This window comes from Verrucomicrobiota bacterium JB022 (assembly GCA_030673845.1).
Lineage (GTDB): Bacteria > Verrucomicrobiota > Verrucomicrobiia > Opitutales > Oceanipulchritudinaceae > WOUP01.
Map to the genome: position 1 here is coordinate 1 of JAUTCQ010000006.1, position 56,958 is coordinate 56,958.

51 protein-coding genes (1 of these 51 only partly in view) are annotated in these 56,958 nt (G+C 63.5%); 25 read left to right on the plus strand and 26 right to left on the minus strand.

Features of this window, described 5'->3' with window-relative positions:
- The first annotated feature begins 193 nt into the window (after positions 1-193).
- The gene (locus tag Q7P63_03725) at positions 194-1,060 is read left to right on the plus strand and encodes an oxidoreductase (protein MDP0499188.1); all 867 of its coding nucleotides are present in this window, start codon (positions 194-196) and stop codon (positions 1,058-1,060) included.
- A gap of 61 nt (positions 1,061-1,121) precedes the next feature.
- Positions 1,122-2,030: a glycoside hydrolase family 43 protein gene (locus Q7P63_03730; GenBank protein MDP0499189.1), complete on the plus strand. Its 909-nt coding sequence runs from the start codon at positions 1,122-1,124 to the stop codon at positions 2,028-2,030.
- 91 nt (positions 2,031-2,121) lie between these two features.
- Here Q7P63_03730 and Q7P63_03735 read toward each other — a convergent pair whose 3' ends face one another.
- The 3 genes from Q7P63_03735 to Q7P63_03745 all read right to left on the minus strand — a co-directional run bounded on the left by Q7P63_03735 (position 2,122) and on the right by Q7P63_03745 (position 5,676).
- Positions 2,122-3,369, minus strand: a complete 1,248-nt coding sequence (locus Q7P63_03735) for a GspE/PulE family protein (GenBank protein MDP0499190.1) — start codon at positions 3,367-3,369, stop codon at positions 2,122-2,124.
- Positions 3,353-4,480, minus strand: coding sequence for a type IV pilus twitching motility protein PilT (locus tag Q7P63_03740; GenBank protein ID MDP0499191.1), 1,128 nt, complete (start codon positions 4,478-4,480; stop codon positions 3,353-3,355). The genes Q7P63_03735 and Q7P63_03740 overlap by 17 nt, the downstream gene beginning before the upstream one ends.
- A 152-nt stretch (positions 4,481-4,632) precedes the next feature.
- Positions 4,633-5,676, minus strand: a complete 1,044-nt coding sequence (locus tag Q7P63_03745; protein ID MDP0499192.1) for a type II secretion system F family protein — start codon at positions 5,674-5,676, stop codon at positions 4,633-4,635.
- A 213-nt stretch (positions 5,677-5,889) separates the two neighbouring features.
- Here Q7P63_03745 and Q7P63_03750 point away from each other — a divergent pair, with 213 nt between their 5' ends.
- Positions 5,890-6,732, plus strand: a complete 843-nt coding sequence (locus Q7P63_03750; GenBank protein MDP0499193.1) for a lipase family protein — start codon at positions 5,890-5,892, stop codon at positions 6,730-6,732.
- Here Q7P63_03750 and Q7P63_03755 read toward each other — a convergent pair.
- Together Q7P63_03755 and Q7P63_03760 are read right to left on the minus strand one after the other, a co-directional pair.
- Positions 6,722-7,303, minus strand: a complete 582-nt coding sequence (locus tag Q7P63_03755; protein MDP0499194.1) for an alpha/beta hydrolase — start codon at positions 7,301-7,303, stop codon at positions 6,722-6,724. The genes Q7P63_03750 and Q7P63_03755 overlap by 11 nt on opposite strands.
- Before the next feature lie 13 nt (positions 7,304-7,316).
- Entirely contained in the window at positions 7,317-8,786 is a 1,470-nt protein-coding gene (locus tag Q7P63_03760; protein ID MDP0499195.1) for an MFS transporter, read from the minus strand.
- A 190-nt stretch (positions 8,787-8,976) separates the two neighbouring features.
- Between Q7P63_03760 and Q7P63_03765 the strand changes: the two genes are divergently transcribed.
- Positions 8,977-9,405, plus strand: coding sequence for a VOC family protein (locus Q7P63_03765; protein ID MDP0499196.1), 429 nt, complete (start codon positions 8,977-8,979; stop codon positions 9,403-9,405).
- A 243-nt stretch (positions 9,406-9,648) separates the two neighbouring features.
- Here the strand turns inward: Q7P63_03765 and Q7P63_03770 are convergent, their stop codons facing one another.
- The 5 genes from Q7P63_03770 to Q7P63_03790 form a co-directional block, all read right to left on the minus strand.
- Positions 9,649-11,178, minus strand: a complete 1,530-nt coding sequence (locus Q7P63_03770) for a YifB family Mg chelatase-like AAA ATPase (protein MDP0499197.1) — start codon at positions 11,176-11,178, stop codon at positions 9,649-9,651.
- Positions 11,179-11,232: 54 nt separating this feature from the next.
- Positions 11,233-11,769: an ATP-binding protein gene (locus tag Q7P63_03775; protein ID MDP0499198.1), complete on the minus strand. Its 537-nt coding sequence runs from the start codon at positions 11,767-11,769 to the stop codon at positions 11,233-11,235.
- 178 nt (positions 11,770-11,947) lie between these two features.
- Positions 11,948-13,117: an alpha/beta hydrolase-fold protein gene (locus tag Q7P63_03780; GenBank protein MDP0499199.1), complete on the minus strand. Its 1,170-nt coding sequence runs from the start codon at positions 13,115-13,117 to the stop codon at positions 11,948-11,950.
- A 48-nt stretch (positions 13,118-13,165) separates the two neighbouring features.
- Positions 13,166-15,202 carry a Cache 3/Cache 2 fusion domain-containing protein gene (locus Q7P63_03785; protein ID MDP0499200.1) on the minus strand — a complete coding sequence of 679 codons (2,037 nt, stop codon included), beginning with the start codon at positions 15,200-15,202 and terminating at the stop codon, positions 13,166-13,168.
- A gap of 167 nt (positions 15,203-15,369) precedes the next feature.
- Complete coding sequence (locus Q7P63_03790) at positions 15,370-17,769, minus strand: glycoside hydrolase family 127 protein (protein MDP0499201.1); 2,400 nt, start codon at positions 17,767-17,769, stop codon at positions 15,370-15,372.
- Positions 17,770-17,996: 227 nt separating this feature from the next.
- On the opposite strand from Q7P63_03790, the gene Q7P63_03795 reads away from it, so the two are divergent.
- The 3 genes from Q7P63_03795 to hemL all read left to right on the plus strand — a co-directional run bounded on the left by Q7P63_03795 (position 17,997) and on the right by hemL (position 20,558).
- Complete coding sequence (locus Q7P63_03795) at positions 17,997-18,512, plus strand: VOC family protein (GenBank protein ID MDP0499202.1); 516 nt, start codon at positions 17,997-17,999, stop codon at positions 18,510-18,512.
- Between the two features lie 132 nt (positions 18,513-18,644).
- Positions 18,645-19,154 carry a VOC family protein gene (locus Q7P63_03800; GenBank protein ID MDP0499203.1) on the plus strand — a complete coding sequence of 170 codons (510 nt, stop codon included), beginning with the start codon at positions 18,645-18,647 and terminating at the stop codon, positions 19,152-19,154.
- Between the two features lie 126 nt (positions 19,155-19,280).
- A complete protein-coding gene (hemL, locus tag Q7P63_03805; protein ID MDP0499204.1) occupies positions 19,281-20,558 on the plus strand; it encodes a glutamate-1-semialdehyde 2,1-aminomutase in 1,278 nt (425 codons plus the stop codon).
- Positions 20,559-20,928: 370 nt separating this feature from the next.
- Here the strand turns inward: hemL and Q7P63_03810 are convergent, their stop codons facing one another.
- Both Q7P63_03810 and Q7P63_03815 read right to left on the minus strand, forming a co-directional pair.
- Positions 20,929-21,756: a hypothetical protein gene (locus Q7P63_03810; GenBank protein MDP0499205.1), complete on the minus strand. Its 828-nt coding sequence runs from the start codon at positions 21,754-21,756 to the stop codon at positions 20,929-20,931.
- Between the two features lie 85 nt (positions 21,757-21,841).
- A complete protein-coding gene (locus tag Q7P63_03815; GenBank protein MDP0499206.1) occupies positions 21,842-22,435 on the minus strand; it encodes an LURP-one-related family protein in 594 nt (197 codons plus the stop codon).
- A gap of 127 nt (positions 22,436-22,562) precedes the next feature.
- Between Q7P63_03815 and Q7P63_03820 the strand changes: the two genes are divergently transcribed.
- Positions 22,563-23,753: an ATP-binding protein gene (locus Q7P63_03820; protein MDP0499207.1), complete on the plus strand. Its 1,191-nt coding sequence runs from the start codon at positions 22,563-22,565 to the stop codon at positions 23,751-23,753.
- A 9-nt stretch (positions 23,754-23,762) separates the two neighbouring features.
- On the opposite strand, the gene Q7P63_03825 is transcribed toward Q7P63_03820, so the two are convergent.
- Positions 23,763-24,653, minus strand: a complete 891-nt coding sequence (locus Q7P63_03825) for an AraC family transcriptional regulator (GenBank protein ID MDP0499208.1) — start codon at positions 24,651-24,653, stop codon at positions 23,763-23,765.
- 741 nt (positions 24,654-25,394) lie between these two features.
- On the opposite strand from Q7P63_03825, the gene Q7P63_03830 reads away from it, so the two are divergent.
- The 4 genes from Q7P63_03830 (at position 25,395) to Q7P63_03845 (ending at position 32,244) form a co-directional block, all read left to right on the plus strand.
- A complete protein-coding gene (locus Q7P63_03830; GenBank protein MDP0499209.1) occupies positions 25,395-28,034 on the plus strand; it encodes a TonB-dependent receptor in 2,640 nt (879 codons plus the stop codon).
- A gap of 165 nt (positions 28,035-28,199) precedes the next feature.
- Positions 28,200-29,051, plus strand: a complete 852-nt coding sequence (locus tag Q7P63_03835; GenBank protein ID MDP0499210.1) for a hypothetical protein — start codon at positions 28,200-28,202, stop codon at positions 29,049-29,051.
- Positions 29,052-29,114: 63 nt separating this feature from the next.
- Positions 29,115-30,518, plus strand: coding sequence for a sigma-54 dependent transcriptional regulator (locus Q7P63_03840; GenBank protein ID MDP0499211.1), 1,404 nt, complete (start codon positions 29,115-29,117; stop codon positions 30,516-30,518).
- 10 nt (positions 30,519-30,528) lie between these two features.
- Positions 30,529-32,244 (plus strand): hypothetical protein, encoded by a 1,716-nt coding sequence (locus tag Q7P63_03845; GenBank protein ID MDP0499212.1) that lies wholly within the window; start codon positions 30,529-30,531, stop codon positions 32,242-32,244.
- A gap of 173 nt (positions 32,245-32,417) precedes the next feature.
- Here the strand turns inward: Q7P63_03845 and Q7P63_03850 are convergent, their stop codons facing one another.
- Entirely contained in the window at positions 32,418-33,305 is an 888-nt protein-coding gene (locus Q7P63_03850; GenBank protein MDP0499213.1) for a hypothetical protein, read from the minus strand.
- 204 nt (positions 33,306-33,509) lie between these two features.
- On the opposite strand from Q7P63_03850, the gene Q7P63_03855 reads away from it, so the two are divergent.
- Together Q7P63_03855 and tnpA are read left to right on the plus strand one after the other, a co-directional pair.
- Positions 33,510-34,709: an outer membrane beta-barrel protein gene (locus Q7P63_03855; GenBank protein MDP0499214.1), complete on the plus strand. Its 1,200-nt coding sequence runs from the start codon at positions 33,510-33,512 to the stop codon at positions 34,707-34,709.
- A gap of 275 nt (positions 34,710-34,984) precedes the next feature.
- On the plus strand, positions 34,985-35,425 hold the full coding sequence (tnpA, locus tag Q7P63_03860; GenBank protein MDP0499215.1) for an IS200/IS605 family transposase: 441 nt from the start codon (positions 34,985-34,987) through the stop codon (positions 35,423-35,425).
- Between the two features lie 522 nt (positions 35,426-35,947).
- Here the strand turns inward: tnpA and Q7P63_03865 are convergent.
- Complete coding sequence (locus Q7P63_03865; GenBank protein MDP0499216.1) at positions 35,948-36,769, minus strand: inositol monophosphatase family protein; 822 nt, start codon at positions 36,767-36,769, stop codon at positions 35,948-35,950.
- Between the two features lie 6 nt (positions 36,770-36,775).
- Entirely contained in the window at positions 36,776-37,990 is a 1,215-nt protein-coding gene (locus Q7P63_03870; GenBank protein ID MDP0499217.1) for a hypothetical protein, read from the minus strand.
- Positions 37,991-38,020: 30 nt separating this feature from the next.
- Between Q7P63_03870 and Q7P63_03875 the strand changes: the two genes are divergently transcribed.
- Positions 38,021-38,911 carry an oxygenase MpaB family protein gene (locus Q7P63_03875; protein MDP0499218.1) on the plus strand — a complete coding sequence of 297 codons (891 nt, stop codon included), beginning with the start codon at positions 38,021-38,023 and terminating at the stop codon, positions 38,909-38,911.
- Between the two features lie 5 nt (positions 38,912-38,916).
- On the opposite strand, the gene Q7P63_03880 is transcribed toward Q7P63_03875, so the two are convergent.
- From Q7P63_03880 to Q7P63_03900, 5 genes are all read right to left on the minus strand, one after another.
- Positions 38,917-39,564 carry a 3'-5' exonuclease gene (locus tag Q7P63_03880; protein ID MDP0499219.1) on the minus strand — a complete coding sequence of 216 codons (648 nt, stop codon included), beginning with the start codon at positions 39,562-39,564 and terminating at the stop codon, positions 38,917-38,919.
- 112 nt (positions 39,565-39,676) lie between these two features.
- A complete protein-coding gene (locus Q7P63_03885; protein MDP0499220.1) occupies positions 39,677-40,261 on the minus strand; it encodes a PEP-CTERM sorting domain-containing protein in 585 nt (194 codons plus the stop codon).
- A gap of 256 nt (positions 40,262-40,517) precedes the next feature.
- Entirely contained in the window at positions 40,518-41,132 is a 615-nt protein-coding gene (locus Q7P63_03890) for a PEP-CTERM sorting domain-containing protein (protein MDP0499221.1), read from the minus strand.
- 127 nt (positions 41,133-41,259) lie between these two features.
- On the minus strand, positions 41,260-41,688 hold the full coding sequence (locus Q7P63_03895; protein MDP0499222.1) for a hypothetical protein: 429 nt from the start codon (positions 41,686-41,688) through the stop codon (positions 41,260-41,262).
- A 12-nt stretch (positions 41,689-41,700) separates the two neighbouring features.
- The gene (locus Q7P63_03900) at positions 41,701-42,267 is read right to left on the minus strand and encodes a DUF5069 domain-containing protein (protein ID MDP0499223.1); all 567 of its coding nucleotides are present in this window, start codon (positions 42,265-42,267) and stop codon (positions 41,701-41,703) included.
- Positions 42,268-42,387: 120 nt separating this feature from the next.
- Here Q7P63_03900 and proB point away from each other — a divergent pair, with 120 nt between their 5' ends.
- From proB to Q7P63_03915, 3 genes are all read left to right on the plus strand, one after another.
- A complete protein-coding gene (gene proB, locus Q7P63_03905) occupies positions 42,388-43,497 on the plus strand; it encodes a glutamate 5-kinase (GenBank protein ID MDP0499224.1) in 1,110 nt (369 codons plus the stop codon).
- A gap of 108 nt (positions 43,498-43,605) precedes the next feature.
- Positions 43,606-43,866, plus strand: a complete 261-nt coding sequence (locus Q7P63_03910) for an addiction module protein (GenBank protein ID MDP0499225.1) — start codon at positions 43,606-43,608, stop codon at positions 43,864-43,866.
- A complete protein-coding gene (locus Q7P63_03915; protein ID MDP0499226.1) occupies positions 43,850-44,140 on the plus strand; it encodes a type II toxin-antitoxin system RelE/ParE family toxin in 291 nt (96 codons plus the stop codon). Before Q7P63_03910 ends, Q7P63_03915 begins: the two co-directional genes overlap by 17 nt.
- Positions 44,141-44,260: 120 nt before the next feature.
- On the opposite strand, the gene Q7P63_03920 is transcribed toward Q7P63_03915, so the two are convergent.
- Positions 44,261-44,983 (minus strand): LytTR family DNA-binding domain-containing protein, encoded by a 723-nt coding sequence (locus Q7P63_03920; GenBank protein MDP0499227.1) that lies wholly within the window; start codon positions 44,981-44,983, stop codon positions 44,261-44,263.
- Positions 44,964-46,085, minus strand: coding sequence for a histidine kinase (locus Q7P63_03925; protein ID MDP0499228.1), 1,122 nt, complete (start codon positions 46,083-46,085; stop codon positions 44,964-44,966). Before Q7P63_03925 ends, Q7P63_03920 begins: the two co-directional genes overlap by 20 nt.
- Before the next feature lie 172 nt (positions 46,086-46,257).
- Here Q7P63_03925 and Q7P63_03930 point away from each other — a divergent pair, with 172 nt between their 5' ends.
- Entirely contained in the window at positions 46,258-47,508 is a 1,251-nt protein-coding gene (locus tag Q7P63_03930; protein MDP0499229.1) for an osmoprotectant NAGGN system M42 family peptidase, read from the plus strand.
- 48 nt (positions 47,509-47,556) lie between these two features.
- Here the strand turns inward: Q7P63_03930 and Q7P63_03935 are convergent, their stop codons facing one another.
- The gene (locus tag Q7P63_03935) at positions 47,557-48,015 is read right to left on the minus strand and encodes an effector binding domain-containing protein (GenBank protein ID MDP0499230.1); all 459 of its coding nucleotides are present in this window, start codon (positions 48,013-48,015) and stop codon (positions 47,557-47,559) included.
- A gap of 317 nt (positions 48,016-48,332) precedes the next feature.
- On the opposite strand from Q7P63_03935, the gene purM reads away from it, so the two are divergent.
- The gene (gene purM / locus Q7P63_03940; GenBank protein ID MDP0499231.1) at positions 48,333-49,424 is read left to right on the plus strand and encodes a phosphoribosylformylglycinamidine cyclo-ligase; all 1,092 of its coding nucleotides are present in this window, start codon (positions 48,333-48,335) and stop codon (positions 49,422-49,424) included.
- Positions 49,425-49,706: 282 nt separating this feature from the next.
- Here the strand turns inward: purM and Q7P63_03945 are convergent, their stop codons facing one another.
- Both Q7P63_03945 and Q7P63_03950 read right to left on the minus strand, forming a co-directional pair.
- Positions 49,707-51,344, minus strand: a complete 1,638-nt coding sequence (locus Q7P63_03945) for a methyl-accepting chemotaxis protein (protein ID MDP0499232.1) — start codon at positions 51,342-51,344, stop codon at positions 49,707-49,709.
- A gap of 124 nt (positions 51,345-51,468) precedes the next feature.
- The gene (locus Q7P63_03950; protein MDP0499233.1) at positions 51,469-52,086 is read right to left on the minus strand and encodes a MarC family protein; all 618 of its coding nucleotides are present in this window, start codon (positions 52,084-52,086) and stop codon (positions 51,469-51,471) included.
- A 161-nt stretch (positions 52,087-52,247) separates the two neighbouring features.
- Between Q7P63_03950 and Q7P63_03955 the strand changes: the two genes are divergently transcribed.
- The 5 genes from Q7P63_03955 to Q7P63_03975 all read left to right on the plus strand — a co-directional run.
- On the plus strand, positions 52,248-52,904 hold the full coding sequence (locus Q7P63_03955; protein ID MDP0499234.1) for an HNH endonuclease: 657 nt from the start codon (positions 52,248-52,250) through the stop codon (positions 52,902-52,904).
- A complete protein-coding gene (locus tag Q7P63_03960) occupies positions 52,882-53,043 on the plus strand; it encodes a hypothetical protein (GenBank protein ID MDP0499235.1) in 162 nt (53 codons plus the stop codon). The genes Q7P63_03955 and Q7P63_03960 overlap by 23 nt, the downstream gene beginning before the upstream one ends.
- 560 nt (positions 53,044-53,603) lie before the next feature.
- Entirely contained in the window at positions 53,604-55,001 is a 1,398-nt protein-coding gene (locus Q7P63_03965) for an MFS transporter (protein ID MDP0499236.1), read from the plus strand.
- Positions 55,002-55,023: 22 nt separating this feature from the next.
- Positions 55,024-56,082: an Abi family protein gene (locus tag Q7P63_03970; protein ID MDP0499237.1), complete on the plus strand. Its 1,059-nt coding sequence runs from the start codon at positions 55,024-55,026 to the stop codon at positions 56,080-56,082.
- 509 nt (positions 56,083-56,591) lie between these two features.
- On the plus strand, positions 56,592-56,958 hold the beginning of the coding sequence (locus Q7P63_03975) for a ribonucleotide-diphosphate reductase subunit beta (protein MDP0499238.1). It continues 725 nt past the right edge of the window; the window shows 367 of its 1,092 coding nt (coding positions 1-367); it begins with the start codon at positions 56,592-56,594; the stop codon falls past the right edge of the window.

Below are 56,958 nucleotides of genomic sequence, written 5' to 3' on the forward strand. Positions count from 1 at the left end.
CCCCGGGGGCCAAATCGCGCAGCGCCGCGACGATGGCGGTCATGTCGGTCGAAAGCGGATCCATGGGTCTCGATAGAGGAATGGGCATGAAAAGTCCAGGATTCGCCGTGTGGGAGGAGTCTCGGAAAGATTATCTGGTGGACATGGTTCAACGGCGCGCCCCTTCGCGGCGCGCGAGACGGATGGATGGTTCATGTCGGATACCAAGACCTTTCTTATCACCGGCGCCAATTCGGGCTTCGGCTTCGCGATCGCCAAGGCGGCCGTCGCGGCGGGTCACCGGGTGGTGGGCACCGCGCGCTCGGCCGAGGCGGCCGCCAAGGTGGAGGCGCTCGATCCCGAGCGGGCCTTCGCCCGCGTCCTCGACGTGACGGATTTCGCCGCGATCCCCGGGGTCGTCGGGGAGGTGGAGCACACCCTCGGGCCGGTCCATGTGCTGGTCAACAACGCGGGCTACGGGCAGATCGGCATGTTTGAGGAACAGGAGCCGGAAGCGCCCGAGCGCCAGTTTGCGACCAATGTCTTTGGCCCGATGCACGTGACGCGGGCTGTGCTGCCCTCCATGCGCGAGCGTCGCCGCGGGCTGATCTTCAACATTTCGGCCATGGCGGGCGTACGGGGTGGGGCGGGCTTCTCGCTTTTCAGCGCCAGCAAGTTTGCGCTCGAAGGTTTTACGGAGTCGTTGGTGCAGGAGATCCAGCCGTTCGGGCTCCACGCCACGCTCGTCTGCCCCGGCTACTTCCGCACCGATTTTCTTAGCGAAAGCTCGATCCGCTTTGGTGAGCGCCAGGTGGATGCCTACGAGGCGCTGGCGCAATACCAGCGCGAATTTGTGGCCGACCGCAACGGCCAGCAGTTGGGCGACCCCGTGAAGCTGGCCCGGATCCTCGTGCACCTCAGTCGCGATGAAAACCCGCCTTTGCGCCTGCCGGTGGGCAGCGATGCGGTGGAGGCGCTGGCGCAAAAGATCCGGCGCCTGCAGGACGAGCTGGAGGAATGGCGCGAGCTGTCGGTGACGACCGATTACGACGTGCATTGCCCCGCACTCTCCGCCAGTTGACGGGCCGAATTGCTTGCGGATTGTATCGGGTGGGGTGCGCGGCCAAGCTGGGCGGCACCCCATGAAACTCTCCGACCTCCAGATCCGCGACCCCTTTGTGCTGCCGCTGCCGGCGCGGGGCGAATACCTGCTCTACGGCACGACCGACCGCAACGCCTGGAGCGGCCCGGGCACGGGCTTTGACGCCTACCGCAGTCGCGACCTGCAGCACTGGGAGGGGCCGATCCCCGCCTTTCGCCCCCCGGCAGGCTTTTGGGCGACGACGCAGTTCTGGGCGCCGGAGGTCCATGCGTATGGAGGCCGCTACTACATGTTTGCCACCTTCAAGGCGCCGGGGCGTTCGCGTGGGACGCAGGTGCTGGTGGCCGACGATCCGGCGGGGCCGTTCGAGCCTTTGACCGATGGCCCCGTGACGCCCGACGGCTGGGAATGCCTCGACGCCACGCTCTGGGTCGAAGACGGCGCGCCGTGGATGGTGTATTGCCACGAGTGGGTGCAGGTGGGCGATGGCCGGATGGTCGCGCAACGCCTCTCGGCGGATCTCCGCCATGCCGAGGGCGAGCCGCTGGTCTTGTTCCAAGGCTCCGACGGCCCGTGGGCGCGCCCACTCCCAAACGTCAACCTGGCCGAAGTGCCGGGCGCGGAAGGTTTGAAGCCGGGCACGCCTCTTTACATTACCGATGGGCCTTTCCTGCACCGCACGGCGTCGGGCGCGCTGCTCATGCTCTGGTCGAGCGTAGGCGAGCAGGGGTACGCGATGGGCCTCGCGCGTTCACGGACGGGCAAGATCACGGGCCCTTGGGAGCACGATGCGCAACCGCTTTTCGCCGCGCAAGGCGGCCACGGCATGATCTTCCAGACCTTGGCGGGGCAACTCATGCTGACGCTCCACCAACCGAACAAGACCCCCCACGAACGCGCCCGCTTTTTCGTGCTCCGCGAAGAGGGGGACGCGCTGGTGCTGGGGTAAAACAATTCTCTCACAAGAACACGAAGCACACAAATATCTGCTTTTCAGCTCTTTGTGTCTTGGTGAACTTTGTGAGAAATACTTGTTCTGCTTACTCTAATTTGTGCGCCTGATCCGCCACGATAACATCTGCCTCCACGGCCTCGCGGGCTGCTTCGGCGAGGGGGATCCAGCCGCTGGCGCGGGCGTGGGTGCGCAGGTCGGCGAGGGAGGCGTCGTGCTGGAGGGCGTCGCGCAGGGCGGCATTGGGCGCGAGCCATTCGAAGATGCCCACCCGGCCTTGGCCGTCGGCCCGGGGCAGTAGGCGTTGGCCGACGATCCCGCGCACGGTGGCTGCGATGAGATACGGCGGCAGGTCGAGGTCGCGCAGGCGGACGAGGGCCGCAGGAGCATCGCTGGCGTGGAGCGAGCTGAGCACGAGGTGGCCCGTCAACGCGGCCTGCAGCGAGATACGGGCGGTCTCGCGGTCGCGGATTTCGCCCACCAGGATCTGGTCGGGATCGTGGCGCAACATGGCCCGCAGGACCTCGGAGAAGCCCAGCCCCAGCTCGGCCTGCACGTTGACCTGGATGGCGTCGCTGAGGGCGTATTCGACCGGGTCTTCGACCGTGAGCACCTTGGAGCGGCTGCGGTCGAGCTCTTGCAGCAGGGCGTAAAGGGTAGTCGTTTTTCCCGAGCCGGTGGGGCCGACCGCGAGGATGAGGCCGTTGGGTTGACGCAGCGTCTGGCGCAGGGCCGCTTGCAAGGGCTCGGGCAGGCCCAGTTGGTGCAGGCGCAAGCCGGTCTGGCGGGCGTTGAGAATCCGCAGCACCAGACTCTCGCCCCGGTGGGTAGGCAGGCACGAGAGACGAAAGTCGACCGCTTCGCCCGTGGGCGGAGCCCAGGCAAAGCGCCCGTCCTGGCTGCGGCGTCGCTCGTGGGGATCGAGTGCGGCGCGGAGCTTGAGGTGCGCGACAATCGAGGCGGCAGCGCCGGCGGGTGGTTGAGGCAAGTCGAGCAGCTTCCCGGTTTGCCGGGCGCGGACCCGCAGCGTTTCGCCCTCGGCCTCCAGATGCAGGTCGCTGGCGTGTTGGGCCACGAGGCGGGCGAGCACGTTGTCGATCCAGGCGACGGCAGGCTCGGTTTCGGCCGTGGCGTTCAGGGGCTGCGTTGCTTCGGGCGCAAGCAGGGCTACCGGCTGGCCGAGGAGGAAGCGCAGGGCTTCGAGCGCCGCCGTATCGTTCGGGTCTTGCAGCGCCGCCCGCAACTGGCCGTCGGGCGTGCGCCAGAGGGCCTGCCAGCGGGGGCGAAAGGGCGAATCGGGCAGGGGGAGGGCCTGCAGGCTAGAGGCTGCCGACATCCTTCACCTTGATGCCGGTCGTTTCGAGTTTGCGGCGCAAGTCGCCGGGGTCTTCGCTCTTTTCGACCGCCTGCTCGGGCGTGATCAGGCCACGGTTGACGAGGCTCGTGAGGTGGGCATCGAGCGTCATCATGCCGTAATTGGCGCCGGTCTGGATCTCGGACTGGATGCGGTAGGTCTTGTTTTCGCGGATGAGGGCGGCGATGGAAGTCGTCGTCGTCATGATCTCGAAGGCGGCGATCCGGCCCCCGCCGATCTTGCGGCAGAGCACCTGCGAAATGACGGCCACGATGGACGACGAAAGCTGCGTGCGGATCTGCTCCTTCATGTTGGCCGGGAAGGCGTCGACGATGCGGTCTACCGTGCGGGCGGCGCCGGTGGTGTGCAGAGTGGCGAGCACGAGGTGGCCGGTTTCGGCGGCACTCACGGCGGCCTCGATCGTCTCCAGGTCGCGCATTTCCCCCACGAGGATCACGTCCGGGTCTTGGCGAAGGGCATCGCGAATGGCGTCGGCAAAGCTGGGGGTGTCGTTCCCTACCTCGCGCTGCGTCACGAGGCAGTTGCGGTGGTTGTGGTAATACTCGATCGGATCTTCGATCGTGATGATATGGCCGTCGCGGTTTTCGTTGATCCAGTTGACCATCGAGGCGAGCGTGGTCGACTTGCCGGAGCCGGTGGGGCCGGTGACGAGGATGACCCCCCGGGGGCGCGTCAGCAGCTCCTTGAGCTGGTCGGGCAGGCCGATTTCGCGCAGGCCGAAGAGGCGGTTGGGGATGGCACGGAAGACCATGCCGTAGTCGCCCTTGTTCTTGAAGACGCTGGCCCGCAGGCGCGCCTTGTCCATGAAGTTGATCGCAAAGTCGGCCCCGCCCCGGCGCTTGAGGCGCTCCTGTTGGTTGTCGGGCGTCACCGCCATCATCAGCGTCTCGGTGTCGATAGGGCGGAGGTTGGGCCCCTCGACCGGCACCATGCCGCCGGCGAGGCGGAGGGTGGGCGGAAAACCGACGCGGAGGTGCATGTCGCTGGCGCCCTGCTCGAACATCAGCTCCAGCAGTTCGTTCATCTCGTAGGGGACTTCGTCGGTTTGCGGGGCAGTCAGGTCAAAGGCCATGGCGCAGGTGGTTCGCGATCAGGGACGGGTAGTTATGGCACAGGAATCCGGGATTGCCAAGCCACCAGTTGGCGGGAAGCGGCAGGTGTATAGGCTATTCGACTCGGGCGAGGCAGGGGTGGAAGGGGGTTGAGATTCCGTTCCCGGCTCTCTTACGGGCCTACTTGCTGCAGCAGCTCCAGGATGGGCAGAAAGACGGCTAGCACGAGGGTGCCGACCACTGCGGCCAGCGTCACGATCAGGGCAGGCTCCAGCCAGGTCTTGACGCTGTTGAGGCGCGCTTCGAGTTCTTCCTGCAGCAGTTCGGCGGCTTCGGCAAAGCGGGCGGGCAGGGAGTGGGTCTCTTCGCCCACCTCCAGCAGACTGTGCACGGTCGGGTCGGGCTGTGGGCCTTGCAAGTAGGCCTGGCTCAGCGCTTGGCCGCCTTCGACCCGGCGCGCAAGCTCTTGCCAGGCGGGTGAGGCGTTGAGGCGCAGGGCCGTCGGCAGGGGTAGGCCGACCGAGAGTGCGGTGGCGGTCGTTTGCAAGTGGTGGACGAGGGCGTACTGGCGGCGCGTGCGGCCCCACCACGGGACAGCGTCTGCCCACGCTTCGGCCCGTAGCCGCCAAGCTGCCTGTTGTCGGGCCAGCCGCTGTAGCCCCAGCCAGCCGGCGGAGCCGAGCATGACCAGCACGAGCCCTGCCGGAAGTAATACGTGGGGTAGCTCCATCACCATGCGGGTCAGCCACGGCAGTGGGCGCCCCTGAAGCTGTGGGATCTGCCGGTAGACTTCGGCAAACTGCGGGGCCACGAAAGTCAGGAGGGTCGTGACGATCCCGATGGCGAGCACCCCGACGGTCAGCGGGTAGGCCGAGGCGGAGGCGAGTTGGCGCTGCAGGCGTCGCCGCGAACGCTGCTCGGCGGTGATGCGGCGCAAGGTGTCGGCGAGCTGCCCAGTCTCCTCACCGGCATGGATGAGGGTATGCAGCGTCGCTTCGCCCAAGCCACGTTGTCGCAAGGCGTCGGCCAAGCGCGTCCCCCCGGCCACCACGCGCGCCACGGCCTCCCATTCGGTGCGGATTTCCGGCTGGCGCGCCTGTCGGGCGAGCGTCCGCACCGAGCGGTCGAGCGGGATGCGCACGGCGAGCAACCGGGCCAGCCGGTCTAGATCTTGCCACAGCACAGGCCCCTGCAATCGAACGCGACGACGGAACATGCTTTGGGAGGTTGTGCGGCTGGCAGGGCGTGGGAAAGACGAAAATGGGGATTCGACCGCAGAATTCACAGAACACTCAAATGAAGGGAGTTACCTTGGTCGACTCTTGGGTGGATTTGGGCGGTCGGTGGTTAAATCTATTGCTGATTCAATTCTGCTTGGCGGATAGCTCCCGGAAGTATAGGATCGAAGCGGATTTAACGTTTCTCTGCTATGGCTTACGATAAGGCTCAGGCGCTGCGTGGGTGTAGGCTCGTGCAACTGATGTATGCGGTGGCCCGCGACTGGATTGAGGCGGACCGGCCGGAGGATAACGTGTATGCCTGGGATCAGGCGGCGTTGGCGGCGGAGGGTTTTACCCGGCATACGTCGCTGGTCTGGGGCCGTTCGTTGGCCTGGCGGCGGAAATTCGGGCCACGGCGGCCAGGGCAGCCGCATATGTACCAGTGGGTGGAGGAGTGGGCGCCGCTGGTGGTGGCGGGCTCTCCGGCGGGCGACGATACGCTTTATGTGGGCGTGCGCGGCACCCTGCTGCGGCGCGATTGGGATACAAACATGAACTTCAGCAAGATCCGACGCGTGCTGGGCGGGATCGACCTCGGACAGGTGCACCAAGGATTTTTCAAGACTTATGAATCCTGCAGCCCGCGCCTGGTCGAGCAGTTGACGCAGTTGCTGGCTCAGGCTCCCGGGATCCGCCGCGTGGTCGTGGTGGGGCATAGCCTCGGCGGGGCTTTGGCGACACTGCTGGGCGCTTCGCTCGCGATCGACCCTTGGCGGCAGGCGGCGGGCATCGAGGAGGTGACGGTCTACACGCTAGCCTCGCCTCGTGTGGGCGACCGCAGCTTTGTCGATGCGGTGGCGGCGCTACCGGCGCTCGATTTCTACAACATCCAGAATACACACGACATCGTGCCCAAGCTGCCGTTTGAAGACTTGGGCTACGAGCACGCAGGGCGGGTGCTGCAGTTTTCCGAGGGGCAGGGCGACTTGCTGGCGTGGCACGATTTGAAGCTCTACCGCGAGGCCGTGGAGCTGGACCGCGTTACGGTGTAGGCTTGGGCGGCCGGTTGCCCCGTAGCAGGTCGAGCGCGAGCGGCAGGCGGGAAACGCCGTCTTCTGCGAGGAAGTGGCCGCAGCGGTTGGTCTCCTTGAGCGGGGCGTGCAGGGCTTGGGCCAATGCCTGCGTGCGCTCCAATGGCACATGGGTGTCGTCGCGCGAGGCGATGACGCGGTAGGCTTGGGCCTGACCGCGCAACTGGCCGAAGTCGAGCGCTGGTTCGAAAAACGGCTGCAGGTTGGGATAGCGGTCGAGGACTTCGTAAAACCCTGCCACGAGCACCACAGCGCCGACCTTTACTGCGGGCCGGCTCTGCAGGTAGTGCAGCAGCGTCAGGCAGCCGAGACTATGGGCGACAATGCTGGTCGTGGGGCCGGGTTGGCCGACGGCACGGGCCAGGGCCTGCTGCCAGGGCGCGGGCTGGGGGTTCGTCGGGGCTGGCAGGGCGACGACTTGGGCTTGCAGGCCGTCGGCAGCCAGGCGGCGGCGTAGCCAGGGGAACCAGTGCGAGCGTGGCGTGGCACCATAGCCGGGCACGATGTAGACGTCGGCCGGGAGAGAGCTCATGCGGGAGCGTCGCCTATTCTGCGGCGTGCGCAAGCTGTGCTTCCCTTTGCTTGCTGCGGATCAGCCGGGCGGAGAAATAGATGCCCAGCACGGGCGCGAGGGCGAAGAGGCCGCAGAGCCAGGCGGATGCGTTTTGGGCGCTGGGCACGAGCGGCTCGTCGTCGATCCCGCTGAGGTTGACGATCAGGCCCGCGAACGCGGAGGCGAAGGCGACCGCCGTCAGCTCTACGGTGGTAACGGAGGTGGCGGTGACGTTCTCCTCGCCCTCGGGCGCATGGCGGATCACAGCCGAGAGCAGGTGCGGCCAGCACACCCCAATGCCGAGGCCCATCGCAAAGAGCCCGAGCCCGACCGGCCAGCGCGCCCAGACGCCGGTCTCGACCAGCAGCGGGAAAAAGAGCGTCAACGTGAGCAGCCCCAGCAGTTGGAAGGCGGGTCCACTGAGCACGGCAAGCGTGGCGCGTCGGCCATCCCAGCCGGACGCGGCCATCGAGCCCCACGACCATCCGGCGGACATTGCCGTGGTCAGGTAGCCGGCCCCGAGCGGTGTCATGCCGTCGAGCACTTGCAGGAAGTAGGGAACATACAGTTCGGGCGTGATGGAGGCAACCAGCAACGCCATCACGATGTAGCGCTTGCCAAAGGGGCCTTGCGGATCAAGCGCCCCTCGTGGCAACAGTCGAGCCGTGTTGGACTGCTTTTCGCGCCAGGCGAGCCAAGCGAGCAGCCCGAGCCCCAGCCCGACGCCCATAGCCTCGCCCCAGAGCGTGCCCACAATGCTGGCACCCGACACGGCCATGACGGCACCCGTCAGAATGCCCAGCTGCAGGCGCGGGAGCGGAGCCGTACGGGTCAGGCTGGCATCACCCTCCTTGGGCAAGGTGACGGCGGCCAGCACGGCAAAGCAGAGGGAGAGGCCCAGCGTGAGCCCAAAGCCGCCGCGCCACACGTGGTAGTGCGCAAAGACGCCGCCGATGGCCGGCCCGATCAAGGTCGCGATGCCCCACATGGCCGAAACGACCCCCATTGCGCGCGGCCACAGGGCGGGCCGGAACAGCAGGCGGATCATCCCGTAGGCCAGCGCGACCAACCAGCCGCCCCCGAGCCCCTGGATCAGCCGGCCTGCCAGCATCACGGGCATGGAGGGTGCCACCGTGCAAAGCATCCCACCCAATGCGAAGACCAGGGTCGCCAGCACATACGCATTGCGCGGGCGAGCCGCTTGCAGCAGTTGGGCAGCCGTGGCGCTGCCGATGACCGATGCGACGACGAAAAGGGTGGTGTTCCACGCGTAGAGGTGCAGCCCCCCGATGTCGCGCACCACCGACGGCAGCAGCGTCGCGACAATAAACACGTTGGTGGCGTGCAGGGCCGTACTGCCGGCGAGGACGGCGTTGCGGACGAAGTTGCGCCCCGCCAACAGCTCGCCCCAGGTCGGGGGAGCCGCGTCGTTCTGGTCACTCGGCTGGGAGGAAACGGACACGCTCACCCCACTCTTTTACGCACACTGCAGGCTCAGAATAAACGCAAAAAACAAACGCTTTGTAGTCGCGCGGAGGCGAGATGAGGCAAGTTTGTACCAGCGTCCGTCCCTTGCGGAGCTGATTTTCACCCTACGAAATGTGAACATAGAAACACTTGTCATGCCGGTTTTGTCGGTATAAACCGGAGGCATGGAAGCACGGATCACACTCATCACGCTTGGCGTGCGCAACCTGCCGCGGGCGATTCGTTTTTACCGCGACGGGCTGGGCTTTGAGACCGAAGCGGCGGACGATGCGGAGGTCGCATTTTTCCGTACCAACGGCACCCGTCTGGCGCTCTTCCCGGTCGATCAGCTGGCCAAGGATATTGGGCCCGATGTGCCGGTGCCGTCGCCTGGGTTCTCCGGCATCACGCTGGCTCACAACGTGCGCTTCAAGCATCAGGTGGAGGAAGTTTTGGCCGTGGCCGAGCGCGCGGGTGCCAAAATCGTGAAGCCCGCGCAGGACACCTTCTGGGGCGGCTTCGCCGGCTACTTCACCGACCCTGACGGCTATGTGTGGGAAGTAGCCTGGGGCCCCATGTTCAGCTACTCCGACGCGGGGGAGATGGTGCTGTAGGCTGGATTTTTTAGCCGCAGGTGGACGCAGATTCATGCGGATGAAAAGGCAGAAAACCGGCGGCCTCACGCAAAGGCGCGAAGACGCGAAGCGGTAGTTTCATAATTATAGTCCCGAACGCGCCTCCTTGGCGGCTTAGCGACTTGGCGTGGGACTCAATCGGCATTTTTTGAGCCGTGACTGATCAACCTCTTTTCATCCGCGTGAATCTGCGTCCACTTTGCGGCTGGAAAAACCTTCCCGTCACCCGTTGCCGCGGTCGAGACTGCGGTATTGGATAGCCTCTAGGAGGTGGGGTGTTTCTATGCGGTCGGTGCCGGCGAGGTCGGCGATCGTGCGGGCGACCTTGAGGATGCGATCGTAGGCGCGGGCGGAGAGTTGCAGGCGTTCCATGGCGGAGCGCAGGAGCGTGGCGTCGCGGTCGGTAAGCTGGCAGTGCTGGCGGATGTCGCGCGGGGCCATGCGGGCGTTGACCAGCAGGTGCGGCGTGTCGGCAAAGCGTTCGCGCTGGCGGGTGCGGGCAGCTTCGACGCGCTCGCGGATGGTGGCCGACGATTCGCCGGGGCGGGCCTGTTGCAGCTCGGCAATGGTCAGGGCGGGGGCTTCGACGTGAAGGTCGATGCGGTCGAGCAAGGGGCCGCTGAGGCGGCTGCGGTAGCGTTGGACCTGTTGGGCGGTGTTTTTGGTGCGGTCGTTGCCGTAGCCGTCGGGGCTGGGGTTCATGGCGGCTACGAGCATGAAGGCGGCCGGGAACGTAAGCTTGCCCGCGCTGCGCGAGATGGTGACGTGGCCGTCTTCGAGCGGCTGGCGCATCACTTCGAGCACGCCGCGTTTGAACTCCGGCAGCTCGTCGAGGAAGAGCACGCCGTGGTGGGCGAGGGAGATTTCGCCGGGCGCAGGGGTGCTGCCGCCGCCGATCAGCCCCACGTCGCTGATGGTGTGGTGCGGGCTGCGAAAGGGGCGGGTGCGGGGTAGGGTGCCGTTTTCGAGCGTCATGCCGGCGGCGCTGTAGATGCGGAGCAGGTCGAGGTATTCCTCGCTGCTCAGGCGGGGCATGATGGTGGCGATGCGCTTGGCGATCATGCTCTTGCCGCTGCCGGGCGGCCCGATCATCAGGATGTTGTGCCCACCGGCGACGGAGACTTCCACCGCGCGGCGCACGGCGTGCTGGCCTTTGACTTCGCTGAAGCAGACGCTGGTGGGGTGGGCGGCATCGGCCTCGCTCGCGGCAGGCGGCTGGATCGGCTGCAGGTCGGTCTTGCCGGCGAGGAACGAGCAGGCCTGATCGAGCGAGCGGACTTCGTAGACCTGCAGATCGCCGCCCACCAGCGCGCCTTCCTGGGCGGTAGTGGGGGGGAGCAGCACGCCCTTTTTGCCGAGCTGACGGGCGAGAGCGGCGAGGGCGAGCCCACCAACGACGGGCCGGGTTTCGCCGGAGAGGCTGAGCTCGCCCGCGATCAGGTAATCTTCGAGCGGCTCGGTGGGCACTTGGCCGGTGGCGGCGAGCAGGCCGAGCGCGATGGGCAGGTCGTAGAGCGTGCCCTGTTTGCGCAGGTGGCTGGGCGCGAGGTTGATCGTCGTCTTGGTGCGGGGCGCCCGGTAGCCGGTGTTCATCAGCGCACTCCAGACGCGGTCCTTGGCCTCCTTGACCGCTCCCGTCGGCAGCCCTACGATCACGGGCTTGGGCTCACCCTGTTCGCCCGTGTTGCACTCCACTTGGACGGGCACGGCGTCGACGCCCATCAGCGCCCCGGATGTTACGACTGCCAGCATAGGAGCCGCAGCGTAGCGCGGTGGGGGATTCCCGCAAGGTTAATGTTCAGGCGTTCAGTGCCCGGGCTCCACGGTCCAGCACTCTTCATCGACGGGAGGCTCAAAGCCGATCACGTATTGCTGCACCAGCTCGTTGGCGATGGGAAGGGCGGCATTGGCGTCGAAGCGTCGGCTGCGCTCGACGAGGCGTTGGTGCAGATCCTGAGGCGATACGCGGAGGTAAACGATCTGGGGCGTGCCGCCGTGCTGGCGGATGAGGCTGGTGTAGAGGTAGCGCCGGGTGCGTTGCCAAAAGCTGAAGTCGACCACCACATGCCGTTTTTCCTCCAGGAGGCTGAGCAGGCGCTCCCGCAGGGTTTCTTCGGCCGCGATCTGGTGTGGGCCGTACATTCTGGGCGGGTAATCTGAGCCGTAGCGGCCGAAGCGGCTCAAGATCTCATCGTCCATCGACAAATGCGTGCAGCCCTCTTTCTCCAGTTGCAGGGCAAAGGCCGTTTTGCCGGAGCCGGGAATGCCACACATCAAAAATACCACCGGCTCCGGCCCGGTAAGGGCGGCTTTCGCTTGCGAGAGTGCCTCTGCAGTGGTCATGAGAGGAGAGCTTCCGGTAGGACTTGGCAGGTTGACGGTGAAGGCTGGAGGGGTGTTGGCCTTAACCGATTGACTTCCTGAAGGGTTCGATATCGCCGAATCACTTCTACTCGGCGGAAAAGCAAAAAGCTGAAGCGTGGAAGCTTCAGCTTTCTTAATAATTTTTTTGCAAACGTAGCTATTGTTTTTTGGTAGGGCTTTTTTTGAAAAGCTGCTGAGCAAGGTTTCTCAGCTCTTCGCGCCACACGCTCCACTCGTGGCCGCCGGGGGTCTCGTGGTAGGCTACGTCGATGTTGTGGGCACGCAGCTCGGCCACCAGCTCCTGATGGCCTTCCAGACGGGGATCGTCGGTGCCGCAGGCGAGGTAGATGAGGCCGTAGTGTTTGTTGACCTCTTCGGCGCGGTCGTAAAGCCCCGGGATGCGTTCCTCCACCTTGAACTCCACGGCGCTGAGCAGGCCGCTGCTGAAGTCGCCCACCCAGCCGAAGCGCTCGGGGTGGCGCAGGCCGATGAGGAACGACTGCCCGCCGCCCATCGAGAGCCCGGCAATGGCCGTGTGGGCGGGGCCGGTCTTCACGCGGTAGCGCTGCTCGACTTGCAGCATGATGTCGCGAAACAGCTCGCGCTCGAGCCCTTCGATGCCTTCGGGCATGCTGCCGCCGGCCCATGAGCCGTCGAGCAGGCCATTGGGCATCACGACGATCATGGGCTCGGCCTTACCGGCGGCGATCAGGTTGTCGAGGATCACGTCGGCACGCCCCTCCTGGGTCCAGTTGCCTTCGTGATCTCCCATGCCGTGGCGGAGGTAGAGCACGGGGTAGCGTTGCTCGCCCGCCGGATCATAGCCGGGCGGGGTGTAGACGCGGTAGCCGCGCATGCGGTCCAGCTCTGGCGCGTAAAAGTGGTGGATGTGCACCGCGCCTTGCGGTACGTTCTGGCGCTGGTCGAAGCGCGGGGGCTTGCCCGGCACGTCGACGAGGCTGGAGTAGACGACGGTGCCTGCCTTGACGGTGGGGTTGGCGCGGTCGAGCACCCAGAGGCCGTCGACGATGAAGTTGTAGCCGTAGAGCCCCGGCTCGACGGGGCCGACGGTGACGCTCCAGAGGCCGTCGGTGCTACGCTCCATCGGGTGCTGCTCGGGCTTCCACTCGCCCCAGGCGAGCACAACTTCGTCTACCTGGGGGGCGCGGAAGAAGAACGTCACCCGCCGGTCGTCGTGGATGAGGGGCGAGGGCGGGGGCGCCTTGCGGTCGAGCAGCGGCTGGATGGAGTAGGTGTTCTCACTGTGGAGCGCGGCGGGCAGGGCCAGCGCAAACAGCGCCAGCAGGCGGGGCAACAAGGAGGTCATGCCGCCAATATAGGCCCGGCGGCTCCGTTTCCCAACTGGCGAGGGCGCTCATGCCGCATTTTTTTGCGGTCCGGCGACCGGGGGCTCGTCGAGTTCGGGCGCGGGCGTTTGCTTTTGGCGGGTCCGCCCCTTGATCAAGGTTTGCAGGTCGTCGATCAGCTCACGGATGGTATTGGTCTGGGCGTTGAGCTCGGCGGCGGCCGCAGCGGTTTCTTCGGAGGCGGCGGCGTTGTTTTGCGTGACGCCTTCCATGGATTGCACCGCGTGGTTGATCTGGCTGATGCCGTTGAGCTGTTCACGCCCGGCGGCGGCGATCTCTTCGCTCAGTTCATCCATCTCGCGAATGTGGCCGATGATGTGGCTCAGGCTGTTGCCCACCTGGTGGGTCAGCGTCATGCCCTGCTCGCTGCTTTTGATGGCTTCGGCGATGCGGGAAGTCGTTTCGGTGGCGGCCTGGGCGCTACGGCGGGCGAGCGAGCGCACTTCTTCGGCCACCACGGCAAAACCGGCCCCGGCCTCGCCGGCGCGGGCGGCTTCCACGGCAGCGTTCAGAGCCAGCAGGTTGGTCTGGAAGGCGATTTCGTCGATCGTCTTGATGATGGCGGAGGTTTCGCGGCTGGTGTGCTGGATGCGCTCCATGGCTGCAGTCATGGCCTGCATCTGCTGGGCTCCCTTGTCGGCCACGCTGCGGCTTTCCTGGGTCAGTTTGGTGGCCCGCTGGGCGTTTTCGCTGCTATGGCTGACCATGCTTTCGATCTCGTGCAGCGAGGCGCTCGTTTCTTCCAACGCGGCGGCCTGCTCGTTGGAGCCAGTGGCGAGCTGGTGGCTGGCTTCGGAGACTCCGTCGGCGGCGTTGGCAGATTCCCCGGCGCTGGCGGAGAGTTCATCGGAGATACGTTGCAACTGGCGCGTCAGCTGGCGGGCCACGAGGTAGAAGACTAGGGCGGCGATAACGGCCCCACTGGCGATGCCGGCGAGCCGGAAGAGGGCGGCACGGTCCAGACTGGCCTGGATCTCGGTGGCCACGTGCTGGTATTCGGCTTCGGCCATGGTGATGCCGAGCACCCAATCCCAGGGTGCGTAATAGGCGTAAAAGATCCTTTGCGCCTCGGGCTGGCCCCCCGAGTTGGGCAGGTCGCGCAGCTCGGTCGCCAGCTCGCCCTCTTTCAGGGCAAGAGCCTGGGTCGCCAATTCCTGGCGCTGGGCATCGCTGGCGTAGGCAAGGGGCGAGGCATCGGCTTTCGCTTCCGTCGATTCTGGTGCGCCGACGAGCAGCTTGCCTTGATTGCCGCCCTGGGCGTTCATCACAAAAATGTGCCCGCTATCGCCGATCCTGGTCTGGGCAAACTGCTCGCGCAGGGACACGGTGGCGACGGCGTCGGGCGTGCCCACGTAGAGGATGCCGATAACTTCGCCGGCGTCGTCTTTCAGGGGCTCGTAGGCTGTGATGTAGTGCTGGTTCACCACAAAGGCGCGCCCGTAGAAGGTGTCGCCCGCGAGCACGGCCTGTACGACGGGGCTGGTATGGGGGATGTAGGTGCCGATGGCCCGGGTGCCGTCGAGTTTTGCCACGTTGGTGGCGATGCGGAGCATGTCGCCTTGCTCGTTCATGCGCTGGAAGATGGTGGCGGTGTCGCCGGTGCGCATGCGCAGGCGGTCGACGACCGGGACGTCCCGGCCTGCGGTAAAGGTGCTTTCCTGCCCCAGCCATTCGCCTCCCACCACGACTTGCGGCAGCGTGATCTCGCTCGCTTCTCCGCTGATCTGGTTGACCGCCTGCCAGGTGACGGGCTGGCTGGCGTCGATCTGCAGTTGCCCTTTGGCGGCCATGATTTCGGCGGCGGCTCCGAGGCTGGTCGCCACCTTCTGCAGCAAGAGCGTGTCCGCCAGCGCGGTACGTTGGCGCAGGCCTTGGGTGAACAGGTTCAGTTGTTGGCTGACCTGGGCTTCGACGCGGGTCGCCGCCTCGTGTTTCAGGCGCCGGCCTTCCCATTCGGAAAGCAGGGCGACGGCGATCAGCGGCGCGACGGCGCAAAAGATACCGAGACAGAGGAGCCGTTGACGAAGAGCGAAGGATTTGAACATGAGGAACCTTTTTCGCGAGGGTGGTTCCTTACACGTCGACCCAGTATGAATTGGAATAGGTGATAAACCCTGTTTTTACCGTTGTTTTGCTGGATTCGAACGTTAGCTGTCGGCTGCCTTGGGAAAAGGCGCTGCAAAAGGGCGGTGGAAATGTAAAAAACGCGGGACTACTCGCGGGCGGCAGGCATGTCGCCGGTGCGCATGGCACGCAGGCCAAAGAGTGTGCCGGCCATGCCATCGGAGCGGGCCTGGAAGCGCACGCGCACGTGATCCTTGCCGCGGGTCAGCTCGGCGGGCACGGCGTATTGCTGCTCGTAGAAGCGGCCTGGCGTCTCCGGCCCCACGGTGGCCTCCTGCAGCAGCTCGTCGTCGAGGTAGATATCGAAGGTGCGGCGCTGCCACTGGCTGCCCCAGTAGGTGGCCACGAGGGTGATCGGCTCCTGGGGATCGACGGCTACCTGGTAGGAGAAATGGCCGCCCTTGTCCGCCACGCGACCCTTGCCGCCGGCGACTTCCTCGATGCGGCTGCTCTGTTCCTGCAGCTCGTGCTCGACCTCGGGCTGTTGGTAGCCGCAGTCGATAAAGTCGACCGTGGCTTGCTCAAATTGCTGCTGGCGGGCGCGGTCGGCGCGGATCTCCTGCTCGCGTTCCTTCCACTGGGCCTGGGTCAGCAGGGGGAAGTAGACGGCATATTGCTCGTCGTAGATGCGGTAGAGCGGGACGAAGGTCAGGTCTTGCGGCTGCACCACGCCTTTGCTGCGAAACTCGGCAAAGCCCTTGCGGGTGGGCTTGAGGCCCGCGAGCACCTTCTGGACGCTTGGGGCGACGAAGAGCGGGGCGAAGGCATCCGTCTTGCCGCGCGCCGCGAGGTGGTCGCTGAAGCGTTCGCCGCCGGGGTTGTCGATGCCGGGCTCTTCGGGCACGATGGCCGCCAGCACGCTGGGGCCGTAGAGCACCGAGACGATCTCGCCCTTGGAGTGGGGCAGCGGCTCGCTGTGCAGGCTCATCGCCAGGCGCAGCTCGACCACGTCGCCGTCTTTCCATTCGCGCTCCAGCGTGAGGTAGGAAGAGGGCTTGCCGTCGACCTTTACACGCTTGCCATTGACCTTCACCTCCGGCTTTTCGCACCAATAGGGCTGGCGCAGCTTCAGGGCGAGGCGCACGGGCTGCTCGGCGTCGATGATCAGTCGCGTTGTGTCGTCGTCGGGGAAGTCGGTCTCCTGGGTCAGCTTCAAGCCCTTCTCCGGCCAGTCCAGACGGCTGCCGAGGAAGAGGTTGACCCACAGGGTGTCGCCATCAGGGCTGTGAAAGTAGGCCTGCTCGGCGTAGCGGGCGGGGTTTTCGAGGCCGGTACCCACGCAGCACCACCACGAATCGAACTCGCTCGAAAACACCTTCACGCCGACGGACTCCATGGTGAGGAAGTAGCCGAACTCGCCCTCTTCATGCCCCGTGTTGGCGAGGATGTGGTTGAGCTGCGAGCGCTCGACAAAATCCATCTCCGCCGCGTCGGGCGACCACGCAAAGAGGTGTCCGGTGAGCTTGTGCAGGTTATAGGTGTTGCAGGTCTCGCAGGTGTAGGGCGTCAGCTTGTTTGGAAACTCCTCCACCGGAAAGAAGTGTTCGCCCTCGCCGTGGCCGCCAATGACGTAAGAGCGGTCGTTGACCACGTGGTCCCAGAAGCTGGTGGCGGCGGTGTGGAAGCGTTCCTCGCCGGTCAGCTCGTACTCGCGAGCGACGCCGATCACCTTGGGGATCTGGGTGTTGCCGTGCAGGCCGTTGAGCGCGTCGCGGCCCTCATACATCGGGTCGAGCACGGCGCGGTGGTTGAAGTAGTCGATCGCCATGCGCAGGTAACGCTCGTCGCCGGTATCGACCGAGAGGTCGGCAAGGACTTCGTTCATGCCGCCGTGCTCGGTGCGGAGGACTTCCTGCACCTGCTCGGGCGTAAGAGGGGAGAAGACGCTGTCGACCCACTCGGCCATGCCTTTTTCGACCTCCAGGGCCTGTTCGCTGCCGGTGTAGCGGTAGGCGTCGCGCAGGCCGGCGAAGACCTTGTGCATGGTATAAAAAGGCACCCATACCCCGTTGAGGTTGAAGGGCGAGGCCCGGACCTTACCAGCGCGGATCTCCTCGAAGGCAGACTTGTCGACCGTCATCACGTAGCCGTCGCCGTTGGCCTCCTGCACTGCCGCCAGCTCTTGCACGATGTAGTCGATCCGCTGCTTCAGCTCCGCATCGCCAGTGGCGGCATACATGAGGCTGAGAGCGGATAGGTAGTGCCCGAGCGAGTGGCCGGTGATGTCGCGCGCCTCCCAGCCGCCGTAGCGTTCGCCCTTGGCCTCCAGCCCAGCGCGGGTGAGGAAGGCGGAGAGCAGGCGGTCGGGCTCGACCATCTTCAGGTAGCGCAGGTGGGTGTCTTGCCGCTGCTTGAAGATGCCGTCTTCCAGGCGGATCTGGTCGAGCGGGAAGGGCTCGGCCTGCGGGCGCGGGGCATCCGCAAAGCTGGTCGAGGCGAGGCACATGGCGGCAAGGGAAAACAAGGAGGGGCGGAGGAGGTGGGGCATGGGTAGGTGCGGGAAGGGTAGGGTCGGGTTGCGGGCGGGGCAAAGTGCGTCGGGGTCTGATGGTCAGAACTCGCGCCTGTTCTGGCGTGCGCCAAGCAAGGGCGAACTTCGCCAAAAAAAATGCGACGAGGCTGTCCTGTAGCGCGCACGCCATTCGTCAGGTCAATGTAAGCGGCTGCTCCGGCGCCGCAAAACCAATCGACTATGCCATTAGCCTAGGAAAGACTATGACCACCGCCTCTTCTTCGACTGCTATCGCCTCCCGCACCGTCCAGCCCGTGCCGGACTGGATGAACACGCTGACCCCCTTTGTGATGTGCCGCGACGCGGCTGCCGCGATCGAGTTTTACAAGGAAGCTTTCGGCGGCACCGAGATGTCGCGCCTCCCGAGCCCGGAGGGTTGGCTGCTGCACGCAGTCGTGCGGATCGGCGATTCGCTGATTATGCTGGCCGACGCCTGCCCGGACCGCGACCTACCCCCGGCCGAGCAGCTGCCGCACTTTGCGCACATGACGGTCCACCTTCAGGTGGAGAACGTGGACGAGGTCTTCGAGCGCGCGGTGAAGCTCGGCGCCAAGGTCTCGATGCCGGTCAGCGACATGTTTTGGGGCGACCGCTACGGCCGCTTGATCGACCCCTTCGGCCACCACTGGGCCATTGCCACCCACATTGCCGATCTCAGCCCCGAAGAGCTGGAGCAAGCCGCCGCCCGGGCCTGCGCCGCCAGCTCGCCCGAAGCGTGACGCATCCTGAGGGAAAAAAGTAGGCGTTTTTGCCATTTCCTGTCTGACGCGCCGCCCTTGGATCGTCATAAAGGCAGCGGCGATGCATCGAGTCGCCGCGCCTCCTTCCAACTCACCTGAACACCTATCGTTATGAGCACCTCTCCCGCACAGACCCCCGTCAAGCCGGTCCCGGACTGGATGAACACGATTACGCCGCACCTCACCTGTCGCAACGCGATGGATGCGATTGCGTTTTACGAAAAGGCTTTTGGCGCCAAGACCCTCCACGCGATGCAAATGCCCGACGGCGCGCTGATGCATGCGATGCTGCAATTCGGCGATTCCCACATCATGATGAATGAGGAAAACGAGCAGTGGGGCTGCTTCAGTCCGCTTTCGCTCAAGGGCTCGCCGGTCACGATCCACCTACAGGTCGAAGACGTCGATGCCGCCTTCGCACGGGCGGTCGACGCGGGCTGCAAGGTGACGATGCCGCTGGCCGACATGTTCTGGGGCGACCGCTACGGCACGGTGGAAGACCCGTTCGGCCACCGCTGGTCGCTCGCCTCGACCATTGCCGAGCTGACGCCGGAGGAGATGCAGGCGGCTGCGGCCGAAGCGATGAGCGGGGCTTGCTGCGGCGAAATGGCCAACCAGTAGGGCCAAGCAGATCTTGCTTTACCGACTCCCCGGGCGCGCAGGATGTGGCGGGGAGTTTTTTTGCGTTCAGGCCAGCGCAGCTTTTCCTTTCGCGTTGGGGCGGGGTGTGTTTAGGTTGGAGGTATCATGCAGCGATCGACCGAGCTTTTTGAACGTGCGAAGAAGATCATCCCCGGCGGGGTCAACAGCCCCGTGCGTTCCTTCCGGAGCGTGGGCGGCGCGCCGTTCTTTACCGAGCGGGCGGCAGGGGCGAAGCTCTTCACGGCCGACGGCCAGGAGCTGATCGACTTTGTCTGCACCTGGGGCCCGGCTATCCACGGGCACAATTGCCGCCCGGTGCACGACGCCGTGGCCGATGCGCTGGACAAGGGCACGAGCTTCGGCACGCCCAACCCCTACGAGGTGGAGCTGGCCGAGCTGGTGGTCGAGTGGGTGCCGTCGGTCGAGATGGTGCGCATGGTCAACAGCGGCACCGAGGCCACGATGAGCGCGATTCGCCTCGCGCGAGGTTACACGGGTCGCACCAAGATCATCAAGTTCGCCGGTTGCTACCACGGCCACGTCGACAGCCTGCTGGTCAAGGCTGGCTCGGGTGCGCTTACGCTGGGCAACCCGGACAGCGCGGGCATCCCGGCCGATCTCGCGCGCCACACCATCGTACTGCCCTACAACGATACGGCGGCGCTCGATGCGGCTTTTGCCGAGCACGGCGACGACATCGCGGGCGTGATCGTGGAGTCCTACCCCGCCAACTGCGGCCTCATTCTGCCGGTAGAGGGCTACCTCCGACACCTGCGCGCCATTTGCGACCGCTACCGCAGCGTGCTGATCTTTGACGAAGTGATGACCGGCTTCCGCCTCGCCAAGGGCGGCGTGCAGGAGCTCGAAGGCATCACGCCCGACCTGACCGCGATGGGCAAGGTGATCGGCGGCGGCCTCCCGGTGGGTGCGTTTGGCGGCAAGCGCGAGATCATGGAGATGCTGGCGCCGCTCGGCCCGGTTTATCAGGCAGGTACACTCTCCGGCAATCCGCTGGCGATGGCCGCCGGTATCGCCCAGCTACGCCTGCTGGAGGAGAAAGACCCTTACGCGATGCTCGATGCGATGGGCGGCAGCCTGGCGGATGTATTGCTCGCAGCGGCGAAGGAAAAGGGCATCCCGCTGCAGGTGCCGCAACGGGGCTCGATGTTTGCGCTCTTCTTTGCCGAGGAGCCCGTGCGCAACTTCGACGAGGCCGTCGCCAGCCGCACGGACTTGTTCAACAAGGTGTTCCGCTACGCGCTCGACCACGGGGTCTACCTGCCGCCGAGCGCCTACGAAACGTGCTTCCTCTGCACGGCTCACACCCCGGAAATCCTCGACAAGGCCGCCGAAGTGCTGACGGCAGCCATCAAGGCGTTGTAGGGGGGAGAGGGGTGGCACGCCCTCCGGGGTGCCTTGTGTATTCGGGGCCATCCGGTGGTAGTCGGTCCGCTGCGCGGCCCTCGACCACCGGCTATCGAGCTGGCAAACCTCCGGCTTGCCATGCAGCGGAGGATGGCGGACCGCCAACGCCGCACCTATTGAGCGAAGAATTGACGGCGCTTAACCTACGCAACGGAGTATAGAGATTGGGAGATCACCCCACCACCACCGCCGCGCCGCCCCAAGCCGGAGGCTTGGCAGCTCTTAGCCCGGGGTTGAGGTCCACCGGACCGACACCCCGGGTTTACGGAGCTCAACATGCACCCCGGAGCGGGTGCCACCATTGAGTCGGTGAGAGTCTCCGTCGGGCTTAATTCTCGATATTCGAGAGGATGCCGTTGGCGTTGAAGTGGAAGGCGCGCTTGTTGAAGCGGCTGTACCAATACATCCATTCGGGCGACTTGAGACTGGGGGTCTGGTGGGCGGGCGGATAGCCGCGGGCGTAGATCACCTGCTCCTTGGTCATGCCGGGGCGGGGGTCGCCCATCTGGATGGCCTGCTGGATTTCTTCGGGGAATTGGGAAAGGCTGGTCGGGCGGTCGGCGAGCATGAGCTGCGCATACTGGAGCACGGAGCGCTTCGAATATTTCTCCACGTTTTCGACCTCCACCGTCATGCCCGTTTCTTCGATCAACAGGTCAAAGCTGTCGTCGTCGATTTCGAGTAGTTGGACCTTGGTGTTGATCGGCACGAGGGCGCCGCGCCAGTAGTTGGTGGTGGGAAACTCGTCGCCTTCGTATTTGAAGGTGAAGCGGGTGTAGTAGGTCTCGCCAATCTTGGGGGTGATCTGGGGCGGGCCGAGGCGGTCGAGGTCTGCCGTCATACGCTGGGCAGAGCGGGCTTCGGCGGGGCGTGTTCTGGTGGGCGAGGGGATGGCGGCAGCGGGCCCGGCAGCGTTTTTCTGCTGCATCGCCTCGATCACGTTGGCCGAGACGCCGGCTTCGCGCAGGGCGATCAGTTCGTCGGCCTCGAGTTCAAAGTCGGCATCGCTTTGGCGGATCGCCGTGAGGATGGTTTCATCACTCAGGCCGGCCTTGCTGAGGGCGATAACCTTGTCGTTGGTCAGCGTTTCGGCCTGGGTGGCGACGGGAGCCACCGCAAGGCAGCCAATTAGCGTAAGCAAGAGACGGAGCTTCATAGGCAATAAGGGTTTGCCTGCGAACAAAGCTGCTTTGCGGCCTGCTGCAACTGGCGGGGCCTACTTCAGGGGGTCGTTTGGGTGTTTAACCTCTGTCGCGTTCGAGTAATACCATCATGAGCAGGCTCAGCAGCACCCGGTATTCTTCCACGATGCCCAGCTCCTGCTTGCGCTGCAGCTCGAAAGAGCTTTCGAAGAAGGCGGGCTTCTTGATCATCTCGAAGAGCACCTGGTCTTCCTGCCCGGGGAGACGCACCTCGTAGGTGGGGTTGAACATGTAGCCGCTGAACATGCCGACGATGGGGATTTCGCCAAAAATGCCGTCGGCCATCTTCACCCATGGGTTTTTCTCGCGGATCTCGAAGATCACCTCTCCGTTGTCGCCCATGATCTCGTAGTGCGTGCGCCAGAGGGAGCGCATGCCGTGCCGCTTCATGCTGCCGATTGCGTCGCCCGCTTCGTTGCGGAAGGTATAGGTGGCGCTGAAGTCGAGGATGCGGTCGGCCTTGATCGTATAGAGCCGCTTGCTGCGCGAGTCGTCGGTAAACACCTCGATCTCTTCCTTCATCTTGAAGGCTTTCTGGCGCACGTAGAGCAAAGGCGTGCCGGCGGCATCCGTGATCTGGATCTGCGGCGCAATCGCGACGATCTTGAAGGAGAGAGACAGGGGGTATTGCATGGCGTCGCTCCGAGCCTGACGGATGCGATGCCGCAGGCAAGCCGGAATGGGAGAGGAAGTTGGGAGGCGCTTGGCGTGAGCGCTCTCCTCTTGCCAGTTCCTGGGCCGTGCCCTAAGACGTGGGGGTATGGCCGAATCGAAACGGCATGATCCTCTGGAAAACGTGTTGGGCCGGATCGACGACCTCGATCAGGCGAGTCTGGGCATCCTGGTGAAGCGGTTGGCGCGCGAGCGGCGGCTGCTCAACAGCGTGTTCAATACCCTGCGCGAGGGGCTGCTGGTGATCGATGCCAGTGGGATCATCGAGTATGCCAACGCGAGCGCGTGCCAGATGCTGGGATTTCACCAGCGCGAGGTGGGCAAGCTGAGCCTCTGGAAGGCCGTGCCCGACCTCACACGCACCTTGCGCTTCGGCCCCGGCGGCCAGTTGCGGGAGGAAAACAACCTCACGCGCGAGTTGCAGCTCAACTACCCGGAGAAGCGCCTTGTGCGGCTCTACATCGTCAATTTTGAGGACGAGCTGGCAGCGGGCACTGCCGTGGCCCAATACGCGGTGATCCTCAGCGATGTGACGCAGGAAAAGACGCAGACGCAGCAGGAGATCGAGACCGCGCGCGTGCGCTCGATCATCCAGCTCTCGGCTGGCGTGGCGCACGAGCTGGGCAACCCGCTCAATTCGCTCAACATCCACCTGCAGGTGATGAAGCGCCAGCTCGACAAGATGTCGCCCGACCGGGCGGTGGAGAAGCTGCAGCGCAGCCTGCACATCTGCCAGGGAGAGGTGGAGCGGCTCGACGGCATCATCGCGCACTTCCTCCATGCGGTGCGCCCGCAGGCCCCGGACTTCTCGGAGTTGAACCTCGTGCGTGTGCTGGAGGAGAGCCTCGAAGTGATGGGGCCGGAGCTGGAGAGCGCGGGCATCAAGGTGGATGTGGAGCTGGGGGCGAAAGTGCCGTTGATCGACGGCGACCGCCAGCAGGTGAAGCAGGTGCTCTTCAACCTGCTCAAGAACGCGCGGCAGGCGATGAAGGATGGCGGCACGATCCGCATCTGGGCCAACAGCGACGACGACTTCGTCTACCTGCAGGTGCTCGACGAGGGCGAGGGGATTGCGGATGAGGATTTGCCCAAGGTCTTCCAGCCATACTTCAGCACCAAGGCGGAAGGGCATGGGCTGGGCATGATGATTTGCGAGCGTATCATGCGCGACCACGGCGGCCAGATCGGCATCAACAGCCGGGTCGGGGTCGGGACGGCGGTGACGTTGCAGTTCCCGCAAAAGCACCGCCGCGTGCGCATGCTCGAAATGGGGAGCTGAGCGTGCGCCTTATTTCACCGTGCGGGTGATGTTGCGCTTCCAGTGCAGAGGGGAAGAGCCGTAGACCTTCTTGAACTGGGTCGAGAGGTGAAAGGCGGAGCTGAAGCCTACCTCGCCCGCAATCTGGTCGAGCGTCAGATCGCTGGAGAGCAGGAGGCGGCACACGCGAGAGAGGCGCACGTGCAGCACGTATTGCCAGGGAGAGTAGCCGGTCAGCTTTTTGAACTCGCGGCGCATGTGGCTGTAGGCGAGGCCTAGCTGCTGGGCAAGCTCGGGCATGTTGAGGTCTTCGGCGTGGCGGTCGGTCAGGATCTGCTCGGCCTGCTCGATGGCGTCGGCCACACGGCTGCTGGCTTGGGTGCTGGGGCGGTCGGCCCAGGCTGCAAGGGCTTGCATGGCGAGGGCGGAGAGCTCGGGCGTGGAGCGCTGGAGGCTGCGGGTACGCTGGTGGATGGCGTCGAGCACCTGACCGAGGCGACCGGCCAGCACGCGGTGGCGCACGACGCGGTCGTGCGAGAGGCTGCCGGTTTGCAGGAGGTGGTTGACGAGGGGGCCGCGGATTTCGATCCAGCTTTCGTTCCAGCCGGTGTGCGGGTTGGGGCGGTAGCGGTGCCACACTTGCGGCAGCAGGAGGAAGGCGGAGCCGGCCGTCAGCTCGAAGGTGCCGTAGTGGCGGATCTCCAACTCGCCGGTGCCGCCGGTGACGAGCACGATCTGCAGCCCATCGAGGATGCGACCGCGTTCCCAGCTGAAGTGGTGCCCCTGCGGGTGAGGGGTCGGCGGGTAGGCTTGGCCGGGGGCGGTGTGGGCGCAACCGGCGGCGCTCAAGACGATGCCCCACTCGAATAAGGGGGCGGGCGTCGAGAGGTAGGAATCGTAGTTGACGGGGTGGGGAGGCAAGGGAACGGGGGGTGAAGAGCGTCCCGAAATTTTCACCTGTGAAAAGTCATTTTGTCAATTCCATGACGCCGCAGGTGGTAAAGCGATAGGTCAAGACCCCTAACATAGGCATGGAAGTGCCCTCTGCAGCGGGCCAGCTCAAAAGAATCTGGGTTGGAAGAAAGTAGAAGTCAGGCGGTTATGTGCGTTTGCCTCTTATGGGGTTCAGGGAGCATAAACCTGGATCAGGCGAGGTGCAGTGTAGTTTTCCGTCTCCTGAAATAAGGTGAAATCCGTGGCGCGAGGTCATTTTATGTATGTCTTTGGTCAAACTGCAAATTCACAACTCGCCAGACATGCAGTAAGATGTGGCCTGTTGTAACTCCTTCCGTGGTGGCACACCCCCCTTGGCCGCCATGTTTTCACCTTCGTCCTGGGCGAATCGCTGGCCGGCAAATACGTGCCTGCATCGCCTTCTTCATATCCCCCCCATGCTTTCATCACCCCTCCTCCATGGCTGGAGCGTTCCAGCCTTGAGCGCTAGCTAGCGCCTGTATGCTCCCTGCGCGGGGCTCAGACGTAGCGAAAAATCCGCGACACATCGCCACCTGACAGGCCGCAGCCTGTACGCCCGATGCTGCCTTGCGGCGTGATTTCTCCGATCCTGCAACGGCTCGGAGCGTCCACCGGCTACGCCCTTTGCCCCGCTTTTCTCATGTGCAAACCTGTTTCCACTACCCTATGCGTCCATTATCCACTCCTTTGACTGATCCTGCATCTTCCCGCCGTGCCTGGCTGCGCTTTGCCCGCGCCAGCACCCTTTCCCTCGCCCTGCTGGGCGCCTTGCCGCTGAGCGCGCAGGATGCCGTTTCCACCGCTGGCACCCCGCCCGAAGACGAGATCTTCGAGCTCGAAGCCTTCGAGATTTCGGGTCTGCGCCAGTCGCTTTATTCGGCCCAGTACCGCAAGCGCGAGTCGATTGAATTTGTCGACGCCATCGTGGCAGACGACATCGGCAAGCTGCCCGACACCAACGTGACCGAAGCCCTCCAGCGGGTCACCGGCATCCAGATTACCCGCGACCGGGGCGAGGGCTCCAGCGTGACGATTCGCGGCCTTTCGCAGGTGCAGACGACGATGAACGGTCGTGAGGCCTTTACCGCCGGTGGCGGACGCGGTCTTGACTTCCAGGACATGCCGTCGGAGCTCGTATCGGCAATCGAGGTGTTCAAGACGCCGTCGGCCAACATGATCGAAGGCGGCCTGGGCGGCACCGTCAACATCATCACCCACAAGCCGTTCGACTTTGAAGACTTCACCGCCTCGGCCACGGTCAAGGGCCACTACGGCGAGATGATCGACGAGATTTCGCCGCAAGTCACCGGCCTCGTCAGCGACCGCTGGAAGGTGGGCAAGGGCGAGATGGGCGCGCTGATCAACTACTCGTATCAGGAGCGCGAATACCGGAGCGATTTGATGGACCCGGGCAACCCGACCCCGCGCACGGACTTGATCGACGGCGAAACTGTTTACATCTCCAACGGTGTTTTTGAGCCAGTGACGGGGGGCAAGCGCACGCGCAAGGGCCTCCATGCCGCCTTGCAGTGGCGCCCCAACGACGAGCTGGAGTTTTACGGCGAATACAGCTTTACTGATTTTACCACGCAGGAGCAGACGCACGGCCTCTCGATGGCCCTGTCCGATCAGCCGGTCGCGGGCTCGGTGGAGCTATTCCCCGGCACACAGGATGTGCGCCGCGCTTCGTTTGAGAATACGGGCTTCACGGTCCTCAGCTTCCTGCGCCCGACAAAGAGCGAGTCGTCGCAATTCGCAGTGGGCGGCTCCTGGCGGCACGACCGCTGGACGATCAAGGGCGACCTCAGCTACACCGAGGCCGTCAGCCAGTTGATCTTCAACGGTGTCTTCCTCAATGGGCAGGTCGACCAATACACAATGGATGTGGGCGGAGACGTTGCTTCCACGATGGTTACAGGCACCGACCTGCTCGACCCGAGCATTTATCAAGTCAGGACGCTCAGCTATACGCAGCAGAACCACCGGGGCGACCAGATCGCCGGTTCTCTGGATGCCACTTATGAAATTGGCAGCGGTTTTTGGGATAGTGTTGAGTTTGGTGCGCGTTATGCCGCCCGCCGAGCCGACAATCGCGATGGCACGCTGTCGCGTAACCAAGATATCGCATTGCCGGGCGCGGACAACACCAGCCTGCTCCGCGAACACCCTTGGGGCGATTTCTTCCCGGACGACCGGGACATCCCGATGCTGCGCAACTACGTGGTGGCCGACCTCTCCAAAGTGCAGGGCGGCTACCGCAACTGGGACCAGTTTGGCGTGTCCAACGCCGCACCCAACCTTCGCCCGCTCTCGGTCTGGGAAATGCAGGAAGACACCACCGCCGGGTATGCGATGCTCAACTACCGCAAAGACAGCGGCTTGAAGTTCGACGGCAACATCGGCGCCCGGGTGGTCGGCACCAGCCATAAGGTTTCCGGCTTCCGCCCGATCCCGGAAACGGGAGAGAGTGTGCCACTCGACCGAAGCACGGACTACGTGGACTTCTTGCCGAGCCTCAACGCCCGCCTTCATCTGGCCGACGACCTGTTCCTGCGCATGGCTGCCTCCAAAACGATTACGCGGCCCCGCTTCAGCCAGCTCTCGCCTTCGTTGACGCTCCTTCGTAACACTACTAACCCGGCCCAGAATCAGGGTTCGGCGGGCAATCCGGAGCTGGACCCCATGCGCTCCGACAGCTTGGATATCTCACTCGAAAAGTATTTCAGCGGCACGACTTCCGTCTACCTCGCAGGCTTTTACAAGGAGGTGGAAGGCTTCCCGACCTCGGTCGTCGCTACGGAAACACACGAGGGCGAGCAGTATCAGATCAGCCGTCCGCAGAACATGGGCAAGGCCACGATCAAGGGCATCGAGGTCGGTTACCAGCAATTCTTCGACTTCCTGCCGGGCTGGCTGAGCGGCTTTGGTATCCAGGCCAACTACACCTATGTAGACAGCGAGAGCGACAGCAGCGTCACGGGCCTGACGACGCCGCTCGATTCCCTCTCCGAGCACAGCTACAATATCGTGGGCATGTATGAGAACGATAAGTTCTCCGCCCGTATCGCCTACAACTGGCGCGACTCGTTCTTCAGCGGCACGCAGAACATCGTTGGCCTCGAAAGGCCGGTGCCGATCTACTGGGAGTCTTACGGCTGGCTCGACGCTTCCGTCAGCTACGACGTGACGGAAAATGCCACGCTCTCCCTCCAGGGCACCAATCTGCTCAATACGATGCGTGAGGCCTACTTTGGCCAGGAGACTCGCCGCCACCAGTACACGATCGACGACGTGCAGGTGATCATGGCGTTGACCATTCGGATCTAGATCTTGCGCGGGCCTCGCCGAGTCATATCCGGCGGGGCCCGTTTTTTTGTGCTTGGGGTATCTCCCCAGACAGCAGGCCGAAACAGGTCAAGAGCGCTTCCCCCGATGCCCTAACGAGGGTTTGGCGCTTGCGAAGGGGGAGCTTTGGGCGATGGTACGGGGCTTATGAAGACATTGTGCGCTCTCTCTACCCTCTTTTTAGCCCTTGCCGCTCCCAGCCTGCAGGCCCAGCTGCTCCTCAAGGAATTGCCGACTTCCGAGGCTCAGGCGTCGCCGGAATGGCACTTTTACAAAGTCTGGGGCGAGCATGTATGGATCGGCTCCGCGCCGTGGATCTACACCTCCAGCCTTGGCTGGATCTATAACACGGGTGGCCAGGATACGCCGCATAATGGGACCACCGCTCCCACCTACTGGTCCTACATCTCCACCGAGGGGGTATGGGTCAATCACTCGCTGGCTTCGGGCGTGTGGGAGTATACGGATGCCTTTGGTTCCTACCAGTGGGTAAAGCACGAGTGGCTGAAGCTGGCGCTGGCCCGGGAAGCGGTGCCGGTGGCGGAGCTGCCCGCCTGGGTGGCCAGCGACGACCATGTGCTGGTGTGGGTGGAAGATGCCACCCCGACGCGAATCGAAACCCAGCCGTACACGATGGTCGAGGGCGAGGTGACGCCGCTGGATGCCACGATGGGCAGCGTGCAGTTTGTCGTGCCACTGGTGCCGGCTGGGACCGACCCTTCGCAGGCCACGAATTATCGGATCATCACGCACTTTGTGGACCGCGCGGGTATGCCAGACTCGCTCTTGCTGAACCACCACGTGACGCTGAACACGGCCTACAGCCGCTTTGGGGCCGACCATAGCTACCGCTTTATCGACGGGGTCGACAGCTGCTTTGGCCTGCTCGACGGCTACGTGCTGCACGACAGCGAGTCGGGTGCCTACATGATCGAAGATGTGGGCGTCTCCTGCCCGGGTGAAGGCGGCGGCAGCGGGTTCCCGCCCGGCGTGCGCTAAATCGCACCCGTTAGCAATTTCGCCGCTTGCCGGTGTGTCAAAACGTCTCTACTGTAGCGGATCATGGCAGCGACCGTTCTGATTGTGGATGACGAGAAGCACACCCGCGAGGGGCTGATGCTGGCGCTGGAGGACGACTACGACGTCTATCTGGCGGCCGACGCCGACGAGGCCTTCCGGCTGCTCGACAGCGAGGACTTCGACGTGGTGCTGACGGATCTGCGCATGGCCGGCAAGAACGGCATGAAGGTGATCGACCACGCGATCAAGCGCCCGAAGCAGCCCATTGTGATCATGATGACGGCCTACGGCAACGTGGAGACGGCCGTTGAGGCGATGAAGCGCGGTGCGTTCGACTTCCTGCCCAAGCCGGTCAACCTCGAAAAGCTGGAGATCATTATCCGCCGCGCGCTGCAGAGCCGGCAGACGGAGCAGCGCGTGCAGCAGCTGGAAGAGCGGCTCGACCGCAAATACAGCTTTGGCAACATCGTCGGCCATTCGCATGCGCTGCAGGCCGTGCTGGAGAAGGTCAAGCTGGTCGCGCCCACCCGGACCTCCGTGCTGATCGAGGGCGAGACGGGCACCGGCAAGGAGCTGATCGCCCAGGCCATTCACCAGAACAGCGACCGCGCACGTCGTCCCTTTGTGCCGGTGCACTGCGCCGCCCTCGCGGCCAACCTGTTGGAGAGCGAGCTGTTCGGGCACGAGCGCGGGGCTTTTACGGGTGCGACGGAGCGCCGCATCGGGCGCTTTGAGGCAGCCGACGGCGGCACGCTCTTCCTCGACGAAATCGGCGAGATCGACACCAGCACGCAGGTCAAGCTGTTGCGTTTTCTGGAGACGCGCACCTTCGAGCGCCTGGGCAGCAACAAGCCGATCAAGGTGGACGTGCGCCTCGTAGCCGCGACCAACCGCGACCTCGAAAAGATGGCGCGCCACGGCGAGTTCCGCGACGATCTTCTCTTCCGCCTCAATGTGGTGACGCTCCACCTGCCCGCGCTGCGCGAGCGCAAGGACGACATCCCCGTGCTGCTGCGGACCTTCGTTGACCAGTTTGCGCAGGAAAACGGGCTGGAGGCGCCGAGCTTTGACGCGCGCGCGATGCAGCGGCTGGTCGACTACCCGTGGCCGGGCAACATCCGCGAGCTGCGCAACTTCGCCGAAAACATCGTGGTGCTGAAGCGTGGCGACGAGCTGACCGAATACGACCTCGACGCCAAGTTCCTCAACCCTGAGGCGGCGGCCCAGCGGTCGACCAACGGCCAGAAGTCAGACAACGGCGACGATGCCGAGCCGCGGGGGCGCGCGTTTGACGTGGAGGCGAATGAAAAGCGCCTGCTACGCAATGCCCTCGTGCAGGCGCGGGGCAACCGCACGCGCGCGGCCGAGCTGCTGGGCATGAGCCGGCGCACCCTGCACCGTAAGCTGCACCAGTGGCCGGAACTCGACCCGCGCGGGCAAGCCTGAGCGCACCTCTATGTCGCGCGCAGCCGAATGGCGTTTTTGGTGGATGCAAGGGCGCGGGCGGCAGCTCGGGCTCGGCTTGGCCTTCGTGCTGGCCATCCTGCTCGGTAGCCTCTTCCTCGCCTGGCAGCGTGAGCGTGGGCCCAGTGAGTGGACGATCGAGCAGGCGGTGGCGGGCGTGCAACTGGCGGAGGGAGACGGCTGGTCGACGTCGGTCAATTACCCGCAGACCATCGCCGTGCTGGAAGCGCGGGATCGGCTCGATTTTTTTGCCCCGCAGCCTGAGCTGCACCACCCGCCGCTCTATGGGGCGCTGATCGGGGGCTGTCTCGGCCTCTTGGGAGACGAGGGGAGGCAGGCGCTCCTGACGACCGATGCGCGCAACCCCACGGCAGCCTTCGGTGGCGACCGCCTGCTCCTGGGGCTCAACGTGCTCGGCCTGTGGCTGACGGCGGCGGCGACGTTTGCCCTCGGTTGCTGGCTCTGGCGCCCCACGGTGGGTGTGCTGGCGACGGCGGCGGTGATACTGAGCACACCCTTGTGGGAACATGTGGTGGCGGTCGATGGCACCAGTTGGCTGATGCTGCTAAGCACCTTGCTGCTGGCCGCGCTGGCCTGGCTCGACCGCGGGCCCAAGCTGGCGTGGCAGATCGTGGCGGCGGTGGGGGCAGGTGCCTTCCTCGGCTTGTTGGGCTTGGGCGACTACGCCCTGCTCGTCTGGCTGCCGCTGGCGCTCGTCTGGATCGTCTGGCGTGGGCAGGGTGTGGGGCGCTGGGCGCTGCCGCTGGTGACGCTTGTCGCGGCGCTGGCGGTGCTGGGGCCGTGGTGGCTGCGCAACCTCGACTTGACCGGTCACCCGCTGGGGCTGGCAGGGCAAAACGTGGCGCTCAAGGCAGGCGACCCCACGGCAGACCCCTTGGCGATACGGGCGACGTTTGAAGCCACCGGGCTGGAGCTGAGCTTCCGCAAGCTGCTGCACAAGGGCCTTGCGGGCTGGCGCGAGATGCTGGGAAGCGGTCTGGGCGGCGCGGGCCTGTTTGGGCTGTTGGCGCTGCTTTCCGCCGTCTACCCCTTCCAACGGGCGGAGGTCGACCGCTGGCGCTGGCTGTTGCTGGCGCTGCTCGCCGCCGCCGTGCTGGTGCCACCGTTTTTGGTCAGCGGGCTCAGTCCGCGCAGCCCCGTGCTGTATCTGCTGCCGGGGCTCGCGCTGGCGGGGGTGGCGTTTTTCAGCGTGGTGCTCAAGAACACCCGTAGCGGTCGCCCGGCGTGGCAAATCGGCGGAGTGGCTGCCCTCCTCGTGCTGCACAGCCTGCCGCTGCTCCACTTCGCGCTTGAGCCGCGTCGTCTGCCCTTCCAATACCCGCCCTACTTCCCGGCCAGCCTGCAACAGCTTGCCACCGTCGATGCCCAGTTCGGCACGCGCTCCGGCTCCGTGGCCGATCTCCCGGCGGGCTGGAGCTGGTATGCGGGCGGCGACTTCCGCGTGTGGCAGCAACCGGCCGACTTCGCCCAGTGGAACCGCCTCACGGACTACGCGCCCGTGCACCTGCAGTATTTCAGCCCGCAACTGGTGGACGAGCAGTTTGGTGCGGCCCTCATCCCGCCACCTGAACCCGGATGGGAAGTCGTCTACGCCGGTCTCGCAACCGGTCGCCCGCCTGCCGATTACCCCCTCCAGCGCGTGCAGGCACTCCCTGGTGGCGGCCTCATCGCGCTGCCGGATCGGTAACGTGAGTAGAGAGGTTGAGATGCCACATGTCTTTCTTTATTACTCAGCGTGTGAAATAGGTCACTCTACTGCCCTTAAAAGCCGCAGCTATACCGCGATTCATCCACCCAGGCGGGAGAACTATTTCGAGCGCGGAGTAGTAATTCCTTATTGTTAGAGGCGATTGCTCATTTTCAATTTGGCTTTGTTTTTAGTATTTCCCTTGCTCCTTTTGATTTATGAAGATCCAGCTTTTTTATCCAGGCTTTAAGATTTCGGAGTATTTCCTTATGCTCCATTTGGTTCGATATTTTTCGAAATTGTTCTTGTGTAGTTCTGTGCCTTTTTGTTCCGAAATCATTGAGGAAAGCAACCAATAGAAGATGCATCGCTACGAGACGATCCCAGCGAAGTCTGTCTTCATTTCGCCTCAGATCGTCAAAGAAATGACATATAGGCAGAATTCTTTCTTCAGGATTTTCAATTAAATCATCTAATTTATCCATGCTTATAAATTGAGAATTGCTACTGCAGTAGTCGCAATACCTCCTAAGGTTATCCGAGAAAAAATGGTCAGTCTCGTTGTTGCTGTCATAATCCAAATCTTCAAATAACTTTACATCTGTCATTACCCATTTGAATGCTGCCATATAATTGAGAAATATATGGTCACTTGGTGATGCAATTCTAACATCAAGTAGTATTGCTTTTTTTTCTGTCATCCTAATATGACTGTAGAAATTCAAAAATCGATATACCAACGTCCTGAAGTAGTAGTTGTCTTTAGCTTTGTAATTACCATCAACGCAAAGCCATTTCTTTGTTTGATTCTCATAGAGATTGAATAAGCGATGGTTTAGGTCGGTTGCTGCTAACACTATTCTGCCATAAAACTCTCCTTGCAGATTTCGAAGCGCTCTTTTCTGCTCGTATTCATAGTCGATTTCGGCTTTGTGCCTGACGTTCGATCGGCTGATTGTCCAGCTTATTAATGCGGATATGGTTAGTGATATAAGCGCAGGAAGCAAGATATTCGTACGTGCATCTGAGAGTGATTGAAGGAACAAAAATAGAGTGTTCATTTTTTTGTCGGATTGCTGGTGTTTACGAGATATGTTTAAAAATAAAAACTAGATATTGTGGCATAGGTTTTTCAAGCTATTTTGACGCGTCCATCTGCGGCTAAAAATCTCTTCCCCGAATCTCGCCCGTTCCCTAACGCACACCTGTCGCATTATCGGTTTGACCTGCTGGCGCTTGTGGGTGTCTATGGCAGCTCTCTGGCCATGAAACGTCTGCTCGCTCCTGTTGCTTTCGCTCTCCTGGGCTGCTCGGCCTGGGCGGTCTATGCTCCGGTGCCGGAAGCCGATCGGGGCGAGCCGTTGATCATCGAAGCGAAAGTTGGCAGCCGTTACGACAGTAACATCTTCGGCTCCCACCGCTTTGAGCAGGACAGCATGGTGGCGCTCTTCGCCCCGCGCGTGAAAGGGCAGGCGAGTCTTGGGGATCAGACCTTTTTGCAGGCCAACTACGGGCTGGAGGCGTCGCACTACTTCGACCGCCCGGGCGACGACACACTGCTGAACCACCAGTTGGGCGTCGTGCTCGACTACACGCCCGACGCGCGCACCTTTATCCGGGCTTCCGAGGCCGTGCGCTACATCAACGACCCGAAGACGATCATCCCGCTCGGCCTCGATGTCGACCAGAGCTACTGGAGCCACCAGAGCGATGTGCACGCGCAGTGGGGCCTGCTGCCGACGATTGCCCTGGGCGCGCGCGGTGGGCTCTACGGCATTCGCTACGATGAGAATCGCCTCGCCCGCGAGCTGGACCGCGACGACGTCTCGGCCGGCGGCGAGGTGCGCTGGAGTGTGTTGCCGGAGGTGGATCTGGTCGGCGAAGCGAATTTCTCCAACGTGGCCTACGACCAGCAGGACGCCTTGCGCGGCAGCGACACGTGGGACTTTCAGGGCGGGATCGACTACCTGCCGGGGCCGCGCTTGCGGATGGGCCTGCGCGCGGGGGTGGAGACACGGGAGCGCAACGACGGCGTCGAGACCGATGCCTTTACCGGCAGTATCAGCCTCGGCTACCGCTATTTGCCCCAGTCGCAGGTGTCGCTGATGGTGTCCCGCGAGTTGCGCGAGACGACGGTGCCCGACATTTTCCCGCAGTCGAAGGTGACGATGGTCTACCTGACCAACGAGCACGACCTGACGGGTCACGATACGCTTTTCCTCACCACGATGCTGCTCTACGAGCACGCCGACCTGGAGGTGAGCCCGCGCTTTGCGGCCTTTGAGGACGATATTTCCGACGACACCGTGCGTGGCGGCCTTGGTCTGAGTTGGCGCTATCGCGACAACTGGCGCGCCGACCTCCAATACGACCTCGACCTCGTGACCAGCGACACGGAGGTGCGCGAACAGGAGCGCCACCGCGTCAGCGTCTCCCTCAGCTACAGCTTCGCACCCTTGCGGTAGGGTGGGCGACAGCTTGTGCGGATGACGCCCGCCAGTGGCACCCCTCCGGGGTGCGGTTGTGTTGCGTGAGTTTCCCCGGGGTATCGGCCCTTGCGGTCCTCGACCCCGCGCTAAGAGCTGCCAAGCCTCCGGCTTGGGGAGGCGCGGCGGTGGTGTTGGAAGGCGCGGCGTGGTGTAAGAGGGGGGCGTTGGTGGTGATTGCCCTACCTCTATACTCCGCTGGATGGCTTGTTTTGTTTGCGTAGGTATGAACCCTCAGCCATACCGACTTCGGCATGTCGTCGACATTTTCCTGCCTGCACCATCATATCGTATTCAGCACCAAAAATCGGGAGCCCTGGCTAAGGGAGGAAGTCCAGGAGCGCCTGTTTCACTATCTAGGCGGGACTGTGAATGGTTTAGGTGGTCAATCCGTTGTGGTCGGAGGCTTCTACGATCATGTGCACCTGTTGGTGCGGATGCGGCCGGTGGATGCCCCGGCGGCTTTTGTGCGTGAGTTGAAGAAGGCAAGCTCGCTTTGGATGAAGCCGCACGAGCCCGCCTTTAGCTGGCAGGAGGGGTATGCGATCTTTTCCACCAGCGTTTCGCATCTGGACGTGGTGGAGCTGTATATCCGCAGCCAGCATGAGCATCACCGGGTGCGGTCATTTGCGGAAGAGTTGGAAGCGCTATTGCAGCGGCATGGGATCGTGTATGATCCAGCGTATTTGGTGTAGCATCGCCCGTGGCTCGTGGCACCCCTCCGGGGTGCGGTTGTGTTGGGTGCGTTTCCCGGGGTATCGGCCCTTGCGGTCCTCAACCCCGCGCTAAGGGCTGCCAAGCCTCCGGCTTGGTGTGGGGCGACAGTGGTGTTTGAAGGCTCAGTTGTTGTACGAGGGTCGCGTTGGAGGTGATTGCCCGTGCTCGTGGCACCCCTCCAGGGTGCGGTTGTGTTGGGTGCGTCTCCCGGGGTATCGGTCCTTGCGGTCCTCAACCCCGCGCTAAGGGCTGCCAAGCCTCCGGCTTGGTGTGGGGCGACAGTGGTGTTTGAAGGCTCGGTTGTGGTGTAAGAGGGGGGGCGTTGGCGGTGATTGCCCTACCTCGATCCTCCGCTGTATGAGCAAGCCGGAGGTTTGCCAGCTCGATAGCCGGTGGTCGAGGGCCGCGCAGCGGGCCGACTACCACCGGAGCGCCGTGATTACCTAAGGCACCCCGGAGGGTGTGCCACAGTGGGGGAAGGGATACTCAGCGAGACGCGTTCACTCCTCAGTCGCCTTTAGCGCGTCCAGCCCGATGTTTTGCGCCACCCAGTCGCAAAAGGCGGCGCTGCCGCCGACGTAGGGGACGAGGGGGGAGCGGACGTGGAAGTGCTTGAGCGGGAAGGCGGGGCCTTGCAGGTAGTGGATCTGCCCGCCGACGGCGGCGACGAGGGCGGAGGCGGCGGCGATGTCCCACACCTTGACCTTGAAGTCGATACAGCCGTCCATCAGGCCGAGGGCCGTGTAGGCGAGGTTGAGCGCGCCGCTGCCCATCACGCGGGCGCGGTAGCGGGTCAACAGCGGGCGCATGGCGTCGTAAAAGCGGTCGGGGATGGGGAAGTGCAGGCCCACCACGCCGTCCTTGCGCTCGAAGGCGTGCGGGGGTGGGGTGAAGCGTTTGCCGTTGCGCCACAGGCCGTGGCCGGGCCCGCCTTCGAGGATCCAGTCCTGGCTGAAGTCGTAGAGGATGCCGTAGACGGGTACGCCGTCTTTCAGCAGGGCGAGCGAAATGGCGCAAAAGGGGATGCCGAGCGCGTAGTTGTTGGTGCCGTCGATGGGATCGAGCACCCAGGCGTAGCGCGCATGGAGGGTCGAGACTTCGTCGAGCGGGTTGCTCTCCTCGGAGCAGTAATCGTCTTCGGGGAAGGAGTTGCGCAGCTCGGTAAAGACGCGCTCGGAGATGGCAAAGTCGGCAAAGGTGACGCGTGTTTCGTCTTCCTTCCACTCGCTGGGCACTTGCCCAAACTGCTTGCGGAAGAAATCCACCTGCTGCTGCACGGCCACGCGCCCGGCGTTGACCCGATGTCGTAGTACCTTGTCCATGTCTTCCTAACGTCGTCGACTGCCGATGCGGATGCGGCGGTCGATGGTGTTGTCTTCTGCTTCCTTTTCCTCCACGCGGGGGGGAGGGGTGTAAACGACTTGCGGGGGTGTGGCGCGGGTAGGAGTAACGACAGGGGTGGTTTCGCGCACTTGGGAAAAATCGCGTTGGGTGGCGCGCGGGGCGTCAGCCAGCTCGCGCAGGCGCTTCAGCTCAGCCGTCTGGCGGTCGAGGGTGGCCTGCAGCTCGGTCAGCGCCTGGCGGGCCTGATGGCGTTCGCTTTCGACGCGCGCAAGGCTTTCGGCGAGGGTCACGTTGCGCCCGGTGGCTTCTTCGCGGGCCAGTTGTTCGACGCCCAGCTCGGCTTCCAGCTTGGCCAGCTTGTCGAGCATCTCCTGCGGTGCGGTCGCCTTTTGTTCGCGCAGGCGGTTGACCTCGGCCTGCAGGGCGGAGCGTTCCTGGATCAGCACGTCCACCGTCTGGTTGAGGCCCTGGATGCGTTTCTGAGCGGCCTCCAGCTCTTGCGTGCGCTCGGCGAGGCGGGCTTCCGTCTGCTGCAGGATGTCGCCGAGCTGGCGCAGGCTGTTTTGCAGACTGGCGATCTCCTGATCGGCGCTGACGGTGGGGAAGTCAGGCGAGGCGAAGCGCAAATCGCCCTCCACCGTTACAAAGTCGTCCGCCTCCTGGCTCCAGAACACGAGCTGGAACGAGCCTTCTTCGACCGTTGGGGTAGCGCGGATGTATTCTTGGCCTGCGACGAGTTCACCTGCCGGGTCTTCGAGCCAGAGGTAGAGCCAAGCGGCCTGATAACCACTACCGAGGGCTTCGCCCTTGAGCGGCAAGAGCAACTCGAGCACGTCGGTCTCGCCGGCGGGGCGGTCGACGATCTCCAGCTCGGCGGGGACATCGGTGCGCTGCGTCATCCAGTAGGTGGCGACGCGGAAGCGGTCGAGCGCCACTTCCCCGAGGTCGGCCACCTTGGCGTAGCGGGTGCCGCCGCGTTTGGCTGCCATCGTGCCGTCTGCCTTTTTGCGCAACATGAGCGAGCCCGAGAGCACGAGGCCTTCCGCCGCCTCCGGCTGCACCGCAGCATCGGATTGCGTGACGACGCCCTCGAACACGAGCGGATAGCCCGGCGCTTCGAGGTCGATCGGTTGCGCGGCGAGGCTCGGCAGGCCCACAAGGGCGCCTGTCGTCACCGTAATCTGCCAAAGTCTGGCCACCGACTGCATGCTTGCTAGTATTGTACCGGGATGAGCGCTGTCCACCGCAATATGGAAACCCCCGCCGACGGGGCAGAGTTGCCAGACTGGGTTTTTGGGCCCGGCTCCGCCATGTGGGAGGTGGGGCGCGAGCTGGCGCTGCTGGTGGGCGGGCCGGCGGCGGCGACCCTCCAGACGGCGCACCCGGGCATCGCCCTCGGGGTGGCGCGGCACTCCCGCTTTCGCGAAAACGCCTTCCACCGCCTGCGTCATACGCTCACGGCCACCTGGACAGTCGGCTTTGGGACGAAGGCGGAGGCGGCGCGCGTGCGGGAAGAGATGGCGGCGATCCATCGGCGCATTACTGGGCCGGAGGGGGCGCGTCGCCCGCAGGTGCAAGACCCGCGCGAGGGGCAGCCGGACTTTCCGCTGGGGCAAGACCACGAGCTGCAGTTCTGGGTGCTCGCAACGTTGATCCAAGGCAGTATCGAGGGTTACGAGCGGGTCCACGGCTCCACGACGCCGGAGCTACGCGAGCGGTATTATCGCGAGATGCAGACCTTCGGCACCTACTTCGGGCTGCCGGAGCGGTACGGCCCGCCGGATTGGGAGGCCTTTCAGGTTTATTACCAGCGCATGATCCACGAGCCGTGGATGGCCAGCTTGCCAGAGTGCTCGGAAATCGCCGAAGCGGTGGCCTTGCCGCCCAAGCCGTGGTGGGCCTGGCTGGCGATGCGGCCCAACCGCTTCCTGCTGGCTGAATTCCTGCCGCGCCCGCTCGATGCCAAGCTGGGCTTCTCGTCCACTCGCTGGACGCGTTTCCAGCGCCGCGTGCTCGACTGGCTGCTGCCGCGCATGGTGCCGCTGCTACCCGCCCCCTTGCGCTACCCGCCGCATTACCTGAAGGCACGCAAACGCGCGAAACGGGCGGGGCAGATGTAGAGCGCCTAAAACAATTCGGCCTGCTGGGCTTGGGTGGTGATCCAGCGCTCCGGTTCGAGCAGGCAGGGGAGCAGGTCGGGGTGGTCGCCGAGGTCTTCGAGGGCAGCGCAAAGCACCAGAGCGGAGGCAAGCGCATCGTAGAGCGCGCAGTGCGGGCGGCTGCGGTCGGGCGGGCAATGGGCCGCCACGAGCGCTTCGAGTTGGGCGTCGAGCCCGTGCGCGGTCACGACTTCGCAGACGCCGTGGCTGGCGAGTTGGGGCCAGCAGGCGCGGGCCAGTCGCAAGGTGCAGAGCCACGGAGCCCAATCGGGTTGTTCGCCGGCGCTGCCCCAGTGCGGCACAAAGGGCGGGAAGGCCCAGTGGTGCTTCAGGAGTCGGTGCTCGACCCAGCAGTTATGGGCGGCAAACACCCCCGTGCGTCGCCAGTCGACGAAGCGCTGGTAGTCGTCGGCAAAGGGCGCTTGGCCGCTCAATTGGGGGGCGCGCAGGCCGTGGACCATCGAGTCTGCCGCCGGGATGTCGGCCAGCGGTGCGCAGAGGCGGGTGGCGGAGGAGACGACTTGCCCATCCTGCACGGTGGCCACGCCGTATTCGATCACCCCGTAGCGGGGGTGTCCTTCGAAGTCGATCACGTGGATGGGCGGGAGGCTCATGAACTCAACGCGCACCTTAGGGCAAGGGCGTGTCGGGTGGCAAGGTTGGCGGTAAGCACAAAAAAGCCGCCCGTTTCCCGGCGGCTGAAAGGTGGGCCGATCTGGCTGCGCTCTAGCGGGAGCGGCGGCGGAGGGCGACGAAGCCCAGCACGCCCAGCCCCGCAATGGCCGCATAGGTCGAGGGCTCGGGGACGACTGGCGAGTAAAGCGTGGCGGCGTTCGAGATCACACTCCCATCACCACCAGATATCAGATATACCTCGTAGCTACCGTCGGTGAAAGTCTCGGAGATTACGCCGTCGTTTGAGATCGTGCCTCCGGCAAAGCGAATCGTGTCGCCTTCCGTGAAGGTGCCGCTGTAAGTCATCCCGAACCAAATGAGCCCCCCTTCATTCAGAAGGCTGAAATCGTTGTTTGTATAAAAGCCGCCACTGGCGCCCAGGAATGAAACCCCTGCTTTGTCACTACTCCAGGCGGAAGCATCGCCCGCGACAGATGAAGTATCTGCTTGGAAGCTGGGCATTTGCCCCACGGCTATGCCAATGCCGATGAACAGATCATTCATGATGCTGGTGTCGGGTAAAACCCACTCGATCGCAGGCAGCGTGATGTTCAAGGGGCTGCCGTTGCCGCCGGTAAACTCGACGTTGATGGCCGCATGAGTGGCTGATGCGGCTGAAGCCCCGAGGGCGCTCAAGAGGAAAAATCGGTGTAGAGACATATTCAGAAGGCAGATGTAGGTTGATGTGCTGCTGCGCGCGGCTTGAGGGCATCCACGACGCGGCGTTAGAAAATATCAGTCGATCATGGCGGTGATGGCAATAGCGATGACAACTGCCGTTATGAATTTATTGCGGCGTGTTTGCACGACGGAGCCTCAGGGTCGATCGCGCCAATGCACAAAAAAGCCGCCCGTTCCCGGCGGCTGAAAAGTGGGTCGATCTGGCTGCGCTCTAGCGGGAGCGGCGGCGGAGGGCGACGAAGCCCAGCACGCCCAGACCCGCAACGGCTGCGTAGGTCGAAGGCTCGGGGACGACGGGGGAGGTTGGCGCGGCCGTTCCCGAAACCACTGCTCCAGAAAGCCCGGAGATCAGGTATACCTCGTAGTTTCCGTCGGCAAAGGATTGGGCGACGCTGGAGGTGTTTGAGATCGTGCCCCCAGCGAAGTTGACGGTGTCGCCGTCAGCAAACGAGCCGGTAAAGCTCATGCCAAACCAGATAATGCCCCCGGCGTTCAGGGGATCGAAGTTGTTGTTCACATAGAAGTTAGCGTCAACAGGGGAGAAAGAGATCTCCTCATTGTTGCTGCTCCAATCAGCGCTATCGCCACCAGTCGAGGCGTCCGCACGTGCCATGCTTGGCGTTTGCCCCATCTGAATGCCGATACCAAAAACAGAAGAATATGCATTCATCCCGCTGGCATCCGGGAGTTCCCACTCAATAGCGGGAAGCGTAATGCTGAGAGGGCTGCCGTTGCCGCCGGAGAATGCGACGTAAACGGCGGCATGCGCGGTGGGCAGAGCGGTGATGGCGGCTGCGGCAGCCAGAATGAGTTGCGCGTGAGACATGAGTCGAGAGGCCTTGGAAAAGGTTGATTGAGATCGAGTCGAGTGAAGAGCCCTGTCGGCTCTCCGTGATAACGGCATAGGCTCTTGACCGGAGTGCAACACCATAAGCCGCCTGCGACTGACTATCTTACAGCGCATTTGCCCGGAAGACCTTCAGCAGGTCATCGCGGGCAGCGGTTTGCGGCTGTTGCTGGAGCCAGAGGGCGATCTTGCGCTCCTTGGGGGCGGCGAGGACTTCGGCGAGGCGCTGGGCGCGGTAGGTGCGCGTCACTTCGTCGGCCAGCATCAGGTCGCGCAGGAGCGTCTCGACTTGTTCGGGCATGAGGTCGTCGCGCGCGATGGACTTGAGGGCCGCGAAGTCGGGAGCCTCACCGGTCGATTCCTGCAACCAGAGGCCCACTTCGCGCTCTTCCCAAGAGAAGTCGGGGTCGTCGATCGAGACGCCGGTGGGGGCCTGGTGCATCCCGAGCGAGGCGAGGAAGCCGAGGAAAAAGGCGCAGCCGACGGATGCCAGCCAGGCCACGAGATACATGAAGACGGTGAGGTAGTGGCGCATCGGAGCGGCGGCTTACTGCTGTTGTTGCTGGATCTGCTGCTGGGGCACCTGCGGGGCTTGTTGCTGCAGGGGCTGGCCTTGGCGTTCGGCCTTCATCTGGGCGGCGAGCGCGGGGTCGTAGCCGGGGATGCGGCCTTCGTCGAAGTCGATCAGGTCGCAGACGCACACGATGTCTTTGACGCGCTCGGGGGTGCCCATTTCTTCCAGCGCTTCGGCGAGGAATTCGCGACCGGCTTCGGTCTGGCCCTTGTGGGTCACCTCGCGGTTCCACTGCGCGGCCTTCACCTCCGCCGGGAAGAGCTCCTGCAGGCGGGCGTAGAGGGCGGCTTCGTCGTTGCCGTGCGCCTCGACGGCGGCCACCACGTCCTTCGGGTCGATGCCGAGGTGCAGGCAGAGGAAGCGGTCGAAGCCGCGGCAGAAGTTCTTGCGGTAGCTCTGCGGCAGCTCGCCGGCCAGGTGTTTGCGGATCTTGGCCAGGAAGCGCGGGAGGTGCAGCAGGCCGAAGGTGGGGTCGGCCTGATAGGGGGAGGGGAGGTCGCGGCAGATTTCGCCGGTGGGCCCGAGTGGTGCGTCGCTCATGCCGGGCAGTCTGGCGATGCGCGGGCGCGAGTAAAGGCTGGAAGGCAGGGAGATCGGTGAGCGCGGCCACACTCCAGCATTGCCAGCGGCCTCACGTGGCGTCTTGATCCTGCGATTGTCGTGGTGACCTTTCTCGCATCCAACGCCCGCCGCATCGTGATCAAGATCGGCACGAACACGCTGACCCAAGGGGGCCGCGTGATGAATCAGGACTGGCTGCAGCGCCTGTGCCTCCAGGTGGCCGAGCTTCGCCAGCGCGGGCTGGAGATCGTCATCGTGAGCAGCGGGGCCATCGGCCTCGGCATGGGGCGGTTGGGGCTCAAGCGCCGCCCGCGCAGCCTCAAGCAGCTCCAGGCCTGCGCCGCCATCGGCCAAAGCATCCTGATGGAGCACTGGTCGCGCGCCTTCGCCGAGCATGGCGTCACCTGCGCCCAGGTGCTGCTGACGCACGAAGACGTGAAGCACCGCGAGCGCCATGTGGCCGTGCGCGAGACGCTGGAGCAGCTACTGCGCTACGGCGTGGTGCCGGTGATCAACGAAAACGACACCGTAAGCACCCGAGAGATCAAGTTTGGCGACAACGACCTGCTGAGCGCACTGACCGCCAGCCTCACGAGCGCCGACCTGCTGGTGATCCTGACGACCGCCCCCGGCCTGCTCGACCTCAAGGGCACGGGCGAGCTGGTGCCGGTGGTCGAGACGATTACGCCTGAGATCGAGGCCATGGCCGGCGGCAGCGTTACCGAAACGAGCGTCGGCGGCATGATCAGCAAGATCCAGGCGGCCAAGGTGGCGACGGGTAGCGGCTGCGGCGTCTACATCGGCGACGGCACCGACCCGGTGATCCTCATGCACCTCGCGACGGGCCGCGCGGTGGGCACGTTCTTCCTGCCCAACAGCCTGGAGCTGGATTCCCGCCAGCGCTGGATGGCCTTTTTCCAACGCCCCCGCGGCCACGTGACTATCGACGAGGGCGCGATCCGGGCCTTGCGCGAACAGGGCGTGAGCTTGCTCGCCAAGGGCGTGACCACGGTCGAGGGCGCCTTCCTCGAAGGCGAAGTCATCGACATCTGCAACCCCGAAGGCCGCGCGATTGCCCGGGGGGTCAGCAACTACTCCGCCCACGAGCTGATGGCCGTCCTCGGCCAGAAGATCGAAGCCATCGAGCCGCTCTACCCCGACAAGCACCGCTACGAAGTCGTCCATCGTGACCACCTGGTGCTGCTGTAGGGCGGATGGCGCTCGGAGGAGTGTAGGAAATTGATTGAGCCGCAGATGGACGCAGATTTGCGCAGATGCGGGGGCGCAGGTTGACTTGACCAAGTCGGGCCTCTGACTATGCTCGTAGATTATATGCCGATGACAAAAGAGCAGGTTTTAGCCGAAGTGCTGCAATGGTCTGATTCCGACCGTGAAGAGCTTCTGGTTGCACTCGATGAGAGCCTGCATGGCGAGAGTTCCGACGAGATCAGCGACGCTTGGAAAGCGGAAATCGTCCGACGGGTGGAGGATATCGAGGCTGGCCGAGCCACGCTGTATCCGGCTGATCAAGTCTTTGATGAACTTAGAGCCGAGCTTCGCAATGCGCGTAACGATTGATGCACGTGCGCGTGCCGAGCTGCAGGAAGCGGCAAGATATTATGATGGATGTGAGGCCGGTCTCGGCGATCGTTTTGCGGCCGCCGCTCAACTGCAGCTGAGGAAGATCGAGTTGAGCCCGTTTCAGTACCGCAGTTGTGCAGCAGGATGTCGCATCAGCCGCATCCAAGCCTTCCCCTATAGCATTATCTATCAGCTGAGTAATGATCGGATTCTGGTGGTTGCTTTCCTGCACCACTCTCGGCGTCCCGGTTATTGGACATCACGCCTTTAGCATCCGCGTAAATTTGCGTTTCATCCGCGGCTAAAAAACACCGCTCCGCCACTCCGCCCACCTATCTGCGCAGATCTGCGTCCATCTGCGGCTCAATTACCCGCCTTTTCTGCCTATCCCCTACAGTCCCCAGACGTCTTTGAACGCCTGTGCTTGGCGGCGGGAAATCTCGACTTCGGTGCCGCCTTGCAGGGTGACTTTGAGGTTGCCGCTGAACCAGGGCTCGATGCCGTGGATCCACTCGATGTTGATGAGCTGGGCGCGGTTGGCGCGGAAGAATTTTTGCGGGTCGAGGCGCTTTTCCATCGCAGTGAGCGAGCGGTAGAGCAGGGGGGCCTCTTCGTCGAAGTGCACGCGGGTGTAGTTGCCTTCGCTTTCGAGCAGGCGGATGCGTTTGACTTCGACCAGCCAGCAGCGTTCGCCTTCGCGGATGAAGACGCGGTCTTCGGGGGCGAAGGACGCCGGGGCGGTCAGTTGACCGGGGGAGGGGTGATGGCCGTCCTGCACGCGCTCGAGGGCGGTGGCGAGGCGGTCGGGGTCGATGGGCTTGAGCAGGTAGTCGAGCGCATTGACCTCGAAGGCCTTGAGCGCGTACTCGTCGAAGGCGGTGGTGAAGATGACGCGCGGCACGGGCGGCTCCAGTGATTGGAGGAGGTCGAAGCCCGTTTCCTCCGGCATCTGGATGTCGAGGAAGAGCAGTTCGGGGTTCAGCTCGGCGATGCGCTCGCGGGCTTCGGCGGCGTGGCTGGCTTCGCCCACGATCTCCACTTGCGGGTGGGCCTGCAGGAGGCGGCGCAGTTGGTTACGCGCGAGGCGTTCGTCGTCAACGATGAGAGCTTTCATGCAAAACGGGGGTTGGGCGGAGCGAGTGCGCGGTGTGGAACGGCAGGTGTGCCTTGGCCACTACGGTGCCTTCGGGGCCGTTGTCGAGGCTCAGCTGCGCGGCTTCGCCAAAGAGCAGCTTGAGGCGTTCGCGGGTGTTGGTGAGGCCGGTGCCGGTCGAGATGCCGTGGTCGACGAGTTCGCCGGGGTTGCTGACGCAGATGATGAGCGTGGCGCCTTCGGCCCGGGCAGCCACCTGCAGCTCGCCCCCCGCAGCCTTGCGCGAGATGCCGTACTTGATGGCGTTTTCGACGAGGTGCTGGACGATGAAGGGCGGGATCATGCCGGCGAGGGCCCGATGCTCGATGTCGTAACGGATCTGCAGGCGGTCTTCGAAGCGGATCTTTTCCAGCGCGAGGTAGCCTTCCACCACCTGCAGCTCCTGGCTCAACGGCACCAGCTCGGCCCGGGAGGTGCGCAGGTTGTAGCGCAGCATTTGCGCGAGGTGGAGCACGGCCTGGTTGGCCCGCGTGGGGTCTTCGGCGATGAGGCTACTGAGGCTGTTGAGGCAGTTGAAGAGAAAATGCGGGTTGATCTGTGAGCGCAGGGCCCGCAGCTCCGCTTCCTTGGCGGATGACTGGAGGCGCAGGCGCTCGGTCTCCAGCTGGTGGTTGCGCTGCGTGACTTTGTAGCCGAGATAAATGCCGCACCAGCCTACATACAGGATCACGAGGTTGAGCCAGATGATGAGGACGAGAAAGGTGAAGACGGCGATGATCGGCGTCTGCGGCGAGGCCTGGATGTCTTCGGGCGTGATGATGAAGAGCAGCAGCGCTTCCAGCACCGAAAAGGTGAGGCTGACCCCGAGCATCGTGGGAATGATGCGAAAGAGGGCGGGGCGGGGGCGCAGCGTCAGCCACTTGCGCCGCTTCATGATGCTGCGCAGGTAGTGGGTGCCAAAGAGGCAGGCCGAAGTCAGCAGAGTGCTCTGCGTGATGATGTCGAGGACGCCTTCCTCGTCCTCCACCAGGCTGAAAATGGTGAGGATGATCCCTAGCGTCCCCCAGCCGCCAATCTGGCAGATCCAATACAGGTGTTTCCTGATCCAGGGGTGAACCGTCACTTCCCCAACATGTTACGAGGCGTGAGCAATGGGAAGCAAAACCGATGGGACCAGCGGATGGGGCACCGGATAGACGGCCAAACGTGCAGGGGCAGGCGGCTGGCGGGCGCTGGGCGATTTTCCGGGCTACTTTTGCTTGGCTTATCTGCCCCTAACGTGGTTCCTTTAACTCATGCCCGCGTACCTTCCCCTCGATTACCTGCAAGACATCCTGCTCGAGCTGCTCGCGATCCATAGCCCCTCCGGCTATACGGACCCGGTGGTCCGCCGCGTGTGCGAAGAGCTGGGCAAGCTGGGCGTGCGCTACGAGCTGACCCGCCGGGGCGCGATCCGGGCGACCTTGCCGGGCGAAGTCTACAGCCCCGACCGTGCGGTGGTCGTGCACCTCGACACGCTGGGCGCGCAGGTGCGCGAGCTGAAGGACAACGGGCGCCTGGGCCTGACGCCGGTCGGCACCTGGTCGGCCCGCTGGGCCGAGGGCGCGCGCGGCAGCATTTTTACGGACACGAAGCTCTTTCGCGGCAGCATCCTCCCGCTCAAGGCCAGCGGGCACGTTTACAACGACGGCGTCGACAAGCAGGAGGTGAGCTGGGACAACCTGGAGATGCGCGTCGATGCGCCCGTCTACAGCAAGAAAGACCTGGTCGACGCCGGCTTCAATGTGGGCGACTTTGTGGGAATCGACAGCCAGGCCGAGCTCCTGCCCAACGGCTACATCAATGCTCGCCACCTCGACGATAAGGCGGGCGTCGCCACCGTGCTGGCCGTGATCAAGCACCTCAAGGAGAGCAAGACCAAGCTGCCGGTCGACTGCCATATCCTCTTCACCCTCAGCGAAGAAGTGGGCATCGGGGCCTCCGCCGGCCTGCACGGCGATGTGGCCGAGATGGTGACGGTCGACAACGGCACGATGGCGCCGATCCAGAACACGATCGAGCGTGGAGTGACGGTGGTGATGGCCGACAGCTCGGGCCCGTTCGACTACCACCTCACGCACTTCCTCATCCACTTGTGCCAGGACCATGGGATCGAGCACGCGCGCGACATCTTCCGCTACTACCGTTGCGACAGCGCCTCGGCCATCGAGAGCGGCAACGACATCCGCACGGCGCTGATCGCCTTCGGGCTCGACGCCTCGCACGGCTACGAGCGCACGCACCTCGACTCGCTCAACGCGGTGGGGCAGCTCCTCGTCGCCTACCTCACAAGTCATCCCATCTTCAAGCGCAGCAAGCGCGCGCACATCTCGCTGCAGGACTTCCCCTCGACGCGCAAGGTGCCGGTCGCCACCCGGGCGGTCGAAGAGCCTGAAAACGTCGCCCAGCAGCCGATGGACGAGACCAAGCCGAGCCGTGGCGAACGCCCGACCACACCTCCACCCGCCGCCACCCCAAAGAAGACGGCCAAGAAAAAGGGATCGTAGAGGGGCAAGGGTAGGGCTTGATCAGCGCCTTTCCTTGCGCCTCTCGACTTACTCGACGCTGATATAGAGTTCCACCGTGTCGTCGGGGAGGTACTGCTCGAAATCGGTGGCGAAGCGACGGGTGTGGGGGCAGTCGCCTTGCTCGAAGTAGCGCCAGGCGGCATCCCAGCAGCCGTAGGAGGCGGTCTCTTTTTCGCCTTTGCAGGAGAAGACGAGGTAGCGGCCGGGCTGGAGCTGGACTTGGGTTTCGGTGTCGTAGGCGGGCACGTTGTCCATGCCGGCGACGACGGTGTAGGCACCTTCCCAGCCGTTTTCAAACTCGTGGTATACGCCGTAAATACGCTCCCCGCCTCGGGCGATCTGCGAAGGAAAGTCGTCACATAAATAACGGCTCCAAAGTTCGCGGATGGGAGAGACAGGCAAGCGGCTGTGGTCGTGATGAGACGTGCGCACGGCGCGACCAACGACCGTGAGACTTTGAGACAGCGAAACGATGACAGGTTCCATTTTTACGTGGCACCTCTACTGGTTCATTTTGCCAGGGGCAACGGTTAACTTCTTTGAGCGAACGTTAGGTGTAGGGCCGCTCCCACGAGGGCGGGAGCGGCCGGAGGTCAAGCGAGGCAGGCGCGGGAAAGTTGCGGCAGCTGCCTGGCGTGAGCAACGACTGAGTCAACAGGCCGCTCATGGGCGGCGGTGAAGGGTGATGATAGCGTGCGGCGGGGCAAATGCAAGGCTCGACTGGCTGGCGCGCCGGGCGACATTGGCGGGCGCGTGGAAGATCGGCATTGCCGAGGGCGGCGGAATCTGCTGCTTTTACGCGCATGTCCGAACAACCTTCCAAAGCCTACGCCCGCGCCGGGGTGGATATCGCCCTGGCAGATCGTCTGCTCGACCGTGTCAAGCCGGCCCTGAAGCGGGCCACCCGCCCGGAGGCGCTGGGCGCGATCGGCGGCTTTGGCGGCCTGTTCGACATTTCGAGCCTCAGCCAGCGCTGCAAGCACCCCGTGCTCGTGAGCAGTACCGACAGCGTGGGCACCAAGGTGAAGGTAGCTTCGCTGGCCAAGCGCTATGGCAACCTGGGCCACGACATCGTGAACCACTGCGCCAACGACGTGGCGGTGTGTGGCGCGGAGCCCCTCTTCTTCCTCGACTACTACGCCACTTCCAAGCTGGAAGAGCGCGCCTATGTCGAACTGCTCGAAGGCCTCGCCGATGCTTGCGTGGCGGGTAACATCGCCCTCGTGGGCGGTGAAACGGCCGAGCTGCCGGGCGTCTACGAAGAGAACGAGTTCGACCTCGTGGGCGCGGTCGTCGGCGTCGTCGACAAGCCGAAGATCCTGACGGGCGACCCGATCCGCCCGGGCGACCAGCTGATCGGACTTTCCTCCAACGGCCTGCATACCAACGGTTTTTCGCTGGCCCGCAAGATTTGCTTCCAGGAGCAGAACTGGCAGCCGCACACCCCCCTGCCGGGTGCCGACCACTTGACGGTGGGCGAGGCCTTGTTGGCCCCGCACCGCAATTACGCGCCCTTCCTCCAGTCGGCGCTGGCGCTGTTCAACAAGAACGAGCGCGCCGATGTGCGCGAGGGCAACGCGCTCTTTGGCGCCGCCCACATCACCGGCGGCGGCTTTACCGGCAACATCCCCCGCGTGCTGCCGAGCAATGTCGATGTGACGGTGTGGACCGACAGCTGGGAAACGCTGCCGATCTTCAACGCCCTCACCCGCTTCGGCGAAGTCAGCTACGAAGAGCTGCACGAGGTCTTCAACATGGGCATCGGTATGGTGCTCGTGGTGGCCCCGGAAGCGCTCGAGCAGATCAAGGCCTGCGCGGTGGAAGCTGGCCACCATGCCTTCCACATCGGCGAAGTGACCGCCGGCGAGGGCAATGTGAAGCTGCAGCGCGGGTAAGCGCTTGGATGCTTCAGAAAAGGTTTCCAAGGCTGAGGATGTGCTTTCCTCAGCCTTTTTGTTTGTTCCTTATCCGCGCCGACGGCGAAGGGCGGCAACCCCAAGTGCGCACAGTGCGGCAAACAAGGTGAAGGTAGTTGGCTCGGGCACGTTTGCGACGACTGCGGTGCCCTTTAGCTGCACAATGGGGAAGAAGGTGCCCGTGCGGTCGCTGCTCTCGGCGGTTTTAAGAGATTTATATAAAACGTTATCAAATCCTCGGCTCAAGAAGTCAGGAGGCGCTTAGTTCCCGCGCTCCAGCTCCAGATGGACGGCGCTTTGGGGCACGAGGAGGCGGGCGACCCGGGGAGAGTGGCCGTTGAGCTGATTGGGGTCTTTGGCGAAGGTCATCCGGTGGCTGCGGCCATTGAGGCCGTGCGAGCGGGCAGGCTGATGCATGGCAGGGGCTTCGACGGTAGCGGCCATGGTTTTCTCCTGACGGCTGCCGCTCATGATCAGCAGATCGTCGACGAGGCGCTTGAGCGCCTTGGACTGCTGGTGCAGCTCTTCGGAGGCGGCGGCGGTCTCTTCGGCCATCGAGGCGTTGGTCTGCACCACCTGGTCGATCAGGCTCACGCCTTGGTTGATCTGCTCGATGCCGGTTTTCTGCTCGTGGGTGGCCGCGTCGATGTCCTTGATGCAGGCGTTGACGCGGTGAGTGGCGGCGACGATGGTTTCGAGACTGCTCCCCAGGCGGTTGCTGATCAACGCTCCGTGCTCGGCCTTTTCGCGGGAGCCCTGGAGCTGCGTGGTGGTGAGGCGGGCGGCTTCGGCGCTGCGGCGGGCGAGGGTGCGCACCTCATCGGCCACGATGGCAAAGCCGGCCCCGGCTTCCCCGGCCCGGGCGGCTTCCACGGCGGCGTTGAGCGCGAGGATGTTGGTCTGGAAAGCGATTTCGTCGATCGACTTAGTGATCTGGCCGACGTTGAGTGCGGCTTCTCGGATCTCCTGCATCGCGGCGAGCATCTCCTGCACGGTCTGGGCGCCGGCGGTGGCGGCTTCTTCCGTTGCTTTGGCGATAGGGAGGGCTTCGCGGGTGGTCTCGGCGTTGCGCGCGGTGTTGGCGGAGATTTCTTCGAGGCAGGCGCTCGATTCTTCGAGAGACGAGGCCTGCTCCGTGGCGCCATTGGCGAGGGCGCTGGTGGCCCCGGCAATCTGGTGGGTGGCGGCGGCGATCTGGTCGGCCCCTTGGTCGATGGATTGGGCGAGGCGTGCGAGCAGGTTGCTCGTCTGGCGCACGATGGTGATGAGGCCCGCAAAGCCGATCGCAATGCCCAGGCCGATCCCGAGCGAAGCCCACCATTCGGAGTGGAGGGCAATGCGGTCGAAACTAGCGTTCAAGGCCGCAAGTAAGGTGTCTTCGTGAGCGCGGAGCTCCGCGATGGCCTCACGCATCTGGCGGACGCGGCCATGGCTCTTGGCGCGGTCGAGGTCTTCCACCAGCGCGGCGAAAGTGAGGGTGCCGGCGGTGACGGCCTGGCGGTGCGCGATCTCGGGCTGCAGGTCTTGCGCGATCCATTCGCGGGCGAGCCCATGGATGCGGTCCAGCTCGGCCTGTTGCTCCGGCTCGGCTGCGAACAGCGCCTTCGCTTCGTCGATCAGCAAAGGGATGCGCTCCAGCCCGGCCTGGTAGGGCTCCAGATAGCTGGCATCGTCGGTCAGCAAGTAGCCGCGTACGCTGGTCTGCATGTCGGCCAGGCACTGCTGCAGCTCGTCGATGCACTCGACCGTCTGGCGTGCGTGGTCGACGGCATGCTCGGTCTCCAGCAGCGTCGCGATGTTGTGGTAGAGCAGCGCGGCACAAAGGGCGATCAACGCAAAGCAGAGCGTCGCGGCGGTGAACACTTTAGCGCGCAAAGACCGGAGCTGGAGAAATTTCATGGCGGATACAGGCAGGAGTGGGACCAAGGGTAACCACTCATGCATATCGCCCGGTCTTTGGATCGCTTAACTTCTATTCGCGATAAGATTAGCTGGCTAATTCGTAAAAAACGCAGGGCAAGCCCTAGCGGGCTGGTAGCAAGCCACTGCTCTGCAAGCCATTAAAGACAAACTGGACCGCCATGGCCGCGAGGATCAGGCCCATCAGGCGGCGGCTGACCCTAAGCATGAGGGGGTTGAGCCAGCGCGCCCCATACGCCGAGAAGCGCAGCACGATAAACGTCACAAACATGACTGCCACGATCGAGCCGTAGAGGATGACCATGTGGACCCAGGTGTCGGCCTGGCTCTGGAGCAGCACGCTGGTGGAGATGGCGCCCGGGCCGGCCAGCAGAGGCACCGCGAGCGGCGTTACCGCAATATCTTGCCGGCGGGCCGCTTCCGCACTCTCTTCGGGCGTGATCTGGCGGCGCGATTCCTCCGCCTTGAGCATGTCGAGCGCGATGAGGAAGAGCAGGACGCCCCCGGCCACCTGAAAGGCCGGGATCGTGATGCCCATGGCGCGGAAGATCAGCTCGCCCAGCATCGCGAAGGCCAGCAGCACGCAGGAGGCGACGATGCAGGCGACGCGCGCCATGTCGATCCGCTCGCTGGGGGAGTTGTCGGGCGTAATGGCCAGGAAGAGGGGCACCGCCGAAAGCGGCCCGCTGATCACGAACAGCGAGACGGGTGCGAGTAACAAAAACTCTACCGGTGACATCGCCTCCCACTATAGCGGAGGTTTCGGGTTTCGCCAGCCCCCATTGCCTGACGTTGGTGTGACATCTGGGTTAAATAGGCTTGACAGTTGCTGTTGAAGGATTGACAGGCGCCCCCTTTTCTCGATTATAATCGAATCCCTAGATGATTTTCGCACCGTCCTCCTCCACCGAAGACACTCAGGTCAACGACGAGAGGCCATCTTTTCGCCGGGTGCTGGTGCTCAACCGCAATTGGCAGGCGGTGAACATCATTGGCGTGCGGCGGGCCTTTACGCTGCTTTGGCAGGATCACGCGCGCGTGATCAATACGTTCGACGGCCAGTTCTTGCCGCTCTCCACTGTCGATTGGCTGGAATTCTCCGAAGCCGCCGCCAGCCGCAACCTGAAGGGCGCGGAGTGGGTCCGCACCATCCGCCGCAGCATCCTGATGCCCAAGGTGCTGCTGCTGAACGATTTTGACCGGCTGCCCATCACCGAGGTCAAGTTCAACCGCCAGAGCGTTTTTGAGCGCGACAACTTCACCTGCCAGTACACCGGGCAGACGTTTCGCGCCAAAGACCTGACGCTCGACCACGTGATCCCGCGCGAGCGGGGTGGGCGCACCTCCTGGGAAAACATCGTCACCTGCTCCCGGGAGATCAATGCGCGCAAGGCCAACCGGCTGCCCCACGAGGCGGGGCTGCGGCTGATCCGTAAGCCGAGCCGCCCCAAGTGGCGTCCTTTCGCGGCCATCGTCGCTGGTTCGGACATCGATGCCAGCTGGGCCCAATTCCTTCATGTTGAAAAAAGCGCGTCTTAAATACCTCAAGTTCCTGCAGGAAGAGCGCCCCCGCAATCGCCGGCTGCGCTCTCACCCGCTGATTGCTCAGCCCGTGCCCGCTCCCGGCACCTCCCGGGCAGTCCTGCAGAAAGCGCCTTGGACCGAAATGGTCGCGTAACCGCCCGCCCGGCGACACGCGACCTTTTTTGTTTTCAGGCATCTTGCGCGACCCGATCCGCCGCCGCGGACCAGGGTGGGGGAGAGATTCCTCCAAAAAGAGAGGCGGCTGGTGTTGATTCAGAAGGGTCCTGCCGCCGTGGCACACCCTCCGGTGTGCAGTTTAGTTGCGTGAGATTCCCGGGGTATCGGGCCTTGCGGCCCTCGACCCCGGGCTAAGTGATGGCATCCTTCCGGCACCAGCAAGCCGGGGCTGTCGCTGGCGTAGCGCAAGATTGAAGCTTGTAGGGATCTGCCTGCGGGAAGCTCGACCTCCAGATATTTGCGGCTTTGATCGCTGGCGTTGGGAATGTTTCGGCCCTGAAAGCCGAAAACCCCCTGTAGACTTCCGAGGGGCCGGTAGCACGACTCATCGTCTTGCGTTGGGTTCTCTTACTTTCGGAAGGGGGCAAGTCAAGGCGCGGAACAAGTGGTGCCCGCCAGCCACGAAACGTTTGCGCAAGGCGGCGCAGGTGGCTTTACTTGCGAGGAACTCCAGCCGATAACAGGACGCTTCATCTCATGCGTGCTTCCGCTTCCCGCCGCCGACCATCTGCCCCGCTGGGCAGCCTGCGCGCCAACCTGACCAACTGCATCATCGAGGGCACCTTTGCGACCCCGTGGGTCTTCCTCGCGCTGCCGGGTAACTTCCTGCTCTCGATGCTGCTGGTCGACCGCTTTGGGTTGGACAAGGCGACGTATGGCTGGATCGCCTCGCTGCCCTTTTGGGCCAACTTCCTGCAGGTGTTCATCGTGCCGTTTCTCGCGCGCTACCTCACGGGGCGCGACCTGGCGGTCAACATGGCGTGGTTCAACGTGGGGCTGTGGTTGACCTTCGTCGGCTTCCTGCCCTATGTGCCGACGGAAGACCCTGGGGCGGTGCGCGAGCTGATGCTGTTCTTCTTTACCGGCATCTGTATCACGGCCTCGCTGGTCACGGTCGGCTGGACGGCTTGGACGCGTGACTGGGTGCCCACACCCCTGCAGAGTCGTTACTTTGGCGTGCGCAACCGCTGGATCAACGCCGCCACGGTCGCCTACCTCGTGCTGGTGGCGGCTCTGGCCTACGATGCGGAGGGCTCTTCCATCCGGCACTTCCAGTGGCTGATCGGGATCGGGGTGGTGGCGCGCCTGGGCTCGGCCCTGTGGAACAACACCATCCGCACCCCCGGGAAGGATGGGGAGCTGAGCCGTGCGCACTTCTGGCAAAACCTGCGCTTGCTCAAGGGTGAGAAGGCGTTCTGGCGCTTCGTGATCTTTGCCGCCTGGGTGGGCTTCTGGATCAGCTTCATCAGCCCCTTTGTGCCCCTCTATGTCTATCGGCACCTCGACGGCACGGTCTTCCTCATGGCCACGCTCACGATCCTTTCGACCCTGATGGGCGCGATTGCGATGCCGCATGTCGGTCGACTGGTGGAGCGGCATGGCGCGCGGCCCGTGATCATGCTGTCGCTCGTGGCGTGGAAGGGCATGGACTATACGTGGCTGTTTCTCAACCCTGGCAACCGTTGGATCCTTTACCCGCTCTGGTGTTGGGGCGGCACGGTCTCGGTCGGCTACCTGCTCGGGATCTTCCTGCTGCTGATGAAGCTGGTGCCCCGGCATGCCAAGAGCGCGGCCATCAGCATTCACCTGGCGATCACTTCGCTGGGCACGGCCATGGGCCCGGTGGCGGCCGGGTGGTTCCTCAGTCAGGGCCAGAATTGGGGTCTGGACGAGGCGACGCTGTTCCGCATCGGCTTCGCGCTTTCATTCACGTTTACCATCGCGTCCATCCTCATCCTGCGCCCGGTGCAAGAGCCCAACGTGAAGGGCGAGGCCTCCATGCTCGGTACCATGCGCAGCCTCCGCCAGTTGATGCTTTACACCGGCATGGGCGCGTTTCTAAACACCAACCTGTCGCGGCGGCACGGGCGGTAAGGGTGTTGGGGGTTAATGGCTTATGTTTACGCCCTCTAATGGGCTGGGTCCGGGTGGCCTGGCGGGATTGTTCCGTCAGGCTACCCGATCTATTTCCTTGTTTAGGTGCGCTATTGCTCTCATATTATTTCTTAACAATACCCGCCAGGCCTCTCAACGATGCCCAAATTGGCGGGTTACTCTTTTAGCCTCAAGAATATGGTGGCAAAGCGCTTTTAAGCGCTACGATGAGCAGATTGCCATTCTCAGGGCGCGCGGGCTGCAAGTGGGAGATGTCGCGTTTGCGAAGCATATTTTGACCCACTATAGTTACTATCGGTTGTCGGCCTATCGTTTTCCGTTTCAGGATACCAAAGATCAATTCAGGCACGGCACAACTTTTGAGGAGCTGTGGGCACTGTATGTTTTTGATCGAAAGCTACGAGCTTTGGTGGGGGAGGCCTGCAAGCATCTGGAAGTTTCGGTTCGCGCCACATGGGCCTACATCATGGGAGAATCACACGGCCCTGACGCTTATGAGCAAGGGGCCTGTTTTCGCCACCAAAGGCGTTATCAAGCGAATCTCGATTCCTTGGACCGCTTACTAGGCCAAAGTCAGGAGCCCTTCGTCTCTCACTATCGAAACCAGCATGGCATGAATCGCCCGCCAATCTGGTGTGTGACTGAGGTCATGAGTTTTGGCTTGTTGAGCCGCTTCTATGCAAATACAGCAGCAGATCGGGACAAGAAAGCTGTAGCGCGAATTTATGGGTTATCGATCAATGGCTTTGAATCCCTGCTGGAGCATACCGTTTACTTGCGGAACCTATCGGCGCACCACGCACGTCTCTGGAATCGCCAGTTTACGGTGACGGTGTCGCTTCCGCAAAAGCAGCCGAATGCTGTGGTCAAGAGCCTGAACCCGCAAGAGCCCAGGCGCCTCTATAATTCCTTGGTTTTGCTTGGGCATGTGGTGCAGGTGGTCGCCCCTGAGTCCGATTGGTTGGAGAGGGTGCGCGCCCATGTTCTGTCATTGCCGGTGAAAATGCAGGCGGATATGGGGTTCCCGCGCGATTGGGAATCCAGGCCGGTTTGGCTCTGATTTTCTTGAATCGCTGCTAACGTAAACCTGCACCTTCGTTTTGCCTTACTTTTGGGGCGCTATCCGGTGAGAGGCGTCACAAATCCGTCACTTCAGATGGTGCGAAGTGTGTAAGTTATTCACAATTGTGGGGAAAACGTTGCTGGAAGGTGTGGGAAAATTTGTAAGTCGTTGATAATTGGCAAAAGTCGTTGTGAATAACTCGGTGGATAACTTGGAATATCTCCTTCTTGCGCCTAGATTCCTAAGGTTCATTGTATGCCGCCGGAGGTGGAGCAGGCTGGTGGTTTCCGGCAAAATGTCACCTTCTGGCGCAAGCTGAAAATCAGGGGCAAAAATTGAGCCGGTTCGGTGTTGACTGCCCCCCCTTCGATTCCTACGGTGCACAACATCTGGTGCCCGAAGGGCTGAATTGACACAATATGTAGGGCTTCGGGCCCTATTTTCGTCATTCTTTTCCTTGACGCGCCTAAGCCCTTTATCCTGCGAATTTTAGCTGCCATCGCTCCATGGAAACCACCACCTACACCATCGGAAACAAGACTTTCGTCCTCGACCGCGACAAGGCCGAGGAAGCATTTGCCGCCAAGCGCGTCATCAATGGTCGCGACACCATGTTCTTCAACATCTTACCGTTGAAGTATCAATGGGCTTACGATCTTTACAAGACGATGAAGGCCAACCACTGGGAGCCGGAAGATGTCCCGATGCAGAAGGACGTGGAGCAGTGGCGGGATACCAGCGGGGAGATTAGCGAAATCGACCGCTGGATCATCCGTATGGCGATCGGCTATTTCAGTGCGGCCGAAGGCATTGTGGGCGACAACATCCAGCACGTAACGCGCGAGCTGGTTACGGCTTCGGAGCTGAAGCTGG

Coding starts and splice junctions, on each gene's coding strand:
- Q7P63_03785 (MDP0499200.1), bottom strand. CDS start 15,202: ATGTTCAAATCCTTCGCTCTTCGTCAACGGCTCCTCTGTCTCGGTATC.
- Q7P63_03955 (MDP0499234.1), top strand. CDS start 52,248: ATGATTTTCGCACCGTCCTCCTCCACCGAAGACACTCAGGTCAACGAC.
- Q7P63_03800 (MDP0499203.1), top strand. CDS start 18,645: ATGAGCACCTCTCCCGCACAGACCCCCGTCAAGCCGGTCCCGGACTGG.
- Q7P63_03935 (MDP0499230.1), bottom strand. CDS start 48,015: ATGGAACCTGTCATCGTTTCGCTGTCTCAAAGTCTCACGGTCGTTGGT.
- Q7P63_03900 (MDP0499223.1), bottom strand. CDS start 42,267: ATGAGCGACGCACCACTCGGGCCCACCGGCGAAATCTGCCGCGACCTC.
- Q7P63_03930 (MDP0499229.1), top strand. CDS start 46,258: ATGCCCGCGTACCTTCCCCTCGATTACCTGCAAGACATCCTGCTCGAG.
- Q7P63_03945 (MDP0499232.1), bottom strand. CDS start 51,344: ATGAAATTTCTCCAGCTCCGGTCTTTGCGCGCTAAAGTGTTCACCGCC.
- Q7P63_03965 (MDP0499236.1), top strand. CDS start 53,604: ATGCGTGCTTCCGCTTCCCGCCGCCGACCATCTGCCCCGCTGGGCAGC.
- Q7P63_03735 (MDP0499190.1), bottom strand. CDS start 3,369: ATGTCGGCAGCCTCTAGCCTGCAGGCCCTCCCCCTGCCCGATTCGCCC.
- Q7P63_03740 (MDP0499191.1), bottom strand. CDS start 4,480: ATGGCCTTTGACCTGACTGCCCCGCAAACCGACGAAGTCCCCTACGAG.
- Q7P63_03875 (MDP0499218.1), top strand. CDS start 38,021: ATGAGCGCTGTCCACCGCAATATGGAAACCCCCGCCGACGGGGCAGAG.
- Q7P63_03855 (MDP0499214.1), top strand. CDS start 33,510: ATGAAACGTCTGCTCGCTCCTGTTGCTTTCGCTCTCCTGGGCTGCTCG.
- Q7P63_03820 (MDP0499207.1), top strand. CDS start 22,563: ATGGCCGAATCGAAACGGCATGATCCTCTGGAAAACGTGTTGGGCCGG.
- Q7P63_03765 (MDP0499196.1), top strand. CDS start 8,977: ATGGAAGCACGGATCACACTCATCACGCTTGGCGTGCGCAACCTGCCG.
- Q7P63_03840 (MDP0499211.1), top strand. CDS start 29,115: ATGGCAGCGACCGTTCTGATTGTGGATGACGAGAAGCACACCCGCGAG.
- Q7P63_03750 (MDP0499193.1), top strand. CDS start 5,890: ATGGCTTACGATAAGGCTCAGGCGCTGCGTGGGTGTAGGCTCGTGCAA.
- Q7P63_03915 (MDP0499226.1), top strand. CDS start 43,850: ATGCGCGTAACGATTGATGCACGTGCGCGTGCCGAGCTGCAGGAAGCG.
- Q7P63_03770 (MDP0499197.1), bottom strand. CDS start 11,178: ATGCTGGCAGTCGTAACATCCGGGGCGCTGATGGGCGTCGACGCCGTG.
- tnpA (MDP0499215.1), top strand. CDS start 34,985: ATGTCGTCGACATTTTCCTGCCTGCACCATCATATCGTATTCAGCACC.
- Q7P63_03960 (MDP0499235.1), top strand. CDS start 52,882: ATGTTGAAAAAAGCGCGTCTTAAATACCTCAAGTTCCTGCAGGAAGAG.
- Q7P63_03845 (MDP0499212.1), top strand. CDS start 30,529: ATGTCGCGCGCAGCCGAATGGCGTTTTTGGTGGATGCAAGGGCGCGGG.
- Q7P63_03865 (MDP0499216.1), bottom strand. CDS start 36,769: ATGGACAAGGTACTACGACATCGGGTCAACGCCGGGCGCGTGGCCGTG.
- Q7P63_03895 (MDP0499222.1), bottom strand. CDS start 41,688: ATGCGCCACTACCTCACCGTCTTCATGTATCTCGTGGCCTGGCTGGCA.
- Q7P63_03890 (MDP0499221.1), bottom strand. CDS start 41,132: ATGTCTCACGCGCAACTCATTCTGGCTGCCGCAGCCGCCATCACCGCT.
- Q7P63_03755 (MDP0499194.1), bottom strand. CDS start 7,303: ATGAGCTCTCTCCCGGCCGACGTCTACATCGTGCCCGGCTATGGTGCC.
- Q7P63_03835 (MDP0499210.1), top strand. CDS start 28,200: ATGAAGACATTGTGCGCTCTCTCTACCCTCTTTTTAGCCCTTGCCGCT.
- Q7P63_03810 (MDP0499205.1), bottom strand. CDS start 21,756: ATGAAGCTCCGTCTCTTGCTTACGCTAATTGGCTGCCTTGCGGTGGCT.
- Q7P63_03815 (MDP0499206.1), bottom strand. CDS start 22,435: ATGCAATACCCCCTGTCTCTCTCCTTCAAGATCGTCGCGATTGCGCCG.
- Q7P63_03795 (MDP0499202.1), top strand. CDS start 17,997: ATGACCACCGCCTCTTCTTCGACTGCTATCGCCTCCCGCACCGTCCAG.
- Q7P63_03910 (MDP0499225.1), top strand. CDS start 43,606: ATGCTCGTAGATTATATGCCGATGACAAAAGAGCAGGTTTTAGCCGAA.
- Q7P63_03880 (MDP0499219.1), bottom strand. CDS start 39,564: ATGAGCCTCCCGCCCATCCACGTGATCGACTTCGAAGGACACCCCCGC.
- Q7P63_03790 (MDP0499201.1), bottom strand. CDS start 17,769: ATGCCCCACCTCCTCCGCCCCTCCTTGTTTTCCCTTGCCGCCATGTGC.
- Q7P63_03920 (MDP0499227.1), bottom strand. CDS start 44,983: ATGAAAGCTCTCATCGTTGACGACGAACGCCTCGCGCGTAACCAACTG.
- Q7P63_03970 (MDP0499237.1), top strand. CDS start 55,024: ATGTTTACGCCCTCTAATGGGCTGGGTCCGGGTGGCCTGGCGGGATTG.
- Q7P63_03775 (MDP0499198.1), bottom strand. CDS start 11,769: ATGACCACTGCAGAGGCACTCTCGCAAGCGAAAGCCGCCCTTACCGGG.
- Q7P63_03725 (MDP0499188.1), top strand. CDS start 194: ATGTCGGATACCAAGACCTTTCTTATCACCGGCGCCAATTCGGGCTTC.
- Q7P63_03745 (MDP0499192.1), bottom strand. CDS start 5,676: ATGTTCCGTCGTCGCGTTCGATTGCAGGGGCCTGTGCTGTGGCAAGAT.
- Q7P63_03730 (MDP0499189.1), top strand. CDS start 1,122: ATGAAACTCTCCGACCTCCAGATCCGCGACCCCTTTGTGCTGCCGCTG.
- Q7P63_03780 (MDP0499199.1), bottom strand. CDS start 13,117: ATGACCTCCTTGTTGCCCCGCCTGCTGGCGCTGTTTGCGCTGGCCCTG.
- hemL (MDP0499204.1), top strand. CDS start 19,281: ATGCAGCGATCGACCGAGCTTTTTGAACGTGCGAAGAAGATCATCCCC.
- Q7P63_03850 (MDP0499213.1), bottom strand. CDS start 33,305: ATGAACACTCTATTTTTGTTCCTTCAATCACTCTCAGATGCACGTACG.
- purM (MDP0499231.1), top strand. CDS start 48,333: ATGTCCGAACAACCTTCCAAAGCCTACGCCCGCGCCGGGGTGGATATC.